General features: G+C 40.2%; 57 protein-coding genes (2 of these 57 only partly in view). 19 read left to right on the top strand and 38 right to left on the bottom strand.

The annotated features are described in order from the left end of the window. The 3 genes in view from PAARA_RS05180 to PAARA_RS05190 are tightly spaced (at most 58 nt apart) and all read right to left on the bottom strand, a layout consistent with a single transcriptional unit that may run on beyond the window. Window positions 1-2884, bottom strand: partial view of an efflux RND transporter permease subunit gene (locus PAARA_RS05180; protein ID WP_062567991.1) — the 5' portion only. The gene continues 227 nt to the left of window position 1, outside the view; the window shows 2884 of its 3111 coding nt (coding positions 1-2884); it begins with the start codon at window positions 2882-2884; its stop codon lies off the left edge, out of view. 9 nt (window positions 2885-2893) lie between these two features. Then, the gene (locus tag PAARA_RS05185; protein WP_083515258.1) at window positions 2894-4021 is read right to left on the bottom strand and encodes an efflux RND transporter periplasmic adaptor subunit; all 1128 of its coding nucleotides are present in this window, start codon (window positions 4019-4021) and stop codon (window positions 2894-2896) included. Between the two features lie 58 nt (window positions 4022-4079). Next, complete coding sequence (locus tag PAARA_RS05190; RefSeq protein ID WP_062567992.1) at window positions 4080-4457, bottom strand: hypothetical protein; 378 nt, start codon at window positions 4455-4457, stop codon at window positions 4080-4082. Between the two features lie 170 nt (window positions 4458-4627). Here PAARA_RS05190 and PAARA_RS05195 point away from each other — a divergent pair, with 170 nt between their 5' ends. The 6 genes from PAARA_RS05195 (at window position 4628) to bfr (PAARA_RS05220) (ending at window position 10445) form a co-directional block, all read left to right on the top strand. Next, on the top strand, window positions 4628-5488 hold the full coding sequence (locus PAARA_RS05195; RefSeq protein WP_062567993.1) for a cation diffusion facilitator family transporter: 861 nt from the start codon (window positions 4628-4630) through the stop codon (window positions 5486-5488). Between the two features lie 64 nt (window positions 5489-5552). Further along, window positions 5553-6623 carry a PepSY-associated TM helix domain-containing protein gene (locus tag PAARA_RS05200; protein WP_062568179.1) on the top strand — a complete coding sequence of 357 codons (1071 nt, stop codon included), beginning with the start codon at window positions 5553-5555 and terminating at the stop codon, window positions 6621-6623. Window positions 6624-6651: 28 nt separating this feature from the next. Then, window positions 6652-6987: a DUF3703 domain-containing protein gene (locus PAARA_RS05205; RefSeq protein ID WP_062568180.1), complete on the top strand. Its 336-nt coding sequence runs from the start codon at window positions 6652-6654 to the stop codon at window positions 6985-6987. A 163-nt stretch (window positions 6988-7150) separates the two neighbouring features. Next, the gene (locus PAARA_RS05210; RefSeq protein WP_062567994.1) at window positions 7151-9286 is read left to right on the top strand and encodes a TonB-dependent receptor; all 2136 of its coding nucleotides are present in this window, start codon (window positions 7151-7153) and stop codon (window positions 9284-9286) included. Window positions 9287-9495: 209 nt separating this feature from the next. Beyond that, window positions 9496-9969, top strand: a complete 474-nt coding sequence (gene bfr / locus PAARA_RS05215; RefSeq protein WP_054552096.1) for a bacterioferritin — start codon at window positions 9496-9498, stop codon at window positions 9967-9969. Between the two features lie 11 nt (window positions 9970-9980). Then, complete coding sequence (gene bfr, locus PAARA_RS05220; protein WP_062567995.1) at window positions 9981-10445, top strand: bacterioferritin; 465 nt, start codon at window positions 9981-9983, stop codon at window positions 10443-10445. Window positions 10446-10502: 57 nt separating this feature from the next. On the opposite strand, the gene PAARA_RS05225 is transcribed toward bfr (PAARA_RS05220), so the two are convergent. Both PAARA_RS05225 and PAARA_RS05230 read right to left on the bottom strand, forming a co-directional pair. Continuing rightward, on the bottom strand, window positions 10503-10976 hold the full coding sequence (locus PAARA_RS05225; RefSeq protein WP_062567996.1) for a mechanosensitive ion channel family protein: 474 nt from the start codon (window positions 10974-10976) through the stop codon (window positions 10503-10505). A 58-nt stretch (window positions 10977-11034) separates the two neighbouring features. Beyond that, window positions 11035-11490 carry a hypothetical protein gene (locus tag PAARA_RS05230; RefSeq protein ID WP_062567997.1) on the bottom strand — a complete coding sequence of 152 codons (456 nt, stop codon included), beginning with the start codon at window positions 11488-11490 and terminating at the stop codon, window positions 11035-11037. Between the two features lie 183 nt (window positions 11491-11673). Between PAARA_RS05230 and PAARA_RS05235 the strand changes: the two genes are divergently transcribed. After that, a complete protein-coding gene (locus PAARA_RS05235) occupies window positions 11674-12105 on the top strand; it encodes a hypothetical protein (protein WP_062567998.1) in 432 nt (143 codons plus the stop codon). Window positions 12106-12416: 311 nt separating this feature from the next. Here PAARA_RS05235 and PAARA_RS05240 read toward each other — a convergent pair whose 3' ends face one another. The 7 genes from PAARA_RS05240 to hutH form a co-directional block, all read right to left on the bottom strand. After that, a complete protein-coding gene (locus PAARA_RS05240) occupies window positions 12417-12974 on the bottom strand; it encodes a YbhB/YbcL family Raf kinase inhibitor-like protein (protein ID WP_062567999.1) in 558 nt (185 codons plus the stop codon). A 75-nt stretch (window positions 12975-13049) separates the two neighbouring features. Beyond that, on the bottom strand, window positions 13050-13862 hold the full coding sequence (locus tag PAARA_RS05245) for a helix-turn-helix transcriptional regulator (RefSeq protein WP_062568000.1): 813 nt from the start codon (window positions 13860-13862) through the stop codon (window positions 13050-13052). Between the two features lie 316 nt (window positions 13863-14178). Beyond that, entirely contained in the window at window positions 14179-14541 is a 363-nt protein-coding gene (locus PAARA_RS05250; RefSeq protein ID WP_062568001.1) for a hypothetical protein, read from the bottom strand. 26 nt (window positions 14542-14567) lie between these two features. Then, window positions 14568-14960: a hypothetical protein gene (locus PAARA_RS05255; protein ID WP_062568002.1), complete on the bottom strand. Its 393-nt coding sequence runs from the start codon at window positions 14958-14960 to the stop codon at window positions 14568-14570. Between the two features lie 548 nt (window positions 14961-15508). After that, window positions 15509-15919: a GFA family protein gene (locus PAARA_RS05260; protein WP_062568003.1), complete on the bottom strand. Its 411-nt coding sequence runs from the start codon at window positions 15917-15919 to the stop codon at window positions 15509-15511. A gap of 121 nt (window positions 15920-16040) precedes the next feature. After that, window positions 16041-18041 (bottom strand): urocanate hydratase, encoded by a 2001-nt coding sequence (locus PAARA_RS05265; protein WP_062568004.1) that lies wholly within the window; start codon window positions 18039-18041, stop codon window positions 16041-16043. 11 nt (window positions 18042-18052) lie between these two features. Continuing rightward, a complete protein-coding gene (hutH, locus tag PAARA_RS05270; RefSeq protein WP_062568005.1) occupies window positions 18053-19546 on the bottom strand; it encodes a histidine ammonia-lyase in 1494 nt (497 codons plus the stop codon). A 119-nt stretch (window positions 19547-19665) separates the two neighbouring features. Between hutH and PAARA_RS05275 the strand changes: the two genes are divergently transcribed. Then, entirely contained in the window at window positions 19666-20562 is an 897-nt protein-coding gene (locus PAARA_RS05275; RefSeq protein WP_062568006.1) for a LysR family transcriptional regulator, read from the top strand. Here PAARA_RS05275 and PAARA_RS05280 read toward each other — a convergent pair. The 6 genes from PAARA_RS05280 to PAARA_RS05305 form a co-directional block, all read right to left on the bottom strand. Beyond that, window positions 20540-20947, bottom strand: a complete 408-nt coding sequence (locus tag PAARA_RS05280; RefSeq protein ID WP_062568007.1) for a DoxX-like family protein — start codon at window positions 20945-20947, stop codon at window positions 20540-20542. The genes PAARA_RS05275 and PAARA_RS05280 overlap by 23 nt on opposite strands. A gap of 56 nt (window positions 20948-21003) precedes the next feature. Continuing rightward, entirely contained in the window at window positions 21004-21420 is a 417-nt protein-coding gene (locus PAARA_RS05285; RefSeq protein ID WP_209438167.1) for a DUF805 domain-containing protein, read from the bottom strand. 266 nt (window positions 21421-21686) lie between these two features. Further along, window positions 21687-22205, bottom strand: coding sequence for a DUF4240 domain-containing protein (locus PAARA_RS05290; protein ID WP_062568009.1), 519 nt, complete (start codon window positions 22203-22205; stop codon window positions 21687-21689). Further along, the gene (locus tag PAARA_RS05295) at window positions 22202-22396 is read right to left on the bottom strand and encodes a YwbE family protein (protein ID WP_062568181.1); all 195 of its coding nucleotides are present in this window, start codon (window positions 22394-22396) and stop codon (window positions 22202-22204) included. Before PAARA_RS05295 ends, PAARA_RS05290 begins: the two co-directional genes overlap by 4 nt. Window positions 22397-22544: 148 nt before the next feature. Further along, on the bottom strand, window positions 22545-22823 hold the full coding sequence (locus PAARA_RS05300; protein ID WP_062568010.1) for a hypothetical protein: 279 nt from the start codon (window positions 22821-22823) through the stop codon (window positions 22545-22547). Continuing rightward, window positions 22820-23023: a hypothetical protein gene (locus PAARA_RS05305; RefSeq protein WP_062568011.1), complete on the bottom strand. Its 204-nt coding sequence runs from the start codon at window positions 23021-23023 to the stop codon at window positions 22820-22822. The genes PAARA_RS05300 and PAARA_RS05305 overlap by 4 nt, the downstream gene beginning before the upstream one ends. Window positions 23024-23111: 88 nt before the next feature. On the opposite strand from PAARA_RS05305, the gene PAARA_RS05310 reads away from it, so the two are divergent. Beyond that, window positions 23112-23918 (top strand): ion transporter, encoded by an 807-nt coding sequence (locus PAARA_RS05310; protein ID WP_237115706.1) that lies wholly within the window; start codon window positions 23112-23114, stop codon window positions 23916-23918. A gap of 59 nt (window positions 23919-23977) precedes the next feature. Here PAARA_RS05310 and PAARA_RS05315 read toward each other — a convergent pair whose 3' ends face one another. From PAARA_RS05315 to PAARA_RS05325, 3 genes are all read right to left on the bottom strand, one after another. Continuing rightward, entirely contained in the window at window positions 23978-24358 is a 381-nt protein-coding gene (locus PAARA_RS05315; RefSeq protein WP_062568013.1) for a VOC family protein, read from the bottom strand. A gap of 330 nt (window positions 24359-24688) precedes the next feature. Beyond that, window positions 24689-25123, bottom strand: a complete 435-nt coding sequence (locus PAARA_RS05320) for a GNAT family N-acetyltransferase (protein ID WP_062568014.1) — start codon at window positions 25121-25123, stop codon at window positions 24689-24691. A gap of 126 nt (window positions 25124-25249) precedes the next feature. Further along, complete coding sequence (locus PAARA_RS05325) at window positions 25250-27208, bottom strand: methyl-accepting chemotaxis protein (protein ID WP_062568015.1); 1959 nt, start codon at window positions 27206-27208, stop codon at window positions 25250-25252. A gap of 401 nt (window positions 27209-27609) precedes the next feature. On the opposite strand from PAARA_RS05325, the gene PAARA_RS05330 reads away from it, so the two are divergent. Beyond that, window positions 27610-28077 (top strand): YHS domain-containing (seleno)protein, encoded by a 468-nt coding sequence (locus PAARA_RS05330; RefSeq protein ID WP_062568016.1) that lies wholly within the window; start codon window positions 27610-27612, stop codon window positions 28075-28077. A gap of 7 nt (window positions 28078-28084) precedes the next feature. Here PAARA_RS05330 and PAARA_RS05335 read toward each other — a convergent pair whose 3' ends face one another. After that, window positions 28085-29002, bottom strand: a complete 918-nt coding sequence (locus PAARA_RS05335; protein ID WP_167346333.1) for an AraC family transcriptional regulator — start codon at window positions 29000-29002, stop codon at window positions 28085-28087. An 81-nt stretch (window positions 29003-29083) separates the two neighbouring features. Between PAARA_RS05335 and grxC the strand changes: the two genes are divergently transcribed. After that, window positions 29084-29323 carry a glutaredoxin 3 gene (grxC, locus tag PAARA_RS05340; RefSeq protein ID WP_062568018.1) on the top strand — a complete coding sequence of 80 codons (240 nt, stop codon included), beginning with the start codon at window positions 29084-29086 and terminating at the stop codon, window positions 29321-29323. Window positions 29324-29368: 45 nt separating this feature from the next. Here grxC and PAARA_RS05345 read toward each other — a convergent pair whose 3' ends face one another. Further along, window positions 29369-29992, bottom strand: coding sequence for an FMN-binding negative transcriptional regulator (locus PAARA_RS05345; protein ID WP_062568019.1), 624 nt, complete (start codon window positions 29990-29992; stop codon window positions 29369-29371). A gap of 313 nt (window positions 29993-30305) precedes the next feature. Between PAARA_RS05345 and PAARA_RS05350 the strand changes: the two genes are divergently transcribed. From PAARA_RS05350 to fhuF, 6 genes are all read left to right on the top strand, one after another. Beyond that, a complete protein-coding gene (locus tag PAARA_RS05350; RefSeq protein ID WP_062568020.1) occupies window positions 30306-31865 on the top strand; it encodes a pyridoxal phosphate-dependent decarboxylase family protein in 1560 nt (519 codons plus the stop codon). Between the two features lie 10 nt (window positions 31866-31875). After that, a complete protein-coding gene (locus PAARA_RS05355) occupies window positions 31876-33213 on the top strand; it encodes a lysine N(6)-hydroxylase/L-ornithine N(5)-oxygenase family protein (protein ID WP_062568021.1) in 1338 nt (445 codons plus the stop codon). After that, window positions 33210-33815 carry a GNAT family N-acetyltransferase gene (locus tag PAARA_RS05360; protein ID WP_062568022.1) on the top strand — a complete coding sequence of 202 codons (606 nt, stop codon included), beginning with the start codon at window positions 33210-33212 and terminating at the stop codon, window positions 33813-33815. The genes PAARA_RS05355 and PAARA_RS05360 overlap by 4 nt, the downstream gene beginning before the upstream one ends. Before the next feature lie 2 nt (window positions 33816-33817). Next, window positions 33818-35680 (top strand): IucA/IucC family protein, encoded by a 1863-nt coding sequence (locus PAARA_RS05365; RefSeq protein ID WP_062568023.1) that lies wholly within the window; start codon window positions 33818-33820, stop codon window positions 35678-35680. A 45-nt stretch (window positions 35681-35725) separates the two neighbouring features. After that, window positions 35726-37873 carry a TonB-dependent siderophore receptor gene (locus tag PAARA_RS05370; protein WP_083515259.1) on the top strand — a complete coding sequence of 716 codons (2148 nt, stop codon included), beginning with the start codon at window positions 35726-35728 and terminating at the stop codon, window positions 37871-37873. Window positions 37874-37995: 122 nt separating this feature from the next. Next, window positions 37996-38781: a siderophore-iron reductase FhuF gene (fhuF, locus tag PAARA_RS05375; protein ID WP_062568025.1), complete on the top strand. Its 786-nt coding sequence runs from the start codon at window positions 37996-37998 to the stop codon at window positions 38779-38781. Window positions 38782-38851: 70 nt separating this feature from the next. Here the strand turns inward: fhuF and asd are convergent, their stop codons facing one another. Next, window positions 38852-39988: an aspartate-semialdehyde dehydrogenase gene (asd, locus tag PAARA_RS05380; protein ID WP_062568026.1), complete on the bottom strand. Its 1137-nt coding sequence runs from the start codon at window positions 39986-39988 to the stop codon at window positions 38852-38854. Window positions 39989-40315: 327 nt separating this feature from the next. Between asd and PAARA_RS05385 the strand changes: the two genes are divergently transcribed. After that, window positions 40316-40723, top strand: coding sequence for a hypothetical protein (locus PAARA_RS05385; protein WP_062568027.1), 408 nt, complete (start codon window positions 40316-40318; stop codon window positions 40721-40723). 284 nt (window positions 40724-41007) lie between these two features. Here the strand turns inward: PAARA_RS05385 and PAARA_RS05390 are convergent, their stop codons facing one another. The 10 genes from PAARA_RS05390 to PAARA_RS05435 all read right to left on the bottom strand — a co-directional run bounded on the left by PAARA_RS05390 (window position 41008) and on the right by PAARA_RS05435 (window position 52425). Further along, window positions 41008-43710 carry a TonB-dependent receptor domain-containing protein gene (locus tag PAARA_RS05390; RefSeq protein WP_062568028.1) on the bottom strand — a complete coding sequence of 901 codons (2703 nt, stop codon included), beginning with the start codon at window positions 43708-43710 and terminating at the stop codon, window positions 41008-41010. Between the two features lie 96 nt (window positions 43711-43806). After that, complete coding sequence (locus PAARA_RS05395) at window positions 43807-45411, bottom strand: hypothetical protein (protein WP_062568029.1); 1605 nt, start codon at window positions 45409-45411, stop codon at window positions 43807-43809. 232 nt (window positions 45412-45643) lie between these two features. Next, a complete protein-coding gene (locus PAARA_RS05400; RefSeq protein WP_062568030.1) occupies window positions 45644-46951 on the bottom strand; it encodes a tetratricopeptide repeat protein in 1308 nt (435 codons plus the stop codon). Between the two features lie 17 nt (window positions 46952-46968). Continuing rightward, entirely contained in the window at window positions 46969-47574 is a 606-nt protein-coding gene (locus PAARA_RS05405; protein WP_062568031.1) for an energy transducer TonB, read from the bottom strand. 12 nt (window positions 47575-47586) lie between these two features. Beyond that, window positions 47587-48000, bottom strand: coding sequence for an ExbD/TolR family protein (locus tag PAARA_RS05410; RefSeq protein WP_036971869.1), 414 nt, complete (start codon window positions 47998-48000; stop codon window positions 47587-47589). 45 nt (window positions 48001-48045) lie between these two features. After that, complete coding sequence (locus PAARA_RS05415) at window positions 48046-48573, bottom strand: MotA/TolQ/ExbB proton channel family protein (protein ID WP_054552070.1); 528 nt, start codon at window positions 48571-48573, stop codon at window positions 48046-48048. 3 nt (window positions 48574-48576) lie between these two features. Continuing rightward, window positions 48577-49944, bottom strand: a complete 1368-nt coding sequence (locus tag PAARA_RS05420) for a MotA/TolQ/ExbB proton channel family protein (protein WP_062568032.1) — start codon at window positions 49942-49944, stop codon at window positions 48577-48579. Between the two features lie 10 nt (window positions 49945-49954). After that, a complete protein-coding gene (locus tag PAARA_RS05425) occupies window positions 49955-50707 on the bottom strand; it encodes a DUF3450 domain-containing protein (RefSeq protein WP_062568033.1) in 753 nt (250 codons plus the stop codon). Window positions 50708-51074: 367 nt separating this feature from the next. Further along, complete coding sequence (locus tag PAARA_RS05430) at window positions 51075-51749, bottom strand: lipase family protein (protein WP_062568034.1); 675 nt, start codon at window positions 51747-51749, stop codon at window positions 51075-51077. Window positions 51750-51882: 133 nt separating this feature from the next. Next, window positions 51883-52425: a DUF6795 domain-containing protein gene (locus tag PAARA_RS05435; protein WP_062568035.1), complete on the bottom strand. Its 543-nt coding sequence runs from the start codon at window positions 52423-52425 to the stop codon at window positions 51883-51885. Window positions 52426-52795: 370 nt separating this feature from the next. Here PAARA_RS05435 and PAARA_RS05440 point away from each other — a divergent pair, with 370 nt between their 5' ends. Next, window positions 52796-53086 carry a hypothetical protein gene (locus PAARA_RS05440; protein ID WP_062568036.1) on the top strand — a complete coding sequence of 97 codons (291 nt, stop codon included), beginning with the start codon at window positions 52796-52798 and terminating at the stop codon, window positions 53084-53086. Window positions 53087-53155: 69 nt separating this feature from the next. Here the strand turns inward: PAARA_RS05440 and PAARA_RS05445 are convergent, their stop codons facing one another. From PAARA_RS05445 to PAARA_RS05460, 4 genes are all read right to left on the bottom strand, one after another. After that, window positions 53156-53776: a DsbA family protein gene (locus tag PAARA_RS05445; protein ID WP_062568037.1), complete on the bottom strand. Its 621-nt coding sequence runs from the start codon at window positions 53774-53776 to the stop codon at window positions 53156-53158. Then, complete coding sequence (locus PAARA_RS05450) at window positions 53777-54856, bottom strand: GGDEF domain-containing protein (protein ID WP_062568038.1); 1080 nt, start codon at window positions 54854-54856, stop codon at window positions 53777-53779. It abuts the gene before it with no gap. Window positions 54857-54878: 22 nt separating this feature from the next. Continuing rightward, on the bottom strand, window positions 54879-56768 hold the full coding sequence (locus PAARA_RS05455) for a methyl-accepting chemotaxis protein (protein ID WP_062568039.1): 1890 nt from the start codon (window positions 56766-56768) through the stop codon (window positions 54879-54881). 345 nt (window positions 56769-57113) lie between these two features. Continuing rightward, window positions 57114-57671, bottom strand: partial view of a sugar MFS transporter gene (locus PAARA_RS05460; RefSeq protein ID WP_062568040.1) — the end only. 714 nt of this gene lie beyond the right edge of the window; 558 of the gene's 1272 nt are visible here — the last part of the coding sequence; its start codon lies beyond the right edge, outside the window; the stop codon is at window positions 57114-57116.

Below are 57671 nucleotides of genomic sequence, written 5' to 3' on the forward strand. Positions count from 1 at the left end.
CAGCGCTAACTCGTTGGTTAATGCTTTCAACCATCACTACACCGTTCAATACCGCAACGCCAAATAAGGTGATGAAACCAACGGAACTAGGTACTGATAAATATTGTCCAGTGACATACAATGCAATCACCCCACCAATCACAGCCAAAGGAACATTGACAAGAATAAGCACCACTTGCGATAAGTTACTAAAGGCAAAATAAAGCAATAACGCAATGAGTAACAAGGCCACAGGTACTACAATCATCAGCCGCTGTTGTGCCCGTTGCTGGTTTTCGAACTGACCGCCAATAGCTACACTGTAACCACTTGGCAGCTGCATTTTATCAGCAATTGCAGCGCGTATATCGGCAACAACTGACCCCATATCTCGCCCCTGCACATTCGCTTGAATAACCACCCGCCTTTGCACATCATCGCGACGAACTTGTGGAGCGCCTGACTCAATCTGTACATCGGCTACATCCCCCACCCTAACAATGGCCCCCGCAGGGGTTCGCAGTCGAAGATCAGCAATCACATCCGGGTTTTGGCGATAGCTTTTTGCTATGCGCACATAAATATCATAGCGCTCATTAGCATTAATAATTTGCCCTGCTGATTGCCCACCAATACCATGCTGGACTACATCCATTAAATCAGCCACCGATAAACCAAAGCGCGATAATGCTAAACGGTTGGGTTTGACTATGAGCTGTGCTTCACCGCCTATTTGCTCCATCGCGACATCTTTAGCACCAGGTATTTGCTGTACCAGTTGTTCAATTTGTTGACCTTTTTCACTCAACACCGCCAAGTCACTACCGAACAACTTGATTGCTAACTGCGCTTTAACACCCGATAAAAGCTCATCAACTCGGGTAGCTATAGGCTGTGAAAAATTGAACAAAAGTCCAGGGAATTGCTCAAGCTTGGCTTCCATTAGCTGTTGCAATTCAACACGCGTTTTCGCATTTACCCATTGCTCATGCGGCTTTAAGCCTAAATAGATTTCTATGTTGTTAACCGGTTCAGGATCGCCCCCCACTTCAGCACGACCGATTCGGCTCAGCGCATATTCCACTTCGCTAAACTCAAGCAACATGGCTTCAAGCTTTGGTGCAACTGCAATTGCTGTATCAAGGCTTGCAGAGGGAGCAAGTGTCACACGTAGGTTAATAGTGCCTTCTTCAAGCTCTGGCACAAACTCAGTACCCAGCTTTGGTAGCATAACGGCCGCTACAATCAGCAATAACCCAGCAATAGCTAAAACGCTGCGTTTAGCGTGCAATGCTTTTTGTAAAGCCCGTTGATAAAGCATATCGATTGGTTTTAATAAGATGCTTTGCTTTACTGTCACGCCCTTAGCAAATAAGTACACACACAGAGCTGGCACAACAACCAAGGCAACAATCACAGCGCTAATAATCGCCAGCATAATACTCACAGCCATTGGCTGAAATAACTTAGCTTCAACACCTTCAAAGCTAAACAGCGGTAAAAATACCGTTAGAATAATCAAAGAGGCAAAAAAGATTGGTCGTGAAACTTCTTTTGCAGCAGTAGCAACAAGCTCGGCAGGTGATTTATGTTGATTGTTTTTCAATCCTAAATGTCTAAACACATTCTCAACCATCACCACTGAGCCATCTACCAGCATACCGATGGCAACAGCAATACCACCTAACGACATTAAGTTTGCCGATAATCCAAGCCATGCCATTACACTCAGTGCTAAGCCAATCGAAATAGGGATCGACAACAGCACCAAAAATGTTGCTCTTAAATCCAACAAAAATAGCGCTAATACTATGATAATAAATATAAAAGCTAAAAGCAGTGCATCAATAACCGTTTGTACCGCTTGGCTAATAAGCTCTGCTTGGTCGTAAATTGCTTTAAATTCAACTCCCTTTGGCAGTGCTTGATTTATCATCTCGACACGTGCGTTGATGCCATCAATCGTTTGCTTGGTATTAGCACCCATTCGTTTGAGCACGATGCCGGTGACCACCTCACCACGATTGACTATTTCGCCTTTTTCATCACGTTTAGACAAGGTGACAGCACCTTGACGAATTTCACTGCCAAGTTCAACATTCGCAACATCTGCCACTTTAACGACCGTACCATCAATTGTTTTGATAGGCGTTTGTGCAATCTCAGTAAGCCCCTTTTCGCCTGGGGTAAACCAACCTGTACCTCGGATAACAAGTTGTTCTTGACCACGGTTCATATACCAGCCACCGACATTGCTGTTGTTAGCATCTAGCGCATTGCTGACATCTTGTTGTGTTAAGTCATAAGCTAATAACTTATTGGGGTTTAAATTTACTTGATACTGCTTTACCTCGCCGCCAAATGACAAAATATCGGTCACACCATCAATGGGTAAAATAAGTAATTTAACAACCCAATCATTTAAACTACGCAGTGCCATGCTATCAATGTTTGCACTCGGCTTTGCTTCAAGTAAATACTGATAGACTTGTCCAAGCCCTGAAGTGTTAGGGCCCATGGTTGGCATACCTACACCAGTTGGGATCAGCTCTTTAGCAGATTGCAAACGTTCAAAAACAAGTTGCCTAGCAAAGTAAATATCAACGCCTTCTTTAAACACCACAGTGACGCCCGATAAACCCGTTTTAGAAATAGAACGAACCTGTTCTACATCGGGCAGTGCATACATCACGGCTTCTATCGGGTATGTGATCAGTTGCTCTACTTCTTCAGCCGCGAGCCCTGGCGCTTCAGTGTTAACTGCAACTTGCACATTGGTCACATCAGGAAACGCATCTAGATTTAGTTTTGGGATCATAAATGCACTCACTGCAATTGCAGCAAGCAAGGCCAACACCACCAGTAAACGGCTCTTTATCACCGCCTCTATTAATAAATTAAACATGCGTCACCTCTAGTGGTTATGCGGATCGAATCCGCCTTTAGCTAGCTGTGAGGCAATAAAAAAAGCACCTTGCGTGACAATTTCAAGCCCTGCTTCAATATCAAACACTTCGCGATAATCACCAAAACTTCGACCTAGGGTCACTTCTTTTGCGATAAAGCCACCATCATCATCAACAACGAACAATTGCCAGTCGCCATCGGCACTGCGTGTTAACGCATTTTCCGGTACGGCAAGTACCGCTTGCTCTGTTTCAAAATGGAAGTACACATCCGCAAACATGCCAGGATGCAAACTATGTTGCGTGTTTTTTACTTCGAGCCTAACTGTTCGCGAGCGTGTTTGTTCATCAATCGTATGCGCTTCTTGAATAACTGTTGCTTGATAGCGATGGCCGTTTACTTCTAACAGCGCCTTAGAACCATTACTGATAGTACGGTCTTGATTAGCTGAAAGCTGTGCGGCAACCCAAAGCGCTGATTCATCGGCAATCAGCATCAGCTCAATCCCCGAATCAACACGCTGACCTTGAGCAAAGTTATCAGTTAAAACAGCACCCGATGTTTGTGCAAACAAGGTATATTCACCGAGCTTTTCAGGCGCTATGGTGAGTGTTTGCGCAATGGCTTGTTTCGATAAACCAATGGCAACAAGTCGGCTATAGGCGACTTCATATTCGGCTTTAGCGGTCAGGATTTGCTTTTCGCTCAGTGTGCCGCGTGTCATTTTAGTGACTCGTTGCCACTCAGCTTCTGCTAATCTAAATTCAGTTTGTTGGCTGGCAACTTCACCGCTAAATAAGGTGACTAAAGAGTCTCCTTTATTTACGTGTTGCCCCAGCAAGGCATGGCGCTTTACAACAATTGAATCAACACGCGGTGATACCACATAACTGGCATAGCCATTGGCTTTAATTTCACCTGGGGCATACAAGGTTTGATTGTGTGTTTTTAGTACAAGGCGTTCAACTTTTATATTAGCCAGTTGCTGTTGTTGCTCAGTTAAACTGACTTCATTAGTTTGCTCAGCTTGCTCATTTTCTTGGTGATCATGCTCCAGCTCTGAAGCATGATTATTTGTCACATACATAAAACATACGCACAGCAATGCGTAACGCATAAAATTTCTTAAATACATATATTGTCTCTTACTTAAAATGGGCTAAGCCCAAATAAAATCTAAAAAGGGTTTTGGATTAAGTAAGAGCAAAAATTGGTGGGCGATGTAGCGGTGCTAAGTCAGCCGATTTGAAATTTAAATCGAGTGATTCTATTTTAGTGAAATAGACATCAGTAGGCTCAGACAGGTGTAGCGTATCTACAAATGCAGGGCTGTGACAAACGTGACAATGGCCTTTCTCAGCTGAGTCAGATAACTGTTTTGCAAGCTCGGCATGTTCAGCTTGGTGTAGCTGATGATCGCCATTGACAGCGCAATGGGCTTCAAGGTCGATTTCTTCTGATAGTAGTACCGAAGCCTGATTAAACGCAGCATTATGATCGGCCACATCAAAGCTATCCAGCGTGGGCTGGAGCAATAATACGCTAATCAAAATAAAAAATGCAGCTTTCACATTGAGCCTAAAAATTAGAACTAAAAAATGGTACAACAGTGTTAAATTAACAAATCCATCAGCATTTGAACAGAAAATTATAATCTGTACACGAACAAATCATTATAAACTTTTCAATATCACAGCACGCATGGTATAAAAATAAAGCAAATCAATAACTAGGTATTTTTATGGGACACGGACACCACCACCATCACGATACAAATAACCAAAGCACCCGCCAACTCATGCTGGCAGTGGTAATTAATGTGTTATTAACCGTCGCTCAGGTGATTGGCGGCCTCGTTTCTGGCAGCTTATCTTTAATTGCTGATGCGCTGCACAATTTAAGTGATGCCTCATCGTTATTCATTGCCATAATTGCCCGAAAAATAGGTGCCAAACCTGCCAATGATCGTTATCAATACGGTTATAAACGCGCTGAAATTTTAGCAACCTTATTTAACAGTTTAAGTTTAATCGTGATTGGTGGTTACCTAATTGTTGAAGCCATATCCAACTATTTAAACCCTGAGCCCATTGATGGTTGGATCATCATTTGGGTTGCTGGTTTTGCACTGGTTGTTGACCTATTCACCGCGCTTTTAACTTACAAAGCAGGTGCGAAAGACAGCATGAATATTCGTGCTGCGTTTATACATAATGTGTCTGATGCATTAGCGTCTGTGGTGGTGATCATTGCGGGTACCTTAATTATTCTTTATCAATGGTATGTTGTTGATTTAATTGCCACCATGCTGATTTCGGTGTACGTCATTTACCATGGTATTTTGCTGCTAATAGCGAGCAGTAAAATTTTAATGCAGGCAGCCCCCGATAGTTTTGCGCTACCAGAAGCTATCACTGAACTTAAAGCCCAATTTGCAATCACTGATATTGATTACCTTAAAACATGGCAGATAGATGACCATCACATTCATTGTGAGCTTAAGTTTAGTGCCAAGCAAAGCATTCAAAACGATGAAATACGTCACTTTTTACATGAAAACTTTGCTATTGAAAGCTGCACCATTGAACAAGTTTTAGTGTAAATGTTTCGCGTTATCATTTACAATTCAGTTTTGTTTTAACAGCAAACTGAAGGAACAAACCTTGTTGAAGTTGTGGTTACGTCGTACGCATTTATTACTTGCCTTAGTAAGCGGTTTATTTTTAATTTGTTTAAGCTTGACCGGCGCGTTGCTTATTTACGCAAAAGACATTCAATACCTTACTCAAAGCGATAAATGGACAGTAACGCCAGCACCTTCAGCACTAGATTTCGATGACCTCATCCAACACGTTTCAGCTACAACAAAACAACCCGTTACCCTGTTAATGCCAGAGCAGCGTAGTGATCTAGCTTGGCAATTACAGTTGGCCAATAACAAATATGTGAGTGTTAATCCATACAACGGTCAAGTGTTACATGAGTACGATTACTACAGTACAATTTATGGCTTTACCATGGCTTTGCACCGCTGGCTGCTTTATGAAGGTGGCGATAAAAACCGCCCTTTAAGAAACTGGGTATCGGTGTGTGCGCTGATTCTTATTATTGAAATTCTGCTTGGCTTTTATATTTGGGTGAAGCCAAAAAATCGTATTAAGCGCTTGGCTATTAAGCGTAAAGCAAAGATTAGAGTGCTGATGTATCAACTACATACCGTTCTAGGTGTGTATTTTTTAATTCCACTCATTTTAATTGCCTACACAGGTATGGCATTTAACTGGAAAGAACAAACCAAAGCCGTATTAGAATTTGTGATGCAAGGCACAGTTGAAGATAGACCTAAACCACCAGCAGTTATTTCCCCTTCAGCTGATACGCCTTTTCAAGTGCAAAAAGCGTTTGATAACGCACAAACTGTATTTCCTGAGGGTAAGTTATTTAGAATTTATTTACCGAAAAAACCAACTGATAACATAGGTTTTAGAATAGAGAACCCGGGTGAAAGCCATGCCTATAGTTGGGTATGGGCAAACCCATATTCAGCAGATATTGTTGCAAGCTATGACGCCAGCCAAAGCTCATGGACCACGCAAACATGGAACTTTAAATATAAGTTTCATATTGGTGATTTTGCAGGGCCTATTGTGCAATTACTATGGTTACTATTTGCTTTATCACCGTTATTTTTCACGATTTCGGGTGTTTACTTTTGGTACAAACGGCATTACAAATAAACAACCATTACTGAAAATGACATTCGCCATGAATAGTGAGCTCAAACATGCCTTTAACAACGAAATGATATTGGCTAAAACGAGTTATGCAAAGACGGATTACACAAGCGCTTTTTATCACTTAGAGCGGGCTCATATTCTTGGTCAAAGCTATATCATTGCGCATACTTACTCGCATTGGTGGATGTGTAAAATTGGTTTTAAAACCCATAATGCCAAGGAAATAATTGGTCAGTTTGCTCGCATGGCTGCGTCAATTGTGTTTTCGCGTATTTGGGTCCCACTCGGTAACACTGGCGGCACCAATGTTAGCCCTTTCAAACCAATGCCTATTCCTGATGACCTAAAACGTTACTTAAACTAGCATCAACTAGAACCGCACTTACTTGTACCCTTCTTATCGCGAGTAACTAAAAAGCCACAATTATTATTGCAAATAATTATCATTAACCTTGCCTTTACACTTCTTTACATTTAGACTTCCGCACAATCACATAATAATTAATACTGATTTAACAAGGATAAACATGTTAAAAACTTCACTTACTCTGATTGCACTCGCACTAAGTAGCCAATCGTTTGCTGATGATGCCATTAATAAAAAACTCACCGCAGAAGAAATGGAACACGTTGTTGTATCAGGCAGCCGTGTATTTGAAAGCATTGATGAAGTACCCGCTTCAGTCACGATTATTAGCCAAAAGCAAATTGAAGAGCATTTAAAAGTTAATCCAGAACTACAAAGCTTATTGGCGCAAATGGTACCTGGCCTTGCACCAGATACGGGTAGCTCGAGTAACACAGGTCAGAGTTTACGTGGCCGTGCACCACTTGTGATGATTGATGGTGTGCCACAATCTACACCACTGAGAAACGGCTCTTTAGGGGTTAAAACACTCGACCCTAGTGCCATTGCTCGTATCGAAGTGATCAAAGGTGCGACTTCAGTTTATGGTAATGGTGCATCGGGCGGTATTATTAACTACATCACTAAACAAGCAACAAGTGATGGTAAGCCAGAGGGTGAAATCAGCCTTTCGTCACGTTTTAGTGCAGTAAAACTAGAAGAAAGCGCTGGTGCGCGAGTCTCCGCGGCAATTAATGGTCGTGCCGATAAAATTAGCTATTTATTCACCGCAAGTTACGAAGAAAATGGCGTTCAACGTGACGCCGAAGGCGATATTCTGGGCTTACAGTACGGTTTATCTGATGCAGTAACCGAAAACTACTTCACCAAACTTGGTTATGACTTTGACGATGAGAAGCAACTGCAATTTAGCTATAACTACTTTAGCTCTCAGCAAAAAACCGATTTAGGTGATGTTGTAGGGGATCTTAATGATGGCGAAAAAACCTATGCCATTCATGTACCTAAAGAGCTGCAAAAGCAAGGTAAACCACAAGGCCCAGATGGTAACGAAAACATTACCTTAAAATACACAGACTACGCCCTGTTTAGTAATACTCAAATGACGCTCGACCTTTACATGCAAGATATCGAGAATGTGTTTTTCTTTTCTACAAACTTAGCTAACCCAGAAGAAGGCTACGAAGGCGGCCAATCAATTATTCGCTCTGAAAAGAAAGGGGCACGCGCTACCTTTAATACCCTTGTTGATTTTGACAATGTTGAAGCCACCTTCATTTATGGCCTAGATGCACTTAATGATGTGACGTCTCAGCCACTTGTAGATGGCCGTGTTTGGGTACCAGAAATGGATATGGAAAGCCTTGCTGGCTTTTTACAAACTAAGTGGGTAATCGATAATGATTTAGTTATTAAAGCGGGTGTACGCCAAGAAAGCATAGATCTTGCTGTAGAGGACTATGAAACCTTAAAACTGTGCCGCTCAGCAACACAATGCTCAGTACCACTTAGCGTAAAAGGTGACACCATTGATTACGATGCAACCACTTACAATGTAGGTGTTAAATACAATTTACTTGAGGCCTTCAGCCCGTTTGCCAATTACTCGCAAGGGTCTGATATCTCTGATATTGGTCGCTTATTACGCTCTGCAACAGTAAACGATATTGGTCTAATTCAAACAGAAGCATCAATCATCGATAACTATGAAGTTGGTTTTACCTCACAGTTTGATGACTTGCGTTTTGAATTTGCAGCTTACCGCAGCAGATCAGAATTTGGCACCACGAATAGCTTTAATGAAGCAACGGGTGTTTATGAGCCAGTACGTGCGCCGCAAGAGATTTGGGGTTACGAAACACTGGTTGATTATAAAATTAACCCAACCCTAAAACTGGTTGCAACTTACAGCTATGTTGAAGGTAAAAACACCGAAGACGATATTTACTTAGGTTCTCGCCAAATCAGCCCACCAAAAGGTACAGCTAACTTAAACTGGCAGCCTAATGATGAATTATCACTTACGGTGAGTTATTTATATGTGGGTTCACGCAAACGCTTTGAACCAAATGCAGACGGTGACTATGTTGGCGATCAAGGCCCTATTAGCAGTTACAATCTATTCAACCTAAGCGGTCGTTATAACTTTAGTAAAAACTGGCAAGCGTTTATGGGTGTTGAAAACCTATTTAACAATGATTACTACCCTGCCCGCGCCCAGTCATACACCTACGGTGGCTATAACATTAAAGGTTTAGGTACCACTGTAACACTTGGTGCAACTTATCGCTTCTAAATTAATTTTTATTAGAACAACAAGCCCTTCTTAGTAAGGGCTTTTTTCATTTAAGAATAAAAACGATAAATTGTTCATTTATCAACCATTAACGCAAACTTAAACGAGAATCACACTCAATAGTAAACAACTGATTTACAAAGGAAAAAGTTTGCAATCTTGTTTTTATATACTACAATTACCGCAACTTGGAATTCGAGGACAGCATTATGAAAGGTAACCAAAAAGTCATCGATAGTTTTAACAAACTACTCGCAAACGAATTAGCCGCTATAGATCAATACTTTATTCATTCTCGTATGTATGACGATTGGGGCCTAAATAAGCTGTATGAGCGTCTTAACCACGAAATGGAAGAAGAAAAAGACCACGCTGATTGGTTAATTAAACGTATTCTATTCTTAGAAGGCGTACCAAACATGACTAAACGTCGTGACCTATTAATTGGTTCAGACGTTAAAAGCATGATGCAAAACGATTTAACACTTGAATTAGAAGTTGTTGATTGTGTTAAAGAAGCAATTGCAATCTGTGAACAAGAAAAAGACTATCAATCACGCGAAGTGCTTGAAAAGCTATTATTTGATACAGAAGAAGATCATGTGTACTGGTTAGAACAACAGCTTGGTCTAATCGACAAAATTGGTAGCCAAAACTACCACCAATCTCAAATGGGCGAATAGAGGCTAATTGTATGAAAGGCGATAAAAGCGTCATTGCTGCACTTAATAAAGTATTAGCGAATGAATTAGTGGGTATCAACCAATACTTTTTACACGCTCGTATGTTTAAAGATTTTGGTTTTTCAAAATTAGACAAAGCTGATTACAAAGTATCTATTCAAAAAATGAAAAATGCCGACCGTTTAATCGAGCGTATTTTGTTTTTAGAAGGTTTACCAAATTTACAAGATTTAGGTCGACTACGTATTGGTGAAAACTCTGAAGAAATGATCGAAGCTAACATGAGCTTTGAACTTGATTCATTACCTGATCTTAAAGAAGCAATTAAACTTGCTGAAGAGAAAAAAGATTACATCAGCCGTGAAGCGCTCGATAACATCTTAAATGAGCAAGAAGAACAGATTGATTGGCTTGAAACACAGCAGCAGTTAATCAAAACCGCAGGGCTTGAAAATTACCTGCAATCTCAAATGTAATTTGCTAAAACTTCAAAAAGCAGCCTAGGCTGCTTTTTTTATAGCTAGTTTTTGCTATTAATCGTCTTCACGATCAATGATTGACACTTTATTACTTAAAATTAAAGAGTTAGGGATTAAATGCACAGCTCCTTTGCCTTTAATTGTGATATAGCGCAAATTAAGATCAATCACAGTGCCCTTTGAATTACTCACTTCTATGTAATTACCAAGCTTAATAGGTTTATAAAGCACAATCATGACACCAGCAACTAGGTTTGAAATAGCATCTTTCAACGCAAAACCCAGTGCAAAGCCCGTTAAGCCTAAGCCTGCAACCAACGCCGCAACATCAAAACCGAGTTTCGATAACGCAAGCACAATAGCAATGAATAATAAAATAGCGCGCTGCGAGTTAGAAATTAGCCGGAAAGTTTCAAGTGCAGTTGAATCAAACCGACGTTGAAACTGTTTAATTGCCCGGTCAATTATGAGGCTTGCTATATAAAAGGCAGCAAGCACTAAAAATGCTTGAATGAGTTGGCTAGTCATAAGGTTTTCAATTAAAAATAAAGCCCATCATAGGCTTAAATTTGCATGAGGAAAACATTTATTGTTTTTCAAACACACATGAAATGTCAGGTTTATCCAATGTATAAGTGATATTGCCATTATCTTTAAAACGCAAATCTTCAGTTGTTGAGCCATTATCGTCTTCATTATCACAGCGAAAGTAGCGCTTGGTTCTAACAATACCATTTACAAAGTACTTTAGCTTCGAGCTAACAACACAAAAGTTTGGGATTTTTTTTACCTGCGTACCGTTATGCAAATCACTAAAGTCAATTAGCGTGCCTAAACTAAAACCTTGTGTGGGTGTTTTGATTAATGAGAATGATGCATTTTGGCAAACTGCGTCACTGCCCTCTTTGGCTGCATACTCCCCTTGTTTATCTTTAATTAAAGACAAAAATTGGGTTTTATTACTCGGCTTAACATCTAGCAATGCACTTGCTAACGCTGAGTTTGAGAACAAAAAAGCAACTATCCAAAAGTAAGATCTCATTTAAATTCCATAAACTATAAACACTTAATTAGCATAGCATGCCATTTAAGCTTGGTGAATCTAAGAACCATATTGTTAATACGACTAAAATATGAATTTGGTTTTATTTAGTCATTTCTAGATAAGCAATTACTTTATTTATGTGCTATATCTTTGAATGATCATAATTTTGGAGGGAATCAAATGAAAATAATTAAACTATTAGCTTTAACTACTTTACTAACATTAGCCAGTACACATAGTTTTGCTGGTGATGACGAGTGGAAAACTATCGCTGAGAAAAAAGTTAGTTACAAGAGCGAAACTGATACCGTAAACCCTATTACCAGCAGCCGTTATAGTCACATTAAGGTTAAATGCACACATGGCACAGTGAACCTTAAAAGTATTAAAGTCATCATGAATAATGGTGAAGAAAAGGTATTTGAAAACCTGGGTGTTCTAACCAAAGGGATGTCATCACGTAGCTTAAGTTTACCAGACAAAAACGACGCGAAACTCGATAAAATAAAACTTGAATATGAATCTGTAGGCAGCACAGCACTTAGTATGGCAGGTGTGACCGAAAAAGCCGAGGTTGAAATCCTCGCGAAAAAAGCAAAGAAAGATGATTAAAGTTGCGAGTCAATGATGTTTGAGGCCATACACTTTCACAAGTAGCGGCCTCTTTATGCCGCAACTTTTTTAAGAGCAGACGCGCGAAACAAGTTTCACGCCTTCGAGTGCCCTTGTAGGTCGCCATTTATGGCGACAAAAACCGTGGAGATTTTCACGTAGGAACGGCTTCAGCCGTGAACCTTAGATGTTCGGCGTTAAAACGCCTCCTACAAACTTGTAACTCGATAACTTTACCCTTAATCGCGCTAAAGCACGACCTACAAACGCTCGAAACTTGCTAACTTTACCCTTGCAGCTCGCTAACTCTCTCAACGCTTATAAAGCGCCTCAATTGTTGCTGAATCAAGCGAATAAGCATTGATCATATAACCTGCTAACGCACCTGATGCGTTCTCTGGTAATTCAAGCTTTTGTGATAACGCATGCAGTGTAAATTGATATCTGTGAGCGCCATGACCTTCTGGTGGGCAGGCACCGCCAAAGCCTTTAAAACCATAATCATTTGTTATTTGTACACTCCCTTTAGGCAAAGCATTCTTGTCAGCATTTCCAGCACCGCTCGCTAAGCTTGATACTGATTTAGGAATATTCACAACTTGCCAATGCCACCAGCCACTGCCTGTAGGGGCATCAGGATCATAAACGGTCAATGCGAATGCTTCAGTTCCTTTAGGTGCATTTTGCCAAGCAAGTTGTGGAGAAAGGTTATCGCCATTACAACCAAACCCTTTAAACTCTTGCTCACTCTCCATAAAGTCACCATGGGCAATGTCTTTACTTGTTAAGGTAAAAGACTCAGCGAATGTGGTGCCAGACAAACATAGCAGGAATAATGGCGTGGCAATTTTCAATGTTGATGATTTCATAATATTCTCCGATTAATAAGAATAATCATAATACCTAGCAAAGAGAGATCAAATTAGTACCAAAACTGTCAATTATTAGCCTACTTCGCTCATTATTGTTTTACGAAGAGCTGTTGGAGTCGTATTAAACAACAGTTTAAATTTATCTGTGAATCTAGATTGTGACGAAAAACCACATTGCTGCGCAATAGCTCCAATAGGCTCGGAGCTGCTTTGAATTAAATGTAGCCCATGGCTTAAACGCGCTTTGTCTTTTATTAACTGAAAACTACTGTCTTCTGCGGTTAACTTTCTTCTGAGTGTCGATTCGCTCATCGCTAACGTCGTTGCAATACTGTTTGCATCCCAATCTCGTGTTAAATCACTGGTGATAATAGTATGTACTTTATGAGTCAGTGTTGGTGGCTCAATGATTGAACCTAAATCAATAAAGCCCTGCAAAAATAACACCTGTAGAAGCTCTTGCCTTCTAATTGGCCATAATTGTGGTGGTGTTACTGCAGCCCATTCAATAAATTGTTTTAAGGACATTTGAAACAAAGAGTCTACTTGCCCATTAATGAACTTTTTCTTTGCTCCCGATTGATATTTCAAACACTCAAAGTCTGCGTAATCAAACTCAATCAATAACGCCATATAACCAATATTTTGCGGAATGTTGCGCATGGCGACCTTAGGTGTATTTGCCATAAAGACAAAATCGCCTGCATTGCAGTTAACTTCTTCTGTATCAATTAGTCTTTTACTGCCAGACAACACAACGACAAGTAATGGTTTTGCGATAGGCACATTAACTATGTGCTGTTCATCATTAGCGCAATAAATCGAAAACGGTAAAGACTGATGTTGCTTTACTGCGTTTAAACCTATCTCTATCAATTCATTCATATTTTTCAGTGTTTTTTATTGGACTCGAAGAAACGGATTGGACCGTGATTCTTAGTTATTCGGCGTAAAATCTTTTACCAACTTTACCCTGGTGGCTCGCTAACTTTACCCTTTAATCGCGCTAAAGCACGACCTACAAAGGTGCTAAACAGGTTTCACGTCTACGGTAGGATACATTAGGTACTAGGGTTTAGGCTCTAGGACGCGATGTAAAATCGCTGCTACTTGTTCGGCGTTGAAACGCCTCCTACAAACTTTACCCTCGAAACTCGCTAACTTTACTCTTGTAACTCGTATCTCGCTAACTTTAACCCAATCAAACAAGCATATTGTTTAACATCATTCCTGGCATTAAAAATACCATTGCAAAAGAAAATGATCCGGTGAGTGCAACTGCAATACAGCAGAATACCGTTTGCATTAAAAAGACGTTGGGTTTACCAGAGGCACTTTTTTGAAATGACACATAGGCAAGTAACAGTTTTTCTCTAATTTTTTGAAGGTAAGAACGCACTACTCTGATAATAGGCAAGCTGTACATTGCTAAAAAAGCAAATACAACTTCTATTCCACCAAAATGAAATAACAGTGCAATCTCAGGTGAGAACCAACCGACAATAGCTATCAAGCACCAAAATGCAGCTTTTTGATATTTATTTAGTTCGTGCCATTTGATCATCGTCTTCCTTGTATTTCCAATTATATTTAAATTAAGTGAGCAGCTGATTTATCTAGTTTAGTTATATACGCTTTGAGCTCTGCAAGCTTGAGTTTTTCGCCTTGGTGAGCATTCATCGCTTTTGCAAAGTAGCTATTGGCTTGCAGCTGATCACCTGCATGCTCATGAATGAGTCCAATGCGAAGATAAGTAAAAGCAAGATTATTCGGGCCTATTTCTGTTTGCAGCGTTTTAGCGCTATCAAGCTCAAGAATTCTTGCAAGTGCATTTAACGCATAAAGCGCACTATCGCTCGAACCTTTGATGTACTGAGAATGAGCAAGTTCTAGCTCTTTTTTAAGAAATTCGCTTGTAATTTCATTTGCGTTAGTAGGTACTGCTAACGAGACAAAAACAGCTAAGGTTAAAACTTTAAACATATAAAACCTCCTTTTAAAATGTGTTTTACAGATTAATCAAACTCGACCAACTGGTCAAACTTTACTCTCGTATCTCACTAACTTCTCTTTTGACGCGCGAAACAAGTTTCACGCCTACGATTGAAAGCATAAGGTGCTAGGATTTAGGCTCTGGGACGCGATGTAAAATCGCTGCTACTTGTTCGGCGTTGAAACGCCTCCTAGAAACTTTACTCTCGTAACTCGCAAACTATACTCTCTTATCTCGCTAAACACTCTTTTAACGCGCTAAAGCACGACCTACATAATATCGCGCGAAACAAGTTTCACGCCTACGAAAGAAAACATTAGGCGCTAGGATTCAGGCTATGGGACGCGATGTAAAATCGCTGCTACTTGTTCGGCGTTAAAACGCCTCCTACAAACTTGTAACTCGCTAACTTTACTCTCGTACCTCACTAACTTCTCTCTCGTATCTCGCTAACTTTCCTCTCGTATCTCGCAAACTTTACCCTTGTAACTCGCTAACTTTACCCTCGTAACTCGCTAACTTTACTCTTTAATCGAGCTTAATCGCGACCAAAACCAATCAACTTTTTGCCATTTAAACCTTTTTTATGCCATTCGGTTTGCTCTTCGCAGAAAATTTGCGCGTCTAATTCTTTACTTGGCTCTTCATTTAAACTGCCTGCAGGTACAAGTAGGTATTTACTGTCTTGTGATTCAAATGGCAACGCAGAGCCACAGGTTTTACAAAACGCCCTAGATAATGCACGACCAGGGTAATTAAACCGCGTAATGTGATTTTGGCCTTTAACCCATTCGATAGCATCAGGTGAGGTAAACAAGTTTGCAGCGTGAGCAGTGCCAGTTAGTTTGCGGCATTGTTCGCAATGACAGAAGAAAAAACGCCTAAAGTTATCAGCGACTTTATAACTCACTTCGCCGCAGCAGCATCCACCAGTAAGTGTTTTAGTCATATCTATCTCCTTATTCGCTAAGCTAAAAATTGATACCCTAAACGATGCGCTATTTAATAATTTTTGGCAATAAAAAAGGCCATGTTGCACTTACAACATGGCCTTTTTGCATTGACACAACTTAGAAATCTAAGTTTGATAAAACTTCATCATCAACGTTATTAGACAAAGTCACTTTAAGTTTAGGGGTACGAGCCATTTCACGTTTAATAGCAAAATTAGCTTCTTCGTTACGCGCCCAACTACGACGAGCAATACCGTTGTTTACATCAAATAATAGCATAGATTTCAAACGACGCTCGGCAGCTTCACTACCGTCTAGTAGCATACCAAAACCACCGTTGATCACTTCACCCCAGCCAACACCGCCACCATTGTGAATAGATACCCAAGTAGCACCACGGAAACCATCACCAATTACATTGTGAATCGCCATGTCTGCGGTGAAGCGGCTACCATCATAAATGTTTGATGTTTCACGGAAAGGTGAATCCGTACCACTCACATCATGGTGGTCACGCCCAAGTACAACCGGACCAATTTCACCACGATTAATGGCATCATTAAAGGCTTTAGCAATTTCAGCGCGGCCTTGTGCGTCTGCATAAAGAATACGAGCCTGCGAACCAACAACCAGTTTGTTCTGCTTCGCATCTTTGATCCACGTGATGTTGTCTTGCATTTGCTGTTGGATCTCTTCTGGCGAGTCTGCCATGATTTTATTTAAAACGTCTGCAGCAATCGCATCTGTTTTATCAAGATCTTCTGGTTTACCTGATGTACATACCCAGCGGAACGGGCCAAAGCCGTAGTCAAAACACATTGGGCCAAGAATATCTTGTACGTATGATGGGTATTTAAAATCAATACCGTTTTCAGCCATTACATCGCCACCAGCGCGTGATGCTTCTAGCAAGAACGCATTACCGTAATCAAAGAAGTACGTTCCTTTTGCTGTGTGCTTGTTAACAGCATCGGCGTGGCGCTTAAGCGTCGCTTGTACTTTTTCTTTAAATACTTCTGGCTCTTCACGAATTAAACGATTTGACTCTTCATAGCTGATATCAACCGGGTAGTAACCGCCTGACCAAGGGTTATGAAGTGAAGTTTGGTCTGAACCTAAGTGAATGAAAATATCTTCAGCTAAAAAGCTTTCCCAAACATCAACCACGTTACCGATAAAGGCAATTGAAACAACTTCTTCATTTTGCTGAGCCGTACGTACACGCTCAACAAGCTCTGGCATGTTATCAATTAGCTCATCAACCCAACCTTGTTGATGACGCTTAATAGCTGCCTTAGGGTTAACCTCGGCACATACGGTGATACAGTTAGCAATGTTACCCGCTTTAGGTTGCGCACCACTCATACCGCCTAAACCAGCCGTTAAGAAGATTTTACCTTTTGGTGATTCGCCTTTATCCAGTACTTTACGGAATGCATTCATTACAGTAATGGTTGTACCGTGCACGATGCCTTGTGGGCCAATGTACATAAATGAACCCGCAGTCATTTGACCGTATTGAGTTACACCCAGTGCATTGAATTTTTCCCAGTCATCCGGCTTTGAGTAGTTCGGGATCATCATACCGTTTGTCACAACCACGCGCGGTGCTTCTACTGATGATGGAAATAACCCCATAGGGTGACCCGAGTACATGTGTAGCGTTTGGTCTTCTTCCATTTCGCTTAAGTACTTCATGGTTAATAAGTACTGCGCCCAGTTTTGGAATACCGCACCGTTACCACCGTACGTGATTAGCTCTTCAGGGTGCTGTGCTACTGCTGGATCAAGGTTGTTGTCGATCATTAACATGATTGCGGCAGCTTGTTCGCATTTAGCCGGGTAATCGCTGATTGAGCGCGCTTTAAGTTCATAGTTAGGCTTAAAGCGATACATGTAAATACGGCCAAATTGCTTAAGCTCAGCGGCAAATTCAGCAGCTAATTCTTTGTGCCACTCTTTAGGGAAATAACGCAATGCGTTACGAATCGCTAATTGCTTTTCGTCAGCTGATAAAATGTCTTTACGTTTTGGAGCACGGTTTGCATCACTTGGATACGGTTTTGGCTCTGGCAATACGCTTGGGATACCTTGCTTAATTTGTTCTTGAAAAGTCATTATTTGCTCCCTTAGTTAACTTTAAACGCTTGCGATTTAACGAGTGCAACCATGGCATCAATGTCTGGCTTAAGTAAGCGGTCTTCTTCTAGTTTGGCAACTTTGCTGCGAATGAGCGCAAAGTTTTCTTCAATGATGTCTGAACACTTGTTAGGACGTCTAAATTCGATTGCTTGCGCTGCATACATCAGCTCAATCGCAAAGATTTTATCAAGGTTACCTAAAATCTGGTTTAACTTACGACCAGAAATACTACCCATAGATACGTGATCTTCTTGGCCCATTGATGTTGGTACGCTGTCTGCTGATGGCGGGAAACACAATGATTTATTTTCTGTTACCAGTGCCGCAGTCACGTATTGCGGGATCATCATGCCAGAGTTTAAGCCACCCGATGTCGTTAATAAACGTGGTAAGCCGTGTAAGCCCTCAAGCAGTAAATAACAACGACGATCAGCAATGTTACCAAGCTCTGCCGCTGCGATTGATGCATAATCTAATACCATAGCAAGTGGTTGACCGTGGAAACCACCACCCGAAATGGCTTCTTCTTCGCTGATCACAATTGGGTTATCTGTTACAGAATTCATTTCTGTTTCAGCAAGTTCTTTTAAGTGGTAATACGCATTACGTGATGCACCATGAACTTGAGGAATACAACGCAGTGAGTAAGGGTCTTGAACACGGTCACAATCAGTGTGTGAAGCCATGTTTTCAGAGCCTGCAAAAAAGCTGCGCATACGCGCTGCAACTTCAACGTTACCTTTAAAAGCACGAATGGCGTGTAACTCTTCACGAAACGGTGATTGGCTACCTTGCATACCTTCAATGCTCATAGCACCTGCGATATCAGCAAGGTCTAATAGGTAACGCATTTTAGTAAGCGCAGTAATGGCATGCGATAAAATAAACTGAGTACCATTAATTAACGCTAAACCTTCCTTAGCATGTAAATCTAAAGGCGCTAAACCGTGCTCTTTTAATACGTCTGCTGCTGGCTTGATTGTGTCGTTTACCCAAAACTCACCTTCTCCTAAAAGAGGTAAGAATAGGTGTGATAACGGTGCTAAGTCACCCGATGCGCCAACCGAGCCTTGCTCTGGTACAACAGGAATAATATCAAGTTCAATAAACTTAAGCATACGCTCAACTACGGTTAAACGAATACCTGAAAAACCTTGGCTTAATGCATGTACTTTGGTGATGAGCATTAGCTTTGAAATAGGTTTAGCGATTGGCTCACCCACACCGACAGCGTGTGTAATCAATAAATTCTTTTGTAATAGATTGGTTTCTTCTGGAGAAATTTGTGTATCACATAATGGACCAAAGCCCGTATTGATACCATAAATGGCTTTATCTGAGGCAGCCATTTTGTCTACGTTTTGGCGGCTTTTATTAATTTTATCAATGGCTTCTTGGCAAAGCTCTGCCTGTAACGTACCGGCTGCAATAGCATTAACGCTGTCTAACGTTAATTGGTCAACACCATACTTAAATGTCATTTATAACTCCTAAAGAACAGGATAAGTTTTATTTAGAGGGAGTCTAGCTTGCCCTCGTTGTTTTACAAATGCATAATTATCGTTATTCATTCCAGATTTATCGAACTAAAAGAAGTGCTATGCAAGTTCATGATGTAGACCTGCGCTTATTGCGCGTTTTTGTAGCAATTGTTGAGTGTGGCGGGCTTTCAGCCGCAGAGTCACGTTTGAATATTGGCCGCTCAACCATCAGTGCGCATTTATCAGACTTAGAAGTAAGGCTTGGTATAAAATTATGTAAACGTGGCCGCAGTGGTTTTGAAATTACAGACGCTGGCGCTATTACCTATCAAGCATCGATTGAACTGCTTCAGCAATGCGAAGCGTTTGCTAATACTGTAGCAAGCTCTAAAAACGAGTTATCGGGGCGTTTAAGTATTGCCATGATAGATACCATGGTCAGCGACCCACGCTGTGCCATCCCAAGTGCTATTGCAAGATTAAAAGGCAAGGGTAAAAACATTCAGTTTGATATTAATGTGTGTGAAGCACGAGAGGTAGAAACCGCAGTAGCCAATGGCCGTTCATTAGTGGGTATTGGGGTTAGCCGCCATCATATTCGCGGCTTAGACTATACCGCCCTGCATAACGAAACTAACTTTTTGTATTGCGCAGTCGGTCACCCCTTATTTGAGTGTGAAGACAAACAAATAAATGAGCTGCTCAAAGAAGCTGAGGTAATTACCAGTAACTACATGCGCGATAAAGAAAGCCGAAACGACGGTTTAAACTATCAAAACAGTGCGGTTGCGTATCACGATGAAGGTATTGCACATTTAATTTTATCGGGTGAGTTTATTGGTTATTTACCCGACCACTACGCACAGTTCTGGGTTGATAAAGGTATTTTCAAAGCTATTCAACCGAGTAAATATCACTACGATATTCCTGTGGTATTGATCACCTCAAAAACAAATGCCAATTCGCCGCTAGCAAACGCCATGATTGACGAAATTAAGCGTTGTTACGCGGTTTAGTTTTTTGGTTTAAAGCTCTTTGCTCATTTATAAGCACAAGGCTAAACGCGATTATGGCAAGGTTTGTAGTCACAGGATTAAACGCTTCGATTAAAAGTGTGGGCTGTAAAACAGCAACAAACAGCATTAGCCCAACTAAAGCAGCTATATTGAGAATATTGAGTAAGATTGAACGATAGAAAATAAAAAACAGCACGGCAAAAATCATTTCACCAGCCCCAGCGGCCCTGGTAATAAGTGTTGAAATTTCAGCATTAAAACCAAAACTGGCTGTCATTTTTAGTTCAAGGGGAGCAATGTGAATAAGTTTTGGTATCAGCCCATGATAAAGCCAACTAAAGCTGATAATAAATCGAGCGATTTGAATGTTAGTGAAGTATTTCATCAAAGATTATGTGCAGAGTCATTGTGTGCTCAGACAGAGCACACAATGAATACGGCTTAAACCGTTGGCTTACCAAAACGGTTTTCTGCTTCATCACCCGCTAAAAAGCCATTTTCAATCAGTACCCAAATACCACCAATCACTGGTACTAAACCAATTAGTACCCACCAACCTGACTTGTTGCGGTCGTGCCAACGTTTAACTTGAATAGCAAGCGATGACCAAATTAGTGGAATGTAAATTAAAAGTGGAAGGAAAATGGCCGCATTTTGTGAGATCATTGCGCCAATACCACTTAACACAAGCATAGCTAAAACACTAATTAGCATTAATCCTAATACTGATAACCAATAAGTTTTACGTGGAATTCTACCTTGGAAAGAGAATAAGATATCCTTACGACTCATGGTTGTTGTCTCTGTTGAAATATTAGCAACATCTGATTCAGGAGCTTGATAAACGTTTTCTGACACTGTCATTTCCTTTTGAGTTTACTTCGGTTTTAGCAAGGCTACCACTCCGTGCAGCTTACTGATTAATCAAAAATAATTTTTGCACTTTATTAGATCCAGCTGAAACTATTGCTGAATCCAACATGAACAAAAGTACCATAAATAATACTATTTAAGGAACTAAAAATTAATAATACAATTAAATTTAATACTTTTTAACTAACTAAAATAAATAAACTTTAGCTCTCGATATCTCTTTAAACCACAAAAAGCCATTCGAGTGGTTGCTACTGCCAATATTTAGCAAACAGGCGAGGATATGCCTGTTTTAAAAATTTCGGCTTGTCTTTAAAACGCTTGCCCTTTGGCTGTTCAAGCCCAGATGGAATAAATGGTAGCTCATCGTCATTACGCTCTTCAAACAGCATACCGGCGATTAAATCATACTCATCTAAATAAGGATAAGGTTGTTCATTCAAATGATAAACGGGTGTGCAGTCAGCAACGGAGTCTGGGTTCTCTAAGGCTTTTAAAAATGCGCCTTCACCGCGAGATATGAGCCAACATAAAAACTCTGAAAATCCATAATCATCGTTACAACCAGCCATTACAAACGCAGCACCAAATAAGTCCCAAGTGTAAGCTTTGCGCATACGCAAACTAAACTGCTTGTCAAACTCCATAAGTTGCTCATCGGATAGATGTGTTAGCTTTTCTCTTAGAGTATTACACACCGATTCTGGCTCTGCCGTTTTATCTTCTGCGGTCACTAATTCCCAAAATTCACTTTCGGTTAGAACACTCATGATAAGATCTCTTTAACACGACCGACTTGACCGTCATCAAGTTGTACTTTAATGCCATGAGGATGGTTTGGTGACTTAGTTAAAATACGCGAAACAACACCTTGCGTTAAATGGCCTGTGCGCTGGTCTTGTTTTAAAACAATATTAACTTCACAGCCTACGGTTATTTGTGAGCGTGTTGGTACAGCCATAATAAACTCTCTTACAGTATTTTTGCCGATTATAGCTATTTGCGACTGTGTTACCAATGCTAAACTCATTTGATGTGTATGTTTTCATCCGCTTGACGTGGTGTTAGTCAAAGCTGTGCCTATTGCAAGGTAAAAGTAAACGGCATATTTAATCCTTAAAAAACAGAATAGCTTTTGCTGATATCACTACTCCTATCTCTTTCAGCTCTTTTGTAATCACTTGATTAATTTGCTCTGCCAGCGGTGAATTTGATAGAGGAATTTGCTCGGCAAAATAACAACTTACTTTCATTGATGCTGGCAGTCTCTTTAAATCAGCGGTGTGAGTTAACCATAAAAAGTTGTCGCTTATGTCTTTTAGGTTTTCACATGCCGTCGTTAGCGCTGCCCGAATAGCTTTATCGAGGCGTTTTTCAGTTTTGGTCATTGTTCTGACTTTTGCTTTTTAAAGTTTTCGTAGCTATCTTGCTGGCGCTTTACACACGCATGGTATTCTTTATCAGCTAAATAATTGCATTCAGTCAAGCGTGCAGATTGGAGTTCATGAAAACGCGCATTTGAACTACACCCTGTTAACAAAAGAAACATTGATGCAATCCCAGTAAACTTTAAAGCGTTTAAAAACATTTAATTTCCTTTCTTCAGTTATACATTGGTACTGCGATTTATTGTATATTGCGTGGGTTTAAATACTATCACCAAAGGGTCATATATGATGTTGTCGCAGTTACAAGAGCTGTTTCAGCGTATCGATAAAAGCAAAGTTTTTCAATCATTCGTTATTGCCGTTATTGTTATTTCAGCATTAACCGTCGGGGCTCATACTTATTCGCTTCACCCAACCGTAGAGTTAGCTCTCCATTGGATGGATATGGGTATTACCGTGTTTTTCCTTGTTGAGCTTGTGATCCGCTTTATTGCAAGCCGAGGCTTTAAAGACTTCTTCAGTAAAGGCTGGAATATCTTTGATTTTATCATAGTGGTAGGTAGCCTTTACCCTGCCGCAGGCTCAACGATTTTTATTGCTCGCTTGTTGCGTATCTTCCGCGTTTTACGACTTGTATCCATGATCCCCGAACTTAGGCTACTGGTTAACTCGCTTTTAAAAGCGATTCCACAAATGGGCTATATTGCCTTACTGATGTTCGTAATCTTCTATATTTATGCCGCCATGGGAAGCATGCTGTTTGCTGATATTAACCCTGTGTTATGGGGTGATGTATCAATATCAATGCTCACCTTGTTCCGTATAGCAACATTCGAAGATTGGACAGATGTCATGTACGAAACCATGGCCGTGTATGAACTTAGCTGGATTTTCTACCTAACATTTATTTTCTTAACTGCATTCGTATTCTTAAACATGATGGTAGGAGCTATTTTAGAGGTTATGTCTGAAGAGCATCGTAACGCGCGAGAAGAGCAGATAAACGACGATGATTTGCCAGCAACCAAAGGCCAAATAACTCAATTACAGGCTGAAGTAGCTGAATTAAAAAAGTTACTGAAAGAAAAGCAGTAACGTTTAAAGGATTAGCTTTTAAGATATTAGGCGCTAGGACATAGACCCTAGCGCCTTTTTTACCCTCGTTTTTCTACTTTCCATGGTGGGTTTAAGCGGTTTTCTCCGGCCCAATATAGTTTAATTTTATTCCCTGATGGGTCTTTTAAAATTGCTTCCGTCCACAAATAGCGCTGAGCGGTTGGTGGCTGTTCAAAATTAATGCCCTTTTCAACAAGTCTCTCGTACAGCTTATCGAGCTGCTCATGTTCAAAATAAATTACCGCATAATTACTATAATCTTCAGTTTCTAATGACAGCGAAAATGTGGCATCACCATCTGGACATTGAAAGCGTGCGTAATGCGGGGTATCTACAATCTGAATCATTCCCAATGTTAAGTAAAAAGCCACCGCTTCATTCATATCCGTTACTGGTAAGGTTACCTGATTGAGGTTCATTCGCTATTCCAATGTAATGCAATATTCTTTTCATCAGCATATCGCGTAAACCAATTAAGCAAAAGATAAGCTGTAACAAATTATTGAGTTAAGGGTTAAAGTTAGCGAGTTACTGGGGGAAAGTTTGTAGAATGCACTTTAACACCGAACATGTGAACTTCTCGGCTAAAGCCGTTCCTACTGGTTCCCATCGTAGGCGTGAAACTTGTTTCGCGCGCTTGAAGGTCGTGCTTTTTAGCACATTAAAAGTAAAGTTAGCGAGCAACAAGGGAAAACTTTGCAAGAGGTGTTTTTTCGCCGAATAACCGCGGTACACAACTAAAGCAATTCCTACCGGAGTACCATGTGCAATATTGGAAATGGTTTGCCCATATCATCTAAAGGCGAGCGTGAGGCGACTTTAAACCCCATATGCTGGTAAAAACCAACTGCAAGTGGGTTTTGCTCATTAACATCAACTTTGTTGGCAGCTAATTGATCAACCGCATAGTTAAGAAGCGCTTTACCAACCCCTTTACCTCTTGCTGCATCTAAAATGAACAACATTTCTATTTTGCATTCATGTACGCCAATGAAGCCCAAAATTGCCTTATGCTCATCCTTAATACACTTTAAAGTAACATGAGGAAAAGCTTGCTCAATGATGATCGGCTTAAAAAAGGCTATGTCGTCTTCTGTTATAAAATCATGTGTTGCTCGGACTGAATTTTCCCATACATCAAGTAGCTCTGGGTAATCTTCAGCGTTAGCACTATCTATTTTCATTGTTTGCCATTTTATAGGAGCTATCCAGCCTTATGCTTCTCAGATGAAATAACAAAAGGATTCGTTAGTCGTTTTAGTTAATTACTCCATTAAAGCATGTGAAGGTCTTTGAAACAAATGAGTATTTTACACCTTAAACTTACCCACTAAATCAGTAAGTAAATGTGATAACTGATTCAGCCGCTCACCATTATCACGCGCATTTTGAGCAATCTCACTCACATCATCGGCCGCATTTTTAATTTCGATAACATTACGATTAATATCTTCAGCTACATGTTGCTGCTCTTCTGCTGCCGTCGCAATTTGGGTATTTAAATCACTGATATTGACGATTGATGCGGTTATTTCGCTAAATTGATGTTGTGCGGAATGGGCTAACTCAACTGTTTTATTTGTGCGGTTTAAACTGGTTGTCATTTCTTTTGACACTTGATCAGACATTTTCCGTAAGGTGTCTAACTGGCTTGCTATTTCTTCTGTCGACTCTGAGGTTCTTTGTGACAAAGCACGTACTTCATCAGCGACTACCGCAAAACCGCGACCATGTTCCCCCGCTCTGGCAGCTTCAATAGCAGCATTCAATGCAAGCAAATTAGTTTGCTCTGCAATGCCTCTTATTACACTCAATATTGACATGATATTTTCATTTTCAGCGTCAAGCTGATTAATATCTTGAGTGGCTTTGGTTATTACCTCAGACAACGATACTACACTCTCTACCGTCTCTGAAATCACACTTTGACCAAGCTCTGAGGCATGCTGTGTTTGTGTTGCAAGCTCCGCAGCATTTGCACAACTTGCTGAGACTTCATTAGCGGTAGCCGCCATTTCATTAATAGCCGTTGCGGCCATTTCTAAAGCTTGTTGCTGCTGTGAAGTAGAACCCGATAATTGTCCTGCTTGTGTTGATGTTTGCGCTGACGTATCGCTTACATTATGCGCACATTCATTTATTTGTGTGACTAACTCTGAAATCAAACTCAAAAATAAATTGAAGCTATTGGCCAGCTTCCCAGTTTCATCACGCGTTTTAATAATTAACCGCTTGGTTAAATCTCCGCCGCCTTGTGATATTTCTGTCAACCCATCACTCACTTCGACAATAGGTGCAGAAATGAGTTTTGAAATATAGCTGGCTAACAAAATAAACACGGCAATTAAAATTGCACTAATGATCACAATGGTAATTGTCATCGTGTTAGCAGCGCTCATCACTTCAGACTTTTCAACTAAGCCAATGAATTTCCAGCCAAGCTTTTGAGACGTATAAATATTCGCCACATAATCAGTGCCTTCAAGATTAATTTCAAATTGGCCAGTGTTATTATTCGCTAACTGTTTATATTTACCTTCGTTAACCTCTGCCAATTGCTTAAAGCGATAATCAGCATGTTTAACATCAACCAAGACGTTACCACTGTCTTCAATAAGCATTAGATAACCGGTTTCACCTAATTTAATATTAGCTATAATATCTGTAAGGCCTTGCAGAGATACGTCCATGCCCTGAACACCAATAAGCTGACTATTTTGTTTAATCGCTTTCACTGTTGATACAATCACCATATCATCAGCGGCCCAATAATAAGCATTCGTTCTTACTGTGCTTCCATCAGCGGCTTTTGCAGCTTCGTACCATGGCCGTTTTCTAGGATCATAATTAGCGGTTACTTCGCCTTCTGGCCATTGAATATATCCACCTTGCTCATTCCCCATGTAAATATAGGCAAGGCCTGGATGCGTATCACCAAAGTGATCAAATAACGTATAAGCAGCTTGCTCTGTGTTACTGCCAGACATATGCGCAAGCTTAACTGCATTGGGCGATTGCATATGTGTTTTAACGTCTTGTTTAGCTTCTAAAATCGCGGGATGCGAAGCTAAATAATCTACATTTTTTTCAATCTCTGAAAAAAACATATTAATACCATTATCTACTTGCTTTGCTTCTCGTTCACTTAATTGGGCAAAACCATCTAATGCCTGTTGCCTTGTTTGTGTGATGACTAAAACAGCGATAATTATTAATGGTAAAACTATTGCGGATGCAAATGACAGCTTTAACTTCTTAGAGATATTCATGATTCAAACCCAATGTATGACTCACAAGAATATAGTGAGTATCTTTATATTCAGCAAGTTATTAGATTTAGATTTCAATAAAATGAAGGGTACTGAATGAGTAGAGTAAAGACTGAAGAACTTGAGTATGACAGTTAGTTGACACAGAAATGAACTGTACTAAGTTTACCTATAGCATTTAACATACTTTTAACAATCATGTTGAGTGCCATCCAACCAATATTGGCAGCATTTGCAGGATGCTAATGTGCTGCCTATTCTATTTTGGCTGTAAAACGAATTCATTTCTCCTCAAATTGTAATCAGGACTTTTGGACATATATTCAGTAATGCCAGATATATTTAGTTCGTTGATTGTCCACTACTATGTTTCCTAAGTTAAACATAATTGGAGAATAACTATGAAACTTTACCACGCATTTAAAGGGATCGCTGCTGTCGCTCTTTTGAGTTTATCGTCTTTATCTTACGCTGGAAATGACACCGAAACAGATGAAAATGGGGTCATTTTAGCGGGTCATGATGTCATCGCATATTTTAAGCAAAATAAACCTGTGTTAGGGAATGCTAAATATACAGCGGTATACAATGATGCGATTTACCGTTTTCAGTCTGCTAAAAATAGAGATATGTTTAATTCAAACCCAGAGAAATACGCACCTCAATACGGTGGTTTTTGTGCTTATGGCGTAACCTTCGGTAAAAAGTTTGATATTGATGGCAAAGCATTTGAAATCAAAGATGGAAAACTCTATGTAAATAAAAATATGGATGTGTATAAAGCATGGGCTGAAAACATTCCTAAACACATTAAAGAAGCAAATGACCATTGGCCAGATGTTGAAAATGTAAGTGCTGATGACCTGTAATTTATAGTTAGTGACCAACCATCGCACTTCTAACAGCACCAGGGGCTTCACCTTGGTGCTGTTTAAACGCTTTTCTAAAAGCGGCTTCTGTCTCGTAACCACTTAATTGCGCAATTTCTGCAATACTAATATCACTACAAATCAGCAAGTTACGGGCTTCTATTAAACGCCATTTAAGCAAATATTTCATCGGACTTAAGCCAACTAGCTTTGTGAACTTATCTGCAAAATTAGAACGACTCATTGAAGCTTTACTGGCAAGTGACGCTAAATTCCAAGCATATTCTGGTTGTTGATGAATTGCATTAAGTGCTTTACCTATACGATTATCAAACAACGCCACCAACATACCATTATTTAACTTGCCAGCTTCAACTTGCTCTCTGAGTATTTCTATAAACACCAAATTAGCGAGTTGATCGACTATGGTATAGCAGCCTGTGCGCCTTTGCTGTAACTCCACAATCATCATATCAATTAATTGCATTATTCTTGAATTACACGATGAACTTGTAGCGGGAATGTGTAAAAACTCAGGTAAAGCATCTAAAAGTGGATTAACTAGGGTGTGATTAAACTGAAAAAAACCACAAACCATATTCGTTGTTTCACCCGCCCCCTTCGCAGGCTGATTGACTAATTTTTTTGCTGGTTTAATCGGTGAGCTCGATATTATGTGTTGATGATCTCTTGGAAAAACAACAAGATCTCTTTCATTCAATACAATAGTTTCACTCTCAAAATGCAGCCATGCTTGCCCTTTACCAATTAAATGAAATGGAATCCGGCGAGAGCCCGATGTATCAACAGCCCACGAGCCACAAAAATCGCCATTAACGTACACTTCAGCCCTCAAGGACATTCGTTCAAGTAACACACTAAGTGGATCAGGATCATTTAAATAAATATTTGGACTTTCAGACATAATTTTAGCTACATGCAACATAGAGAAAAAATTAACACAGCTTAAACTAGCCACATCGGTTAAATCACTTAGGACTAACTCATGGCTAAGATCAAAATGTACCACAAAGACTATTGCCCATACTGTCGAGCGGCAAAGCAACTGTTTAAAAAGTTAGGCTGGCAATACACAGCAATAGAAATCTCAGATAACGACCGACTTTTTCAAGAAATGGTTTCACTGAGTGGTCGTAGAACTGTCCCACAAATATTTATTAATGATGAACATATTGGTGGCTTTGATGATTTTCAGCACTATGTTAAACAACTAAGCCATAGCTAGATTAGCTTTAGCAATAGGAAAAGATACGCCTATAACAAGTAAAAGTTAGCTATTGATATCTTTTCCTATACCAACTTCAGTTTTCAACATATATGATAATAGGCTTTGCGCATCAGGATGCTTATCTTTTTTTAACCCTGCTACAACACCTAGTTGATCAGCTATTGATTTATGCTGGCCTAACTTTTCTTTTGCCTGAATTGAGTCAAGTTTGATTTTAATACCAATAATCCCGCGTAGTAGCTTCGCTTGATAGTCACCTGGCAGCAAACTTGTGTCGTTTAAAATACTCGGCTCGTATTGGCTAATTAACTCATCTAAGCAAACCAAGGTATTGTCGTCATCAAGGTATTCAACCTTGCCTTTTGCATGAACCGCAGTGTAATTCCAAGTCGATACAGCTGGCTTTTCAGCATACCAAGTGGGTGATATATAGCTATGCGGACCATTAAAAACTACTAACACATGCGTATCTTGTAAGCTTTTACCATGCTTGTTTGCCCGTGACACATGACCATATAAAGTACCAAACTCACCTTCATCGGGTTTATACACCAATGGCAAATGTGTGGCTTCAAATTCACTATCTATCATCAGCGCAAAGCTATAGGTTTTTATAAATTGTGAAACTCGCTCTGGCGTCATTTTCCACTTGTTGGGTGTGTGCATGCTTTTCTCATATTATTAAAATTGCTCAGATTGTTTGAATCTATCATTGTAATTGATAAAGAATTTTCTACTAGCCTTTACCCGCTACTTCAATCACAAATGATGCCGTGTCCTTTAACCAGTTCGAAAAATTAACAAATCAAAACACCTTTAAGTTAGAGTAAAGCAACTAAATGATAATTGTTTGCATTAGCGTTTGATGCATGATACCTTCCTACTTATCGGTACAGGGTGTTGCGGATTTTAATTAATTAGAGACAGAAAAAGCTCTTCTGGTCTCTTGGTTACTTAATCAATGTTAAAGGATATACATATGGAAAATTTTAAACCACCGCAATATCAATGGATTAATGATTCTAACTATCAAACTAAACCCAAACAAACTGCTGCCCCACTTTTTGGTGTTTCACCAATGGAGGATTACGCACAATTAATACAATTGGGTATAAGCACCCTCAGCGAGCGTATTAAAGAAGTTAATTCTCCTACCAGTGGAGTACAACCTGCACAGTTACAAGAAGAATTTGCAGCCATTGATCTAAACACACCTTTAAGTGACATAAATCAAGTCCTCGAAGAGCTAGATCACCTTTATTTAAAACACGCGATATACTTCCATCATCAAGATTACCTTGCTCACTTAAATTGCCCAGTTATGCTTACATCGCTGCTGGCGGAGTTGTTTAGCTCTTCGATAAACACCGCTGTTGAAACATGGGATCAAAGTGCAGGCGCAACACTTATAGAACAAAAAGTGATTGATTGGACATGCCAAAGAATCGGTTACGATGAGGGCGCAGACGGCGTGTTTACTACTGGCGGAACCCAGTCAAATTTAATGGCATTATTACTTGCACGTGAGTTGGCAGGCAAATTAGAACCACACAGCCATACAAATATTACTTCTGGCTTAAGCAGTAATGCACATCGTTATCGAATTCTTTGTTCTGAATATAGCCATTTTAGTATTCAAAAGGCAGCGGCATTATTGGGTCTTGGTCATGATGCTGTTATCAGTGTTGCGTGTGATAAAAATCGCTGTATTGATACCCATAGCCTCGAAAACACATTAAATGAACTCCAAAGAGCACATTTATTACCAATTGCGGTAATCGCCACGGCTGGTACAACAGATTTTGGCGCAATCGACCCGATAGCAAGCATTGCTCATTTATGTAAAGAGCATAACTGTTATTTACATGTAGATGCTGCTTATGGCGGCGCTTTATTAGTGTCACAACATCATAATGAACGATTGTCAGGCATTGATTTAGCTGACTCTGTCAGTATTGATTTTCACAAAACATTTTTCCAGCCAGTATGCTGCTCTGCCCTATTGGTTAAAGACAAGCGGTTATTGAGCTTTCTAACTTATCACGCCGATTACCTCAATCCAAAGGCTCAAGCACAAGCCGGCGTTCCTGATTTAATAAATAAAAGCTTACAAACAACGCGCCGATTCGATGCGTTAAAGCTCTGGTTAAGCTTAAGAACAGAAGGGCCTGACGCGATTGGTGCCATGTTCGATACCTTGCTTGAAAAAACACAACAGGTATACCAACGCTTAACGCGTCATAGCCAGTTACAAGCTGCACAAGTTCCATCACTCACTACACTCGTATTTCGATTTAACGATAGCGCCTTGAGCCAAACTCAGCTTGATGAATGCAACCGCACTATTCGCAGGGCCTTAGCTCAGAGTAGCCGTGCCATGATTGCAGCAACAAAAGTGAACAATGTTCAGTATTTAAAATTCACTTTATTGAACCCTCACGCATCGATAGACAGCATAGACGAGGTATTGAATGAAATTTGCAAAATTGGCGAACAATATGTGATCGACTGCAAAAGCAAACAATTGTGCACAGCTTAAGGAAAAGACAATGAAACCAGAAATTTATGATTTAATCGGAATAGGTGTAGGCCCGTTTAATTTAAGCTTAGCAGCGCTTTCTTCGCCACTTTCAGACTTGAAGACGCTATTTGTTGACAGTCGCCCTAAATTTGATTGGCATCCAGGTATGTTATTAGACTCTGCGAGTCTGCAAACCCCTTTTATGTCAGATTTAGTGACGATGGCAGACCCAACAAGTCAGTTCAGTTACTTAAATTTTGCCAAGCAGACTGGTAAATTGTATTCGTTTTATATTCGCGAAAACTTTTTTTTACCGCGACAAGAATATAATCAGTATTGCCAGTGGGTGTGCCGCCAGTTAAATAATCTCAAGTTTAATTTTCACGTAGAAAACCTCGAATACGAGCAACAGCTCGACTGTTACCGAGTCTCTGGCAAAGATAAAGTAACTGGCAAGGTACAAGATTTATATTGTAAACATTTAGTGCTTGGTACCGGTACTCAACCTTGGCTACCTGAATTTTGCCCGACAGATAAGCACATAACTCACTCTTCACAGTACCTTAATAACAAAGCAATGTTACAAAGCAAGTCTGACATTACTATTGTTGGCAGTGGTCAGAGTGCAGCAGAGATTTTCCATGATTTACTGCTAGATATTGATAAATTTGGTTATCAATTACGCTGGTTGACGCGTTCACCGCGGTTCTTTCCTTTAGAGTACACCAAGCTTACTCTGGAAATGACATCGCCTGAGTATATTGATTATTTTCATAATTTACCAAGTGCGAAGCGACAACAACTTATCCACTCGCAAAAGTCGCTTTATAAAGGAATTAATTCAGAGCTCATTAACGATATTTACGATTTGCTCTATCAAAAGAAACTGAATTGCGATTTCTCAGCCGAGCTTTTGACGAATACCTCATTAACGAACATTAAACAAGAAGGCCAAAAACTTGCCCTCTCATGCCTACATAACGAGCTAGAGCAAGATTTTAGCTTTAACACTAATGCACTTGTAATGGCGACAGGCTATCAATATCAGTTACCCACCTTCATTGAACCATTACGGCATAAATTAAACTTCGATGAGAACGGCGAGTTACAAGTAAAACGTAACTATAACATTGATGAGCAGGGTCGCATTTTTGCACAAAACCTAGGCCTTAACAGCCATGGATTAACAGTGCCAGATCTCGGAATGGTGTGTTATCGCAATGCCATCATATTAAAGCAAGTATTAGGTAAAGCGCCTTATAGCATTGAAGAACGCATCGCCTTCCAACAGTTTGGCATTCCTAAAACAGAGAGCTTTGCGCCCTCACATAGTAAAACAGCTTCAATGTCACAGGAGGCTATGTGAGCAACTGTAACCACGCAGAGGTCAGTAAAAGCTTCGCTAGCCAGTGCCAAGCAATAATAAACACGGACGCCTTTGTTATTGATGACTTTCGTTTTTACATTTACCAAGCACAGAAGCACTTTCCCTTATTAAATAGCTGGCTGGCTCAAGATTATGCCCACTTTTGGGGAATGCAAAATATGAATGCAGAGCAACGCCAAAGTGAACTTGCTCCCGCACCTCATAAACTAGCACTTATAGCTTATCAAGATGCGATTCCTGCTTTTTTTATTGAATTGTATGACCCGCAGTTTGACGAAATCGGTAAACATTTTGAAAACCAATCTGGTGATTGTGGGATGCACCTTTTACTTGCCCCCGTAATCACCCCGCAAAGTGGTTTTAGTCGGCGTGCTATTACAGCAACAGCAAAACTCATCTTATCTCAATTAGGTTTTACTCGATTAGTTGTTGAGCCTGACATTAACAATCAAAAAATACATAAGCTAAATAAAAAAATAGGCATTCAGAGCAGTCATATCGTTCGCCTTACAAACAAAGATGCATGGCTAGGTTTTGCTGATCTAGCAAGCTTTGAAGCAGCTACAACACAAGGAGACTAATTATGGAAATCATTAAAAATTCATTCCCTCAACATTTATCTGAATCTTTATGGCAAGGTGCTAATCAACATTTAGTCGCCAAAATACTGTGTGAGTTTAGTCATGAAAAACTAATAAAACCTATTGCAGCAAAAGAAGATAGAAAACAAACATTGCAGCAATTTCAGTTATTATTAGAAAGCAACCAAGGGCTTTTAAGTTATGACTTTAGTGCTCGCCACTATCAACTAGATCACCTACATATTCAGCCAGAATCAATTGTCTGCAAACTAGATGGCATTAACCAAGATTTAGATGCAGTAACGCTCATTATTGCCCTAAAAGATCGTTTAGGTATTACTGATAGCCTCTTACCAACTTATTTAGAGGAAATCACCAGCACGTTATACAGTAAAGCATTTAAATTGCTTCACCAAAATAAACCCGTTTCAGAGCTGGTACATTGCGATTATCAACAAATTGAAGCGGCCATGACCGAAGGTCACCCAGTATTTGTCGCTAACAATGGTCGTATTGGCTTTGATATGGATGACTGCCACACTTTTACACCTGAAAGTGGTCAAGCAATGAAATTAGTCTGGTTAGCTGTTGCGCGGGTAAACACAAGCCTAGCAATGATTAAAGAGCTTAATTACGAGCATTTTATTGAAAGTGAATTAGGCAGCCAGCAAGTTGCAGCATTTAACAACATAATTGCTGAGCATGGTAAAAAAGCTGAAGACTATTACTTTATGCCTGTGCATCCTTGGCAATGGCGCGAAAAAATTAGCCGAATTTTTGCTGCTGATCTTGCTCGTAAGCAACTTGTTTATCTTGGTCACAGTGAAGATGACTATCAGGTACAACAGTCGATTCGCACATTCTTCAACTTAGATAACAACAAGCGTTGCTACGTCAAAACCGCATTGTCTATATTGAACATGGGCTTTATGCGCGGGTTATCTCCTTATTACATGAGCCGAACGCCCGAAATAAACACCTTTGTTGCTGAGCTTGTGAACAGCGACCCATACTTTGCTAAAAAACGCTTTGTCGTTTTAAGAGAAACCGTCGCAATTGGTTATCACCATAAATATTACGAGCAAGCATTAGAAAAAGACACGCCTTATAAAAAAATGCTCAGTGCACTTTGGCGAGAAAGCCCTTTCAGTTTAACGTATCAGGGAGAACCGTTAGTTAAAGAAAACCAACAACTTTTGACATTGGCCGCCTTGCTACATCAAGACAGCCAACAAAAGAGCTTGCTTGTTGAACTCATTAATACCTCTCAACTCACAGCAACTGAGTGGATAAGCAAATTGCTGGATCTTTATTTACAGCCTCTATTACATGCGTTCTTTGCGTATGATTTAGTGTTTATGCCCCATGGTGAAAACCTAATCCTTGTTTTAGAAGAACACCAACCAGTTACTATTTTAATGAAAGATATTGGCGAAGAAGTCGCAATTCTAAACGGCAATTCACCTTTACCAGGTCATGTCGCTGACTTAGCGGTGAGCCTAGAAGAGGACATGAAATTAAATTATATACTGCTAGATATTTTCGACTGTATCTTCCGCTTTATCGTACCGCAGCTTGATGCGCAAAATTGTTTAACTGAACATGATTTTTGGCAATTAGTCGCTGATAAAGTTTATCAGTATCAGCATGAAAACCCGCAATTTTCCGAAAAATACACACGTTACAACTTATTTAAGGCTCGCTTTACGCGCACCTGCTTAAACCGCATTCAATTGAATAATAATCAGCAGATGATTGACCTTGAAGATAGAGAGAAAAATCTCCGTTTTGCTGGGGATATCAAAAATCCACTGCATGATTTTGCCACTCGTCATGACTTTCAACATGACACAACAATGGCCTAAGCATAGGCCTCACTATTTATAGACGTAATAGGACTACGGATAAAAATGAAAAAGACGAACTACTTTACACTCACGCCTGTCGCACTTTCTTGTTTAGCGATATTTAGCCACTCTTTACAGGCTGAGCAAAAAAAGCATCACGATATGGAAGTACTCACAGTCGTTGGTGAACAAAACCATGCTCAAGGCTATAAAGTTGAGCAAATGAGTACCGCAACGGGTTTAGATTTATCATTTCTAGAAACACCGCAATCAACCACAGTCGTGACTGAGCAAGCGATAAAAGATCAACAACTAAACTCAGTTATTGAAGTGATGAACAGCGTAACAGGGATTAATACCCGCCCTTCTGACAACGACCGCTACTCAATCAGTGCCCGCGGTATTGGCGTAAGCAGTATTTTGTATGACGGCGTGGCAACAACCTACGATACACGTTTTAACTATGGTGACAACTTAATGGATAGCGCAATTTATCAGCGCATAGAAGTTGTTCGTGGTGCAACAGGTTTGATGCTCGGGGCGGGTAGCCCGTCTGCTGCGATTAATTTAGTTCGTAAGCGTCCGACAGAAGAATTTCAAGCAAGCGTAAGCCTAAGTACAGGTTCTTGGCAACAGTTACGCGGTATTGTTGATTTATCGGGCGGCTTAAATCAAGACGCAAGTGTTCGAGGTCGAGTGGTCGTAGCGTATCAAGATCGTGAAAGCTATCAGCATCGTTACGAGCAGCAACGACAAACACTATACGGTATTATCGAAGCAGATATAGGTCGTAATACATTGCTGACGTTAGGTGCTGACTATCAAGACACCAAACCTGAAGGCTCTATGTCTGGCGGATTACCGTTATTCGACAACCAAGGCAATAGAACTAACTACAGCCACCATACGTCAACAGCCCCACGCTGGGCGTCATCCAAAACCAAAGCATTGAATAGCTTTGCCACGATTGAACATAACTTTAGTGATGACTGGCAACTCAAAGCAAGCTACATTTATGGCGATAACGATTTAGAATATGATGTGTTATGGGCTACAGGTCACCCAGACCCAATAACCAACGAAGGGATGATACCTGGCTCATTAGCATTTATTGATGGTAATCGAACCCAACATACATTCGACTTAAAATTAACGGGCCGCTTTACCCTCTTTGACCGCTCACAACAAATTCTAATTGGTGCAAATCAACAGAAGCAAGAGTTTGCCAATCCATATTATGGCTCTTTAGATGAGGCTCCACCTTTAGGTGACTTTAGAGATAAAGATTTTACATATCCGGCCCCTACATGGAGCGATGAAGTTCTGTATGGCTCATGGGGGGAAACAAAGCAACAAGCAATATACCTCGCCTCTGATATTGCGTTAACCGACGCACTTTCAATGGTAATAGGTGGGCGTATTGATAATTGGGAAACTGACCAAGACAATTTTGGCACCATTCATGATTACGAAGTTGATAATGAATTTACCAGCTATGTCGGCGCCACCTATGCGATTGGGCAAAATGTATCACTGTATGCCAACTACACAGATATTTTTACACCACAAAGTAGAGTGCAAGCTGATGGCAGTTACCTCGATCCTGTTAAAGGAAAAAACTATGAAGCAGGTATAAAAGCCAGCTTATTTGAAGAAGCGTTAGACACCTCTCTTTCGGTGTTTGAGATCCGCCAAGATAACGTTGGCGAAGCAACGGGAGAAACCTTACCAGGAACAACGGTTCCTATATACCGCGGTATTGATGGCACTAAAACACAGGGATTCGAATTTGAAGCCAATGGTTCAATCAATGAACAATGGAATGTCTATTTTGGTTATAGTCAATTTGAAACAGAAGACCCTGATGGTGAAAAAGTAACGACCACTAGCCCAAAACATCAAGTAAAGCTCTTCACTACTTATGAATTAGATAACTGGGTAAATGGCTTACAACTGGGTGCTGGCGTTAATTGGCAAAGTGAGATCCGCAGAGATGTTACTAAGCCAGATAGAAGCTCAGTGGAGGTTAGCCAGCAAAGTTATGGGCTTGTTCGATTAATGGCAAGATACAATGTAAACGATCAACTAACATTGCGCGCTAATTTAGACAACGCATTCGATAAACGTTATTACAGCCAATTAGGCTTTTATAACCAGTTTCAATATGGCGCACCACGAAACTTTAGCATCACTGCTCAATATAGTTTCTAAGTAACTCGACATTATTGCGAATTGCTATTATGCCGCCTCGGTATGAGGCGGCATAAAATACACTTAAAGCCGCAATTTTATGAAGAAGTTTCCACCCCAGCACAATGAAAGTACAAACATACATGGCGTTACACGATACCACTGAGCTAAACTCTTTACTGGAGCAACAGGCTCCATTTTATAGCCAGCATTTTAAACTTATTGAGCCACATCAACCTCTCCCCAAAAACTGCCAACCATTATCACAACGATTAAAAAAACCACATTATACAGAATCGCTCATGACTTTTTCTAAGAGCTATCAGCAACAGCAACAAGAATCAATCGACCTTAGCGCATTACATTCTATGTGGAGCCAATGGTTTTTCGGCTTTTTACTTCCGCCACTATTAGAGTACGCATTAAAAAGCCAAACAAGTGTATTGCATGCTGCCATGAACCTTAAAAACTGGCACTGGACTTATCATCAAACGGGGCGAGTGGAATGTTTCTATTTAGTGCTTAGAGAAGATCAAGTTCAAAGACCGACTGAGTTACCCATCACATTACTAGAGCGGTTACTTGTTAAGCTGATAAACCCTATCATAAAACAACTAAGTACCCTGTCGCCGGTGTCAGAAAAGTTATTTTATAGTCATGTTGCGTACTGTTTTTATTGGTATTTATCAGAAATGTCGTTGGCTCAGGAATGTAAACTTAATTTACTAAACCAGTTATTTAGTAAAGACACATTATTACTCGCTAAAGGCGCTACTTTGCCACACCCTTTATGGCGTAAAATTAGACTTAAAAATAGTGAGTACCCGCGTATTATGTGTTGTTTACGGCATAAATTACCTAACACACCAATGTGTACTATTTGCCCATTGCACAAGAATAAACACAAGATCTGTAAAACTGCGATATGAAGGCTCTGTAAAAGAGCCTTTATAGAATAGAATGTTTGAGCAAGGCTTTATTGCTCAAACATAGCCTTATTTAGCCATCAACAATTATGCGAAGCATACGACGAAGAGGTTCAGCAGCACCCCATAAAAGTTGATCACCCACTGTAAATGCACTGATGTATTCTGGGCCCATGGCCAATTTACGAATACGCCCTACCGGAATAGACAAGGTGCCCGTTACTTTTACAGGGGTTAAGTCTGTAGCCGTCATGTCGCGGTCGTTTGGAATAACTTTGACCCATTCATTGTGAGAAGCCAGAATCTCTTCCACTTTTTCTACGCTGATATCTTTGCGTAGCTTAATCGTCATTGCTTGTGAGTGACAACGCATTGCACCAATGCGAACACATAAGCCATCAACAGGGATAGGTTGCTGGCTACTACCTAAAATCTTGTTTGCTTCAACTTGTGCTTTCCACTCTTCTTTACTCTGACCGCTTGGCATTGGTACATCAATCCAAGGGATAAGACTACCTGCTAAAGGCACACCAAACTGGTCTTGCGGTAAATCACTTGAGGCGATTTTTTCAGTGACTAGTTTATCAATTTCAAGAATTGCCGCGTTAGGATCAGCCAGCTTGTCTGCCACTGTTTCGTGAATTGCACCCATTTGTGCGATTAACTCTTTCATGTTGCGGGCACCAGCACCAGAAGCAGCTTGATACGTCATTGGGCTAACCCATTCAATCAAGTCTTGCTCAAATAAACCACCCAGCGCTAACAACATTAACGATACAGTACAGTTGCCGCCAACATAGGTTTTAACCCCCTGCTCTAAGCCTTGATCTATAACGTCTTTATTCACTGGATCAAGAACAATAATGCTATCGTCACTCATACGCAGTGCAGATGCAGCGTCAATCCAGTAACCTTGCCAACCTGATTCGCGTAATTGCGGGTAAACGGCTTTGGTATAGTCACCGCCTTGGCAAGTCACAATAATATCCATCTTCGCAAGCTCAGCAATATCATTCGCATCTAAAAGCGGCTTAGCAGGGCCCGCAATATCGGGGCCTAATTGACCGGTTTGTGAGGTGGTGAAAAAAGTCGTGTCGATCTTAGAAAAATCATTTTCTTGCTGCATACGCTCTAATAACACAGAGCCAACCATGCCCCGCCAACCGACTAATCCTACTTTTTTCATTGTTTGTTCCACTGTTTGATTCATTCAAATTACCTAAACTGTTAAAAATTAAAGTCCATTGCGTGAGAATTTAATTTTTACAGAAGTAATCTAGCATTGCGGCCCCAGCAAAACTAGTGCTAGTCATAGAATATAAAATTTTTTCATCTTGGCTTAGTAATCTCACCTCAAATACTCAATTTGTTGCTCATACTTTTTCTAGTTCTAGCGAACTCTAGTCACTTATGACGTAAAAACTGAGCTAATTTCTTAATTCAATTAATACAAATGCCATAAACAAGATTCATAATCATTTCGCACTTTGTAGTAGGAAGTACTGTGTATTTTTTATTTTAAAAAGGAATCAAACAAATGAAAAACCTATACTTTTCTGGTCTAATTGCGGCTTTGCTATCTTGTGGAGTCTCTGCAAACGTTAACGAAATTGATGTGGAGACGAATACATCTTTCACACGCTCTACAACCAGTGTCGAGCAAGTGGCGGGTTCTGCAATAAGCCTATCTACTGCAACTTACCTAAACCCAGTAGTTAGAGTAAATAACAGTTATAGAAACTTTTTCGTAGGCTCATTATCTGGCAACCAGTTTTGCAAAGAGCAAGGCCATAAAGAGGAAGTAACAGGAAGTAGCGTAAAATGTGGCGAAGATGAATCTTCTTATGCAGAATACGACTGGTATGATAGCGCATGGGTTTCAAAAAGCACGGGGAGCAAAAACCAGTGTTACCCACTCTATGCAAGCATAAAATGCGGTAATTAGAATTTAGAAAAGAACCCAGTGCTTTCTGGGTTCTTATCCTGTAATTGTATTAGCAATCTAGCCACTAATTTTTACCTGCCTTTTAAATCCTAAGCTTATTAAAAACGTCTCAATAATAGAATCACTGTCCTGAAAATGATTTTACAAAAGTGATGTCGCTAACTTTGCTAGTTAGCTTAAATAGTTGCTACATAAATCCCTCGACAAAAATAAAAAAGCCCTGCTATTGCAGGGCTAAATCAATGTTAGGATTTATTATTATATCCTTCCTTGGTCAGAGTGAGTTAAAACTCGTAAGAATAACTGATACTTAGCTCTGTGCCTTCATCACGAGAACGCACAATAATATCTGACTGAGTCACTTCTTTATCCTCATTGAGTAAGTTTTGCACTTTGAATTTAACTTTAGAATTAAAATCAGGATACCAAGTATAAACTAAGTCCAATGAATTAAAGGGTTGCTCATAAGCATCATCACGTCCTGCAACGCCTGCAGCAAGTATGCGCTCACCAAATACGTTGTACACTAGCGAAGCACTATGAATACCATCAGGCGAATCATAGTTAAGCTGCATATTAACAACGTATTGTGAGTGACCTGTCATACGCTTTTTAGGATTCGTTAAGTTGCCAGCAAATGCAGGATCTATCGTCGCTTCTGAGTCACTCAGTGTGATATTACCGCTGGTAAATAGACCTTCAGTTACCATTGTAAGATCTTGTAACCACTCAGCTTCTACACCGTATACTTCTGCTGTTTCGCCGTTTACAAAGCTAGCCGAGTAGTCATCATCACCAACTCTTAATACAGTTTCGATTGGTGCTTGGATATCTTTATAGAATGCAGCCACACTAAATGAATTACCCGCCTCACCGTAATATTCATAACGTAAGTCATAGTTCTTAATTGGGCTGCTTTTAAGTCCTACACGCCCAAAAGTACGAATATCAGTGAGTGGGTCAAAGTAAGTGACAGGTACAACTTCACGAAAATCAGGACGTACGACCGTTTCACCATAACCGGCACGAATTTGATAATTTTCACCACCGAGGTAAGTTAATGACAGTGCAGGATACCAATCATCTTCAATAATAGTACCATCTTCGATATTCTCTGGAGACCAAATATTTTGCAGATCGTCACCATCAAAAATTAAACTTGACGTACCAACCGATGTTTGTCGGAACTGCTCATAACGAACACCACCACTTATACGTAACCACTGTTCATAAATAACATCAAATGAGGCGTAGCCTGCATCGATTTTTTGTGCAGCGATATAATCATCGGCATCAGGTGCTGTTGGCTCATTAAAGTCAACTAAGACGCCATTATTATCAATGAATTCGTCAGATAAGTAGCCACTGTTTGCAAGCGGATCATTTGTACCGTCGTTAATCGATATAGGCGAACCTGAGCTGTTATTAATGGTAAAGCTTGACGTGTTATAAACACGGGCTCTATCAGAGAAGTCATAACCAAGCTTAAATTCAATATCCAGAGCATCAAAACTAAGTGGCAGGTTAAAGTTGCCACCATATGACGTCACATGCTCTTCCATATCTGTATAAGACATGATTACACGGTTGTCATCACCTGTAATTGTCGAACCTGCGTAGTTTCCTTCACTATCGTATTGATCTCTGAATTTGTAGTCCGCATTAGTTGGGATATCTGTTGTTGCTTCAGAACGAGTGTATTGCCAATCAAAGCCAATCCCCCAGTAATCAAGAAAAGTATGTTGGCCTAAAAATTGGCTAACATTTAACTCTCTTTGTTCAAGGTTAAACTCATGATTACGGTTTGCAATGCCATTCCCTGCAATACTAAATGTAGAGCTGCCTGCTGGGCTTTGAGAAATTGACACTTCAGTTTCATCTTCGTTATCGACAATGTATAAATGCTGTGCTGAAATACTGTGCGTTTTATACGAATAACCAATACTACCCGTTAAGTTATAGCGCTCATTTTCAGTAGTAACTGTAGAGTCTTTTAATGTATTGTAACAAGACGAAGCCACATCATCAGCGGTTTTCAATGTCGTTGAACAGTTTTCTAAATCTTCTTGGTCTTGTGTAATAACAGATGAGAACTGTGTTCTAGAATCCCATTCATTGGCATACGCCCCCGAGAGTAAAAAACCAATTTTCCCACCGAAATAAGACTCCTCAAAACTATTACCTAAATGTGCTTTAACACCATATTCAGGATCAATAGAGTCTTTTTCTAACGCATAATTTCGTGGCAACGATTTTAGTAATTGATTGTTAATTGCTGTCGCTTGCTCGGCACGAGTTCCTTGCTCACTATCAACTAATAGATCTCTGTTAACAATATTGCTGACACTGAAGTTACCATGGTATCGCACAATAGCATCTTTTAACGCTTGTGGTATGCCACTATCTGAACCTGAATAGGTATACCCATCATCTGCTGAAGTGTTATACCCTACTCCAAGCTCAACGCCCGCAGTAAACTCTGTTGGAATAGATTTAGTACGAATATCTATGTTACCACCACCAAATGCAGCAGGCATATCTGGTGAGTAGGCCTTCTGTACAGCCATACTTTCAATAATACTCGCAGGGAAGATATCTAATGGTAGTACGTTACGAGTTAAATCAGGGCTTGGGACATATGCACCGTTTAACCGAGCACTGGAATAACGCTCACCTAAACCACGCACATAAATAAACTTACCATCTACGAGTGTTAGGCCAGTAACACGACGAAGTGCTGATGCGGCATCACTATCGCCCGTTCTTGAAAGTTGTTCAGCACCGAGTATATCCGCAACAAAAGCTTGATTTTTTCGTTCTTCAACGACCGCAGCAGCACTACCTTGAAGGCGTGTACCCACAGCAACAACTTCTTCAATTTCGTTATTTTCGAGTTGTTCTTCAGCTGCACTTACATAACTAGTGTGGACAAACAATCCCAGGCCAATTGCGAGTGAAAGTTTACTCAGCCTATGTTGTTTTGACATGATTTACATCCTAATCAATTTGATAAAAAACAGGCGCCAGTTGCTTTGAAATAAGCATTATGGCGCCTACATTTCATAACTCTAAATGAGCAGGTATTAGTCTTGAGCAGCAGCTGCTAGTGCAGTTTCTACCCATTTGTACCAGCTTGAGCTAGTATCTTGATCAGATACTGCACCGATGTAATCAACCGTTTCGAAAAAGCTATCGTTAAGCATAGATAAGTCATTCGCAGAGATAGTTACATCTGTAGAGGCTGTATTAGTCGCAAACTCATTATCAGCAAATACTGCAACATCATCAGTTAAAATTTCATTGCTAGCGCTGTTTTCAAACCATGATGCTTTTGTTTGACCTGCTAAAGGGCCGCCTGCAAATGTGTCTGTATCTGCGAAGTTAGATGAACACGCCATAACTGAACTATTAAATGCAATTTTATCAGCTTGCTTTTCACCATCAGAAGAAAATTCGATACAGCTTGAATCCACTGCATTTTTCTTAAATATCAATGCATTGTAGATATTAGCATTAAATTCATCATCAAATTTAAAGGCTTGTGAAGGGTCATCATCACGTACTGATTTTCCATCAGTCGTAATAACCGTGATGTTCGCTAGCGTAGGGTTACTTGGTGCTACTTCAGCAGAAGACTCACCTTTAACACCATCTGACTCAAACCCATTGTTACCCATGTTTGCAACTGTGCCATCAGCAAGCGTTACAGTGCCATGTTTGATAAAGAGGAATTGACCCTTACCTTGCCAACCTGCATCAAAGTCAAATGAATCATCTTGTGTATCAGTCACAACAATATGTTTAATTGTCGCAGCACCACCGAAGAACTCGATACCATCATCAAAGCCTTGGTGAATATGTAAATAATCAAACGCAGAACCTGAACCTACCGCGTTAAGAGTTAGTGAGTTAAGGTCGTCACCTTCACCACCTACTTTAGGGCCTGAACCTGCGTACCAAATTTTAGCCCACTTGATGCTACCACTTGAATCTGCGTTATCATTACCACCAAAGTAACTTGTGATACCCTCAGAAGGTACATTACAGGTGCTTGCAGCGCGCTCTGCATCAGTACATTGGTCAGTAATACCATTACCGTTGATGATGATACCGCCCCAATCAGCGTAACGCGGGCCATTGCCTGTGCTATCGAAACGATCAAACGCATTGGCAGATGTGAAAGTAATAGGTTTAGATTCAGTACCGTTCGCTTGAATTTTAGCGCCACGGGCGATTCGGATTATTGCTTCTCCAGACTGAAAAGCAAGTGTGGCACCTGGCTCTACTGTTAAAGTAGGTCCATTTTGAGGCACTTCAAAACCACTTGTTGTGTCGCCATCTTGACCAATTAATAAAGCATCAGCAAATAAATGAACACCGCCATCAGGGATTTCTTGGAATGTGATATTACTTGTAATTTCTATTGATTTACTTGCGAAAGAATCATTGTAAGTACAATCTTTACCATCGAAAACACCTTGAACAGTACCAGCATCTGACTCATAGCTAGCACATTCAAAATCATCGTTTGAACCATTATCAGTATTGTTGTTTGAGTTATTAGTACTATTATCAGTGTTAGTGCTGTTGTCATTTACCGTTGGTGTGATTTCGATATCGCCGCCACACGCTGTCAGTGTTACTGCAGAAGCAAGCAGGCTGACCTTAAATAAGTCAGATAGTTTCATTATTGTACTCCGTTGAATTTCGATTATTGTTAAGCTTTAAAAAACTAAGACTTAAGATACTGACAGTTTGTGACAGGCGAGTTACATTTTCATAAACATAAAATGACAATGTAATTAACTTTAAAATTAGAGGGTTAAGTAAAATTGAGGAACCGAAAAAAGCCGCCCGAAGGCAGCTTTGGTGTTGCGATTATAAATGAGTTCTTTTGTACGCTTACCTGTTGAATTCGATTTAGAGTAAAGCGGTACGTAGTGTCTCGGCGTGCACTTTTTCACGCTTCACATACTTGATCCATTGCTCAGCTAAACGCTGTGATTTTTTGTGTTTTTCCGCTTGCTCGAACGCTAAAATCGAGGCATCAAAGTTTTGTAAGTTATATTGCGCCATACCTAGAGCTACATACACATTGGATTCAAACTCTAAGCCGCCTTTATCAAGTGCTTTACGCGCTGCATCCGCTGCTTCTTCGTATTTTTCAAGGTTAATGCTCACCTCTGCGATACGTTGTTCGTACTGACCGTGCGTTACTAAATCAGCAGCCTTAGCAAAATAAGTAAGCGACTTTTCAGCCTCTTTTGCTTGTACCATAGCCTCGGCTACGAATGCGTAGTTTTTAGCTGACTGCTCGGCAATACCATCTTGCATCGCTTTGCTCATTACACTCGCCGCTTTATAAGCAAGGCCATTGTATAAATACACTTGCGATAATTGGCGTAAATCAGATTTAGATGTTAAAAAGCCTTGCTGATATGCCGCTTCTAAAACCGCTAACTGCTCTTTTTCTGCGCCTGTTTCACCGTACATACCACCTAATTGAACCCAATACTCTGGCTTGTTGTAAAGCTTCACTAAGCGCTCAAGTACCTCGACCACTTTGTCAGACTGATTGAGTGAGTAGTACATAGCACGTTGTAAAATTAGCCAGTTTTCTTTTGGCATTTCACCTTTACTGTCGGCTTCTGCGATAGCAAGATTAATGTTTTCAATGCCTTTTTGGTAATCTTTAAGCTGATAATAGGCTTGTGATTTTAATACGTAATAAGCATCTGTTTTAGGCTTGTTGTTAATCACATCCCACTGCGCTAAATATTTGATTACCTTTTCGTAGTCACTGTTAGCCATTGCAAGTTGCGCTAAGCTAAAGGTGGTGCTTAGACGTAATGTTTCTGGAATTGCATCTTCGTTTACTACTTTTTCAAACGACGCAATGGCTTTATCTAAGTCGTTTTCGTTGTAGTAAATAAAACCATAGAAATTATGCATCATGGCAATTTCATACGAGTTCATGCTTGAAGAGCGCTCTTGAATACTATCAAGTGCTGCTAATCCTGCTTTTGCATCACCATCATCAGCTAGCTTTTGTGCACGCGCTAATTGGCTATACACTTTTTCGCGCAGTGCAGGTACACGTTTGGTTTTTTGGTCCTCAGCGTAAGCTGTTGCCAGTGTGACACCGGGTAATAGGCTAACAACGCTTGGCACTACCAGGCTGCTTGTGAAAGCAGCCGCGCAAATCACGGCAACTTTTAAAGGTTTCATAATCGCATTCCTCTTTTCTAACCGTTAATTTGGAAAGAAATTTTGTTCTGTACACCCGCTACTTCAACAGCTTCACCGTTAACAACGCGCGGTTTATATTTAAATTTAAGTGCTGCATCCATCGCAGCGCGGTCAAACAGTGACTCAGGTTCAGCTTTCACTACTTTGGGGTCACGCACTGTGCCTTGTTTAGTTACTGTAAACTCAACAATCACATAGCCTTCGATACCACGCGATAAAGCTCGGCGCGGATAAACAGGCGCTACTTTTACAATCGGTAGGTATTCACCGTCACTTGATTCAAGGGCTAAGCCACCGGCTAAGTTTACGTCGGCTTCAACACTGGCACCAAAGTCAAAGTTGGCATTGCTCGCGTTAGGATCACTGTTTTGCATTTGCGGTGATTCCATTGGCGGAGGTGGCTCTTTTGGCGTTGGTGGCTTTTGCGGTTTACGTTCTTTCTTTTGCACCGTCTCTTCTTTTTTCAGACGAACAAAATCAAGTACGTTTCCTTTTACAGGCTCAGACATGGCCCCTTCACCACCGGTGATCAGTGCCTGCATGCCTAAAAACAGCATGACAGTCACGATACCAGCGATAATTAATGCAACTATATAACGCATCGCTCACATTCCTTATGATGCTTCTTGCGCAGCAATCGACACATCAAATGCGCCTGCAGCTCGCGATGCATCCATAACTTTGATAAGTACATCGGTTGTGGCTTTCTTATCTGCTTGAATAACCACGCTACCTTGTGGGTTTTCAGCTTTTAAGCGCTCGATATTTGCTTGAACTGCACGAACATCGACTTGGCGCTTGTTAATCCAAATTTCACCCTTGTCAGAAATAGCAACTAAGATGTTGGCACGCTCTTTTTTAACTGCTGTTGCCGCTTCAGGACGGTTTACATCAATACCGGCTTCTTTGACGAATGATGCTGTTACGATAAAGAAGATAAGCATGATGAAAACAACGTCTAGCATTGGCGTCATGTTGATTTCTTCTGCGTCGTCTTCTTGAAATAAGTTACCTAGTGGCGCTCTCATTGTTAGTCTCCTAGTGGGTGATGCTCACATCACCCTAAAATTCGTTTAGTGGTCTAAGACCATGTTGTCTTCAAGTAATTGCACTTCGCGTTTTGCACGACGTTGTAAGAACGTTGATGCGAAAACCCCTGAAAGTGCACCCACCATACCGGCCATTGTTGGGATAGTGGCTTTAGACACCCCTGATGCCATCGAACGTGCACTGCCTGTGCCTGTGATTGCCATTACATCAAATACTTCGATCATGCCGGTTACGGTACCTAATAGACCTAAAAGTGGACATAACGCAACCATTACGTTGATTAGCGCAAGGTTATTATTTAGTTGCATGCCAGCGCGTGAAATCATCGCTTGGCGAATTTGCTCTGCGTTCCAGCTGTTACGCTCTGCTCTATTGCTCCAAGTGCTTTTTACGTCTTTCTTGTAGCGTTTAAAGCCGCCAAAGAAATACATAAAACGCTCAAGTATCAATAACCACATCGCGAAGATGAGGACCCCGATGACCAAGAGAACTTGGCCACCTGTGTCGAGGAAATCACGTAGAGCATTGATTGCATCAATCAATAGCACCATGATTTATGCTCCTTTCTCGCTTCGCTCTGCAATGATACCTGCGCTTTGCTCTTGTAAAATCAACAGCATGTTTTTAGAGCGCGTGTTAAGAAGTGTGTATAAGAATACGGTTGGGATAGCCACAACCAGACCAAGTACCGTTGTTACAAGTGCCTGAGAAATACCACCCGCCATTAGTTTAGGGTCACCTGTACCGAACAAGGTAATTGCTTGGAAGGTGTTAATCATACCGGTTACCGTACCTAGTAGACCAAGTAATGGTGCTACCACAGAGATAATCTTAATTAGCGTCAGGTTACGCGTAATTTTTGGCATTTCACGAATGATTGCTTCGCTTAATTTAAGCTCAAGCGTGTCGTACGCGACATCTGGATACTGATCTTTCACTTTCATCACACGACCAAGCGGGTTGTCATCGCGTGCCACTGTGTCTTTAAGCTGACGACGGATTTTGCTACCCATAATCATCAGTGATACAAAACGCTCAAGTGCGATTAGTAAAGCGATTAAGCCAACACCTAAGATGATATAACCTACAGTACCACCTTGGTGAACTTGCTCTTCAGTGTCAGGAGCTTGTACTAAAAGACCTAAAATTGAACCACCCGTAGGGTCAAGTGCGAACGGTACAACACCCGAATTTGCATGTTGAAGATCCGATGCCGTTGCTGTGTAACGGCTGCTTGGCTGACGTGTAAGCTGGCTGATTGTATTTGTAGCAGGTGTGTACTCTAGGTATTTACCATCAGCGATTAAGTTAAATGCACCAACACGCACCACTTCTTTTTGTGCTTTGCTGCCACCTTCAACGATAACATCAGTTGTAAAGCGAGATACTTTACCTTGTTCAGTCATTTCGCGTTGTAATTCAAACCATACTTTTTCGATATCATCAATAGAAGCAAGCTTTGACGTTGAACCCATTTTTTGTGCCAGCTCATCCATGAAGTTACTGCGACCAGGAAGCTCAGCAGAAACAACAGAGGTCATGAATTTGTTGCTAGAATCGCCCGCTACTTGTTGTAACACACCGAATAGCTCTTTAAGTGAGCCCATGCGGTTTGAAAGTGTTTCGGTTAAGTTAGCTAGTTTTACTTCGTTTTCTTCAAACTGCGTTTCTAAACGCTCCGACTCGTTAAGCATTGCAGTACGTTTTGCTTGTGTGTCTTTAAGCATTTGTACTTGTTCGTTTTGACGCGCCATGAACGCTTGCTCACGTTGTTTATTTTCAACGCTTTGCTGTGCTTTACCTTGCTCTAATGTTTTTAGTAATGAATCTAAATCCATTGGCTCAGCCGCTAGGCTGCTACCAGCAAAACCAAGGCCAGCTGCAAACACGGCCATTTTTGTCATTTTCGTTAATAATTTCATCTCAAACCTCTTATTCAGCAGCGTGGACTGGCAGTGTTAACATATCTGGGGCAAGTTGCTTACGTGCAATGCGTAAACCTTTATTGATTTGGCTGATTGCAGAATCTGGTAATTCAACAAATGATTTAGTTTGTGTATCCCAGCTGCCTGCTTTTTTGCCGTCGCGTGTTAAATAAATAAGTTCTAAACGACCGATGCGTAAGAAATCTACTTCGCGCTCTTGGCCATCTACATTAAGTAATGATGTGTACGCTTCGATAGTGCGGCCGTAATCGACTTCTACTTGGTAAGCTTCAAGTAAGCGGCGGAATTTTTCACTTGAAGTGATGTCTGCGCGGTCCATCATTTCTTTTAATGATGCAATACGCTTGCTACGCTCTTCAGTTAAGAAAGGCACGTCGAGAGCAACAAATTGCTCAAGACCTGTGATCATGCGCATCATTAACGGCGTAATTTGACGCTCAATAACCGACACCTGATCCATTGACTCGTTTAACGCGTCCATTTCAGCAATTTGGTTATTTAATTGCTTAGTTAGCTGCGCGTTATAAACAGTTAAGCCATCAATTTCTTTATTAAGGGCTTTAAATTGTTGTAAACGACCTTGCATTGAATCTGCAATCTTGTCGATTTTAGTTTGTGATTGCGCTGCAGAGTTGTTTATTTCGCTGCTTTTATCAATTACTTTATCTAGATCGTTTGCATATACTGTTGCAGATGCCGCTACAATACCTGCTAAAATCAGTGGTTTAACGCCTTTCATCGCATACACCTTTACTCGTTAATTTAGCTTAATTTGCTAGTGGGTTTGTTTTAATGTGCGAAAGGATAACGATGAAAAATGACAAGCATGTTGCGCAAAAAATACAAAAATATGACAGCTGTAACAATTAGTTTATATTAGGCTGAAAAGGAAGCGATATTGGTATGAAGTTTAAGAGTTATTCTGTTTAAACTATGAAGTTATTATTTTAGGATTGAGAAAAAGGTAACAAATTTCTGCTTGACCTGAAGTTAGGTTAATCGACTATAGATCGCGACCAACGAATATTTTTCATAAAGTTATTTCTTTTGTTAATAGAACTTGTTTTAAATATGCCAGCATTAGTAACTGCTGGCATATGATAAGTTTATACAAGTAGAGGAGCTGTATGACTAGCCATTTCTATTGAAAATTTAGCTAATTGAGAAAGTTTCATAAGCATCTTCTTAAAAATCAAGCGAATACCACGATAACTAAAATCTATAAACTTTCCTGCGGGCAGGCCACAGAATACATACATATGACCCACTATCCCTTTTACTTCGGCTGCATAGGCCTGAGTTGTTTCTATCTCATTTGCTAAATAGGTCGCAATAGCATCATAAATAGTGAGTAAGCCCGTTACACTTGCTTGTATCGAATGTAATACACCTTTTTTATTTAAAAAGTCGAGCAGCGCGGCGCCTATCTTTTTAGCCCAGCGAACAGAAAAGTGAGCTTGGTGACGTTTTTCAAAATCAAGGCGAATAGCTTCTTGGTGACGTAACTCAAACCCTTTTTGAATATCAGCATAGCTTTTGTATTTTGATGCCGTATTTAAATATCCAGGGGTCGGGTTAGTCATGCTATGTGCACCAGGAGAGATATTCTGTGCCGAATTTAAAATATATTCGTCCGTGGTGTGCACAAAAGGCCAAACAGGTACCATAGGTACGGGATCACCTGCGTGAACACAGCGATATACACCTTGTAACGCTTGCTCAGTATGACTTGCAAAACTTAATAGCCTAACTCGAGGTGCACCAAAAGTATACAGTTTCACAGGTACTTTAGGTAGCTAGCAGAAGTTTTTATCCACCCTGCTCAAGAGTTGCATAGGCAATGTTGGCAAAATGCGCTGCTTGTGTTGGTTGCAATGAAATCATATTTATCTTCCGTAATAAAATGTTGAATTTTTAGTTTAAATTATTAGCTTCATCAATAATTTGCTGTGGGTCAATTATAGTGAAGTCTTGTTCCCACCTACAAATTGATGAACCTGCAAGCAATAAGTTTGGTTGCTCTGGATTATCAAACTTAAAAAAGACTTCTTTATTGTTAATATCTCCGTTTAATTCCTTTAATTTTTGCGAGTATTCGTGCATAGGGTGTAAGCTGTATAGGGTTGCAGCCCATAATAAATATTCCTGCTTCTTATAAAAAAATTTAATCTGTTGAGCAGTTCTCATATCGACGAAAGGAATACCTGGTTGATCAGAGCGTATTATCCATTCATGAAAATTAAAGTTTCCATGAGCGTCTGTGTAAGTCGCATCTTTTCTTGTTTTTCCGTCACAAAAATATAAACCACGCTCAATTTTTACGTTGGCCAAAGGTTCACCATTATTTGTTAAGCGGCCTGTAACCTCTGGGCACAAATGCACTTTATATGTGCCAAACTTATCTAAAAGAGGCTGAATTATTGTACTAAGGGATTGGAGTTTATCGATGAGTGACATTTGAACCTCTTAATTTATAAATGGAATTACGAGGTATTGCGTAAAAAAGTGTTGTACGCAGAATATCAACATTCCATGTCAATATTGCCAGCATTCTATAGTCTAGGTGAAAATATGCAATCAATTTTAGAGTGATGTAATAGATTATGTTGCACTAAAATTACACAGAATGAAATTAGTAAGCCTGTACTAAGGCTAAATATGTTGAGACAGGCAAAGCTAGAGGTGCTGTTTTAGGAGGTACTGGGCTAGGCTATCTTGGAGGTTATACAATAATGTAGTGTAATTTTTGGTTTACCTTTTGAAGGAGCATTCTTTTGTGGTGTGGTATAGTTACAGGCGAGTTAATATATTAGGTTGTTGAAAAATAATGGAACCTATTAAAGCATGGTTTTTGACTCTATTTCTTACGTCTGCTGGCCTTTTCTTTCTTATAATATTACCAATGCTAATAGCTATAAAAGATAAGAAAACACAGCTAATAGATGATGGTAATCTTTTTTACTCATTAAATATCATAACTGCAGGTAGCGGCGCATTGCACTACGGTTCTATCTTTCTATTCGACTGGTATGCAAGACGCTATAAAGTAATGGAGAAAAGAGAAAATGCCCCCCAAACTTGCAGATTTGGTTTAAGCTTTATTATGTTTTATTTATAACATTTAGCTCAATGTTTTTATTGGCATGCCTTATGGCATATTTTTATTCAGATTGACCGTTATTCTTCTTTAATTTGATGGCACTGACACTAATTGCATAACCTGCTGGTAAGTGCTTTGCCAGTCTTGATAATTAACAGGCACTGCATGGTAAGTTCCTTTATCTTCAATAACTAAAGAAGGAAAACCTTGGATAGGCAAACTCCTAACCTCGTTTATTTCATTCATTAGTAAAGAATTTATTTTTTCACTTTGAATTTCTGTAATAAAGGTCTTTTTTGCTAAACCAATTTGCTCGGCAAGATTGGCAAGCGTGCTTATATCAGATGGGTTTTGTGCATTTAGGTAATAGGCTTTTTGAATTGCGTAGAGCATCTCAAGCTCTTTGTTGTATTGCCTTGCAACAAGCACAGCACGGCATGCTGGGTAAGTTGAGCGGCGTGGTTGAGTATTCAACCAAAAATCATGATTAAACTTAGTGCCAAGCTGCTGTTCTATACGTTGCCATGTTTGCCGTAAAAATTGCTGCATGTCTTTAGGCATTGGTTCATCATAATCAGGCGCAAGGCCACCCACTTTATATTCAATAGCGAGTTTATCGCCAAGGGCTTCTCTAAGTTTTAACCAGCTTTCTCTATAACCCCAGCACCAACTGCACATAGGGTCATATACATAAATCAGCTTTGCCATTTAGCTCACCTCATGAAAATCAGACACGACCACATTACGCCCTTTTGCTTTGGCTCTATACAAATTATCATCAGCTTGCTTTATGGCTTTACTAAATTGATTACCATGTTCAAGGCTTGCAATACCAATACTGCAAGTAATAGAAATAGACTGGCCAACATCATAAGCTATTTGCTTATTCGATACGTATGCACGTAGCTTTTCAGCAACACCATGGGCTGTTTTCAAACTTGCTTTTGGTAATAGAATCATAAATTCTTCACCGCCATAGCGTGCTTTTATATCTGTGCCACGTAATTTATCGTGAAGCATGGAAGTAAAGGCAATTAAAACCTGGTCGCCAAAGTCATGACCATAGGTGTCATTGAGCATTTTAAAGTTGTCTAAGTCGATTAATAACACAGACATAGGTAAATAACTGTTAGCTTCTGTATCAAGCCTTGGCTGAATGTGTTCATAAATATAACGTCGATTGGCAAGGCCTGTAAGTGGGTCTGTTAATGCATCTCGCTTCTCTATCAATGTAATGTCTGCAATTTTTTGATGGCTCTTTTTTCTAAAGTATTCACTTATCGCAGAAAATAAAATAACCAGTGTAAATGAGGCCAAAAAACGAGAAACTTCAACATCGCCATACTGCACTTGCCCAAAGTTGGGGCCAAATAACATCAGTAAAGTACTGATATACATCACCGCCAATAATGCACTGCCAAACATCAGCCCCAATGTGACATAAGAAACCACAGGGTAAAACATAACCCAATAAAGGGCTGTATTCTCTTTACCTCCAGTGTAGATAAGAGAAATACACAAAAGTAAAACGATCGACATAATAATACTGGCAATTATCATTAAGTTGCCTGTTTTAAAATAATACAGCAAACACAGTACGATTGTTATATCACTAACAATTAACATCACAGTTAGTGGCATTTCATAAATATGGAAATTAGAAATGACTAATGATGTAATCAATACAAGTGCAAAAAATGCCATTGTAAACAAGGTAAAGGCACGGCGTTGCTTATCCGCCGTGTCAACGGTTTTTGTGGTTACAGCTGCAAGCCAATTTTGATCCAATACAGTATAATTCCGTTGTTAATTAAACTTTAAAGGTTAAAACGAGCTTTTCTAGCTCATAAAACTGTGCTTTAAGTTTCGTGCACTCATTCAAGGTGTTATTTAAGTTATTTTCACCTTGGTTAGACAACTCACTAATTGAGTGAATATCGCTATCGAGGGTTTGTATAACATGATTTTGTTCAGTCGTAGCGTTAGCAACACTGTGATTTACTTCATCTATTGACTCTATAGCATGGGTGACTTCAGACATTTTTTCGCCCGCAACATTGGCTTGTGCCACACTTTTTTCACTGTCTTTTATACTCGCAGTCATTACTTCTACTGCCGAGGCTGAACCCTGCTGAAGCTGCGAAATCATCTCTTCAATTTCTTGCGTCGATTGTTGCGTACGATGTGCTAACTGACGCACTTCATCTGCTACAACGGCAAAGCCTCGCCCTGCTTCACCGGCTCTGGCAGCTTCAATCGCAGCATTAAGTGCCAGTAAATTAGTTTGCTCACTCACCCCTTTAATCACTTCAAGGATCTGACCAATACTTACGGTATGCGCATCTAGGCTGTTGATTGTTTTTTGTGCTTGTTCCATATTGCGTGAAAGTGCATTTATCGCAGCAAGGTTATCTGCCAGTGCAGCCTGACTTTGAAGCGATTGGTTATTAGCACGTGTAGCAAGTGTTGATGCATGACTTGCACTGTTGGATATTTCCACCGCACTTGAAGTAAGCTCGTTAATTGCGGTTGCCACGTTATCAGTACGTTTAGTTTGGTCTGCGTACATAGCTAATGTGCCTTGAGTCTGGTTAACCAAGCTTTCTACTAGGCGCTCTAACTCTACCGTGGTGTTTTTAACTTGCTCGATAGAGCCATGAATTTTTTCAATAAAAGCATTAAAGTAGTGACTTAGTTCACCAAACTCATCGTTGTTTTCAACTTCGAGGCGGCGGGTCAAGTCCCCTTCACCTTGAGCAATGTCTTTAATGGCATCGTTTAAACGCTGCATTGGGCGCATTAAATAACGAAGTAAGAACTGCATCATTAGCACAATGGCGGCGATACCGATTAACATATAAATGGCCGCCATGTTTCTAAATGAGGCCACCGATGAGTAAGCAATTTCTTCGTTGATCACCACGCCTAAATACCAGTCAACGTTTTGAATTCCTTTAATTTTAGTGAACGACACGAGTTTTTCTAAACCACCAACTTGCACTTCAACAAACTCAGATTGTAAAGACAGACTTTTACCAAATAAATCGCGCATGTTCTTATCGTTAAATTTTGTGTCTGGGTGGCTTAATATGCGCCCTTCACTGTCGAGTAAAAATCCATAACCAAACCCTAAAAAGTCAATTTCGTTAACGATCTTTGTAATAGTTTTCATATCGATATCGGCACCTGCAACCCCACTAAAAACACCATTGGCTTGCATAGGGGCAACAGCAGAAATAGTTAGCTCGTTAGTGGTTACATCAATATAAGGGGCAGTAAACGCGGTGTTTGTTTTGTTTTCAACAAGCTTGTACCACGGACGAGTCGTGGCATCGTAATCAGGTGGTAATACAACTGATTGGTCATTCAAAACAAAGGTACCATCGGTAATACCAATGTAGGTGTTTTTAAAATCGCCTGCTTTATCCGCTGTGTTTAGCTGTGTCAGTGTTAGGCTTTTACTGTCTCCTAACTGATAAGTTTCGGCAACAGATGAAACAATAGCCAGCTTCGCGTTTAGCCAATTTGCTATATTTTGCGATACCGATTGAGAAATCTCTTGAAGAACGAGCGAAAGCTGCTCCTGCGTTTGGCTACGCATAGAGATGAAATTGTTAATGGTAAATAAACCGAGCACTATCACTAAAACCAGTGATGCAGCCACAGTTACCTTGGTGGTAAATTTAAGAGTGCTTTGCATGACAAACCTGTTTGTTATTTTTTTCGTTGTTAGCTATTTATTTTTAACAAATTAAAACCACTTTGTCTTATAAATTTAGGCTAAAACAGTAAAAACGTCCCAATTTAAAGTAAACGCTTTCTATATAAATCAATTACTTTGTTAACGGCAGGCAGCTTTGCTACTAAAGTTAATAAATGAAATATGTTCAAATTAACAGTTGGAACGTTCCTAATGACAACGCAATATTTGCATCTTGAATACGTATTCATTAAGCAGTTGTATCATGTAAATTTACTTATTAAGTATTCATTAGGCACAAAAAACCCCGCAACATTGCGCGGGGTATTCCATCATTAAAAGTGATTATGCAATACGCTTTTTCCAGCTATCAGCTAAGCGAACCACGTTTAGTCCATACCAAGCAATAAATGCGTAGCAGACTACAGGAACGAAGAAGCTCTGTTGAATACTCACAGTGTCGGCAACAACACCCTGTACTAATGGTACAAGTGCACCACCAACGATGGCTAAACATAACCAGCCCGAGCCTTTACTCGTCAGTGAACCCAGGCTTTCGATTGCAACTGAGAAGATTGTTGGGAACATAATTGAGTTAAATAAACCAATTGCCAGTACAGAATAAAGCGCCACATTACCTTCAGTGAAAATAGTCACGAGCAATAATACAATTACCATTATTGCATTAAAAAATAATGCTTTTGAAGGGGCCACTTTTTGTAGTGCCGCAGAGCCAATAAAGCGACCTACCATTGCACCGCCCCAGTAGTAAGCAATCAAGCTTGCCGCTGCATGCTCTTCAAGGCCTGCAATGTGTGCTTCACCAAAATAGTTAACTAAGAAGCTACCAATTGATACCTCAGCACCCACATAACAAAAAATCCCCACAACACCCATTATTAA

Origin of the sequence: Pseudoalteromonas arabiensis, assembly GCF_001550155.1 — a bacterium.
Lineage (GTDB): Bacteria > Pseudomonadota > Gammaproteobacteria > Enterobacterales > Alteromonadaceae > Pseudoalteromonas > Pseudoalteromonas arabiensis.

Coding starts and splice junctions, on each gene's coding strand:
- PAARA_RS05185 (WP_083515258.1), bottom strand. CDS start 4,021: ATGTATTTAAGAAATTTTATGCGTTACGCATTGCTGTGCGTATGTTTT.
- PAARA_RS05195 (WP_062567993.1), top strand. CDS start 4,628: ATGGGACACGGACACCACCACCATCACGATACAAATAACCAAAGCACC.
- PAARA_RS05205 (WP_062568180.1), top strand. CDS start 6,652: ATGAATAGTGAGCTCAAACATGCCTTTAACAACGAAATGATATTGGCT.
- PAARA_RS05210 (WP_062567994.1), top strand. CDS start 7,151: ATGTTAAAAACTTCACTTACTCTGATTGCACTCGCACTAAGTAGCCAA.
- bfr (WP_054552096.1), top strand. CDS start 9,496: ATGAAAGGTAACCAAAAAGTCATCGATAGTTTTAACAAACTACTCGCA.
- bfr (WP_062567995.1), top strand. CDS start 9,981: ATGAAAGGCGATAAAAGCGTCATTGCTGCACTTAATAAAGTATTAGCG.
- PAARA_RS05225 (WP_062567996.1), bottom strand. CDS start 10,976: ATGACTAGCCAACTCATTCAAGCATTTTTAGTGCTTGCTGCCTTTTAT.
- PAARA_RS05230 (WP_062567997.1), bottom strand. CDS start 11,490: ATGAGATCTTACTTTTGGATAGTTGCTTTTTTGTTCTCAAACTCAGCG.
- PAARA_RS05235 (WP_062567998.1), top strand. CDS start 11,674: ATGAAAATAATTAAACTATTAGCTTTAACTACTTTACTAACATTAGCC.
- PAARA_RS05240 (WP_062567999.1), bottom strand. CDS start 12,974: ATGAAATCATCAACATTGAAAATTGCCACGCCATTATTCCTGCTATGT.
- PAARA_RS05245 (WP_062568000.1), bottom strand. CDS start 13,862: ATGAATGAATTGATAGAGATAGGTTTAAACGCAGTAAAGCAACATCAG.
- PAARA_RS05250 (WP_062568001.1), bottom strand. CDS start 14,541: ATGATCAAATGGCACGAACTAAATAAATATCAAAAAGCTGCATTTTGG.
- PAARA_RS05255 (WP_062568002.1), bottom strand. CDS start 14,960: ATGTTTAAAGTTTTAACCTTAGCTGTTTTTGTCTCGTTAGCAGTACCT.
- PAARA_RS05260 (WP_062568003.1), bottom strand. CDS start 15,919: ATGACTAAAACACTTACTGGTGGATGCTGCTGCGGCGAAGTGAGTTAT.
- PAARA_RS05265 (WP_062568004.1), bottom strand. CDS start 18,041: ATGACTTTTCAAGAACAAATTAAGCAAGGTATCCCAAGCGTATTGCCA.
- hutH (WP_062568005.1), bottom strand. CDS start 19,546: ATGACATTTAAGTATGGTGTTGACCAATTAACGTTAGACAGCGTTAAT.
- PAARA_RS05275 (WP_062568006.1), top strand. CDS start 19,666: ATGCAAGTTCATGATGTAGACCTGCGCTTATTGCGCGTTTTTGTAGCA.
- PAARA_RS05280 (WP_062568007.1), bottom strand. CDS start 20,947: ATGAAATACTTCACTAACATTCAAATCGCTCGATTTATTATCAGCTTT.
- PAARA_RS05290 (WP_062568009.1), bottom strand. CDS start 22,205: ATGAGTGTTCTAACCGAAAGTGAATTTTGGGAATTAGTGACCGCAGAA.
- PAARA_RS05295 (WP_062568181.1), bottom strand. CDS start 22,396: ATGGCTGTACCAACACGCTCACAAATAACCGTAGGCTGTGAAGTTAAT.
- PAARA_RS05300 (WP_062568010.1), bottom strand. CDS start 22,823: ATGACCAAAACTGAAAAACGCCTCGATAAAGCTATTCGGGCAGCGCTA.
- PAARA_RS05305 (WP_062568011.1), bottom strand. CDS start 23,023: ATGTTTTTAAACGCTTTAAAGTTTACTGGGATTGCATCAATGTTTCTT.
- PAARA_RS05310 (WP_237115706.1), top strand. CDS start 23,112: ATGTTGTCGCAGTTACAAGAGCTGTTTCAGCGTATCGATAAAAGCAAA.
- PAARA_RS05315 (WP_062568013.1), bottom strand. CDS start 24,358: ATGAACCTCAATCAGGTAACCTTACCAGTAACGGATATGAATGAAGCG.
- PAARA_RS05320 (WP_062568014.1), bottom strand. CDS start 25,123: ATGAAAATAGATAGTGCTAACGCTGAAGATTACCCAGAGCTACTTGAT.
- PAARA_RS05325 (WP_062568015.1), bottom strand. CDS start 27,208: ATGAATATCTCTAAGAAGTTAAAGCTGTCATTTGCATCCGCAATAGTT.
- PAARA_RS05330 (WP_062568016.1), top strand. CDS start 27,610: ATGAAACTTTACCACGCATTTAAAGGGATCGCTGCTGTCGCTCTTTTG.
- PAARA_RS05335 (WP_167346333.1), bottom strand. CDS start 29,002: ATGTCTGAAAGTCCAAATATTTATTTAAATGATCCTGATCCACTTAGT.
- grxC (WP_062568018.1), top strand. CDS start 29,084: ATGGCTAAGATCAAAATGTACCACAAAGACTATTGCCCATACTGTCGA.
- PAARA_RS05345 (WP_062568019.1), bottom strand. CDS start 29,992: ATGCACACACCCAACAAGTGGAAAATGACGCCAGAGCGAGTTTCACAA.
- PAARA_RS05350 (WP_062568020.1), top strand. CDS start 30,306: ATGGAAAATTTTAAACCACCGCAATATCAATGGATTAATGATTCTAAC.
- PAARA_RS05355 (WP_062568021.1), top strand. CDS start 31,876: ATGAAACCAGAAATTTATGATTTAATCGGAATAGGTGTAGGCCCGTTT.
- PAARA_RS05365 (WP_062568023.1), top strand. CDS start 33,818: ATGGAAATCATTAAAAATTCATTCCCTCAACATTTATCTGAATCTTTA.
- PAARA_RS05370 (WP_083515259.1), top strand. CDS start 35,726: ATGAAAAAGACGAACTACTTTACACTCACGCCTGTCGCACTTTCTTGT.
- fhuF (WP_062568025.1), top strand. CDS start 37,996: ATGGCGTTACACGATACCACTGAGCTAAACTCTTTACTGGAGCAACAG.
- asd (WP_062568026.1), bottom strand. CDS start 39,988: ATGAATCAAACAGTGGAACAAACAATGAAAAAAGTAGGATTAGTCGGT.
- PAARA_RS05385 (WP_062568027.1), top strand. CDS start 40,316: ATGAAAAACCTATACTTTTCTGGTCTAATTGCGGCTTTGCTATCTTGT.
- PAARA_RS05390 (WP_062568028.1), bottom strand. CDS start 43,710: ATGTCAAAACAACATAGGCTGAGTAAACTTTCACTCGCAATTGGCCTG.
- PAARA_RS05395 (WP_062568029.1), bottom strand. CDS start 45,411: ATGAAACTATCTGACTTATTTAAGGTCAGCCTGCTTGCTTCTGCAGTA.
- PAARA_RS05400 (WP_062568030.1), bottom strand. CDS start 46,951: ATGAAACCTTTAAAAGTTGCCGTGATTTGCGCGGCTGCTTTCACAAGC.
- PAARA_RS05405 (WP_062568031.1), bottom strand. CDS start 47,574: ATGCGTTATATAGTTGCATTAATTATCGCTGGTATCGTGACTGTCATG.
- PAARA_RS05410 (WP_036971869.1), bottom strand. CDS start 48,000: ATGAGAGCGCCACTAGGTAACTTATTTCAAGAAGACGACGCAGAAGAA.
- PAARA_RS05415 (WP_054552070.1), bottom strand. CDS start 48,573: ATGGTGCTATTGATTGATGCAATCAATGCTCTACGTGATTTCCTCGAC.
- PAARA_RS05420 (WP_062568032.1), bottom strand. CDS start 49,944: ATGAAATTATTAACGAAAATGACAAAAATGGCCGTGTTTGCAGCTGGC.
- PAARA_RS05425 (WP_062568033.1), bottom strand. CDS start 50,707: ATGAAAGGCGTTAAACCACTGATTTTAGCAGGTATTGTAGCGGCATCT.
- PAARA_RS05435 (WP_062568035.1), bottom strand. CDS start 52,425: ATGTCACTCATCGATAAACTCCAATCCCTTAGTACAATAATTCAGCCT.
- PAARA_RS05440 (WP_062568036.1), top strand. CDS start 52,796: ATGGAACCTATTAAAGCATGGTTTTTGACTCTATTTCTTACGTCTGCT.
- PAARA_RS05445 (WP_062568037.1), bottom strand. CDS start 53,776: ATGGCAAAGCTGATTTATGTATATGACCCTATGTGCAGTTGGTGCTGG.
- PAARA_RS05455 (WP_062568039.1), bottom strand. CDS start 56,768: ATGCAAAGCACTCTTAAATTTACCACCAAGGTAACTGTGGCTGCATCA.